Origin of the sequence: Kribbella yunnanensis (assembly GCF_039529655.1) — a bacterium.
Lineage (GTDB): Bacteria > Actinomycetota > Actinomycetes > Propionibacteriales > Kribbellaceae > Kribbella > Kribbella yunnanensis.
Genome location: NZ_BAAANF010000016.1, coordinates 450,450 through 497,396, shown reverse-complemented (window position 1 = coordinate 497,396; position 46,947 = coordinate 450,450). Strand labels below are relative to the sequence as shown.

50 protein-coding genes and 2 pseudogenes are annotated in these 46,947 nt (G+C 67.6%); 21 read left to right on the top strand and 31 right to left on the bottom strand.

Going from position 1 to position 46,947, the window contains the following annotated elements; genetic code table 11:
• Positions 1–19: 19 nt before the first annotated feature.
• Entirely contained in the window at positions 20–427 is a 408-nt protein-coding gene (locus ABD231_RS23330; RefSeq protein WP_344155683.1) for a DUF6069 family protein, read from the bottom strand.
• Between the two features lie 135 nt (positions 428–562).
• Here ABD231_RS23330 and ABD231_RS23325 point away from each other — a divergent pair, with 135 nt between their 5' ends.
• Both ABD231_RS23325 and ABD231_RS23320 read left to right on the top strand, forming a co-directional pair.
• Entirely contained in the window at positions 563–1,012 is a 450-nt protein-coding gene (locus tag ABD231_RS23325; RefSeq protein WP_344155680.1) for an NUDIX hydrolase, read from the top strand.
• A 409-nt stretch (positions 1,013–1,421) separates the two neighbouring features.
• The gene (locus ABD231_RS23320; RefSeq protein WP_344155678.1) at positions 1,422–3,227 is read left to right on the top strand and encodes a LamG-like jellyroll fold domain-containing protein; all 1,806 of its coding nucleotides are present in this window, start codon (positions 1,422–1,424) and stop codon (positions 3,225–3,227) included.
• A 105-nt stretch (positions 3,228–3,332) separates the two neighbouring features.
• Here the strand turns inward: ABD231_RS23320 and ABD231_RS23315 are convergent, their stop codons facing one another.
• The 3 genes and pseudogenes from ABD231_RS23315 to miaB form a co-directional block, all read right to left on the bottom strand.
• Entirely contained in the window at positions 3,333–3,590 is a 258-nt protein-coding gene (locus ABD231_RS23315; protein ID WP_344155856.1) for a hypothetical protein, read from the bottom strand.
• Between the two features lie 58 nt (positions 3,591–3,648).
• A pseudogene (locus ABD231_RS42335) lies at positions 3,649–3,873 on the bottom strand (BUD32 family EKC/KEOPS complex subunit); the annotation flags it as partial.
• Positions 3,874–4,079: 206 nt separating this feature from the next.
• Positions 4,080–5,555 carry a tRNA (N6-isopentenyl adenosine(37)-C2)-methylthiotransferase MiaB gene (miaB, locus tag ABD231_RS23305; protein ID WP_344155675.1) on the bottom strand — a complete coding sequence of 492 codons (1,476 nt, stop codon included), beginning with the start codon at positions 5,553–5,555 and terminating at the stop codon, positions 4,080–4,082.
• A 255-nt stretch (positions 5,556–5,810) separates the two neighbouring features.
• Between miaB and ABD231_RS23300 the strand changes: the two genes are divergently transcribed.
• The 4 genes from ABD231_RS23300 to ABD231_RS23285 all read left to right on the top strand — a co-directional run bounded on the left by ABD231_RS23300 (position 5,811) and on the right by ABD231_RS23285 (position 9,110).
• On the top strand, positions 5,811–6,539 hold the full coding sequence (locus tag ABD231_RS23300; RefSeq protein ID WP_344155853.1) for an amino acid ABC transporter ATP-binding protein: 729 nt from the start codon (positions 5,811–5,813) through the stop codon (positions 6,537–6,539).
• A 52-nt stretch (positions 6,540–6,591) separates the two neighbouring features.
• Positions 6,592–7,515, top strand: coding sequence for a glutamate ABC transporter substrate-binding protein (locus ABD231_RS23295; RefSeq protein WP_344155672.1), 924 nt, complete (start codon positions 6,592–6,594; stop codon positions 7,513–7,515).
• A gap of 75 nt (positions 7,516–7,590) precedes the next feature.
• Complete coding sequence (locus ABD231_RS23290; protein ID WP_344155669.1) at positions 7,591–8,238, top strand: amino acid ABC transporter permease; 648 nt, start codon at positions 7,591–7,593, stop codon at positions 8,236–8,238.
• A complete protein-coding gene (locus ABD231_RS23285) occupies positions 8,238–9,110 on the top strand; it encodes an amino acid ABC transporter permease (protein WP_344155666.1) in 873 nt (290 codons plus the stop codon). The genes ABD231_RS23290 and ABD231_RS23285 overlap by 1 nt, the downstream gene beginning before the upstream one ends.
• A 40-nt stretch (positions 9,111–9,150) precedes the next feature.
• On the opposite strand, the gene ABD231_RS23280 is transcribed toward ABD231_RS23285, so the two are convergent.
• A complete protein-coding gene (locus ABD231_RS23280) occupies positions 9,151–9,474 on the bottom strand; it encodes a DUF6461 domain-containing protein (protein ID WP_344155663.1) in 324 nt (107 codons plus the stop codon).
• Positions 9,393–10,949, bottom strand: a complete 1,557-nt coding sequence (locus ABD231_RS23275; RefSeq protein ID WP_344155661.1) for an FAD-dependent monooxygenase — start codon at positions 10,947–10,949, stop codon at positions 9,393–9,395. The genes ABD231_RS23280 and ABD231_RS23275 overlap by 82 nt, the downstream gene beginning before the upstream one ends.
• 355 nt (positions 10,950–11,304) lie before the next feature.
• On the opposite strand from ABD231_RS23275, the gene ABD231_RS23270 reads away from it, so the two are divergent.
• Complete coding sequence (locus ABD231_RS23270) at positions 11,305–11,931, top strand: TetR/AcrR family transcriptional regulator (protein WP_344155659.1); 627 nt, start codon at positions 11,305–11,307, stop codon at positions 11,929–11,931.
• 376 nt (positions 11,932–12,307) lie between these two features.
• Here ABD231_RS23270 and ABD231_RS23265 read toward each other — a convergent pair whose 3' ends face one another.
• Positions 12,308–13,597, bottom strand: coding sequence for an aspartate aminotransferase family protein (locus ABD231_RS23265; RefSeq protein ID WP_344155656.1), 1,290 nt, complete (start codon positions 13,595–13,597; stop codon positions 12,308–12,310).
• Between the two features lie 66 nt (positions 13,598–13,663).
• Here ABD231_RS23265 and ABD231_RS23260 point away from each other — a divergent pair, with 66 nt between their 5' ends.
• Entirely contained in the window at positions 13,664–14,761 is a 1,098-nt protein-coding gene (locus ABD231_RS23260; RefSeq protein ID WP_344155654.1) for an LOG family protein, read from the top strand.
• Positions 14,762–14,785: 24 nt separating this feature from the next.
• Here the strand turns inward: ABD231_RS23260 and pdxY are convergent, their stop codons facing one another.
• From pdxY to ABD231_RS23240, 4 genes are all read right to left on the bottom strand, one after another.
• Positions 14,786–15,637 carry a pyridoxal kinase PdxY gene (gene pdxY, locus ABD231_RS23255; protein WP_344155652.1) on the bottom strand — a complete coding sequence of 284 codons (852 nt, stop codon included), beginning with the start codon at positions 15,635–15,637 and terminating at the stop codon, positions 14,786–14,788.
• Between the two features lie 34 nt (positions 15,638–15,671).
• Entirely contained in the window at positions 15,672–15,902 is a 231-nt protein-coding gene (locus ABD231_RS23250; protein WP_344155649.1) for a DivIVA domain-containing protein, read from the bottom strand.
• On the bottom strand, positions 15,902–17,020 hold the full coding sequence (rlmN, locus tag ABD231_RS23245; protein ID WP_344155646.1) for a dual-specificity RNA methyltransferase RlmN: 1,119 nt from the start codon (positions 17,018–17,020) through the stop codon (positions 15,902–15,904). Before rlmN ends, ABD231_RS23250 begins: the two co-directional genes overlap by 1 nt.
• Positions 17,021–17,084: 64 nt before the next feature.
• Complete coding sequence (locus ABD231_RS23240) at positions 17,085–17,375, bottom strand: Rdx family protein (protein ID WP_344155643.1); 291 nt, start codon at positions 17,373–17,375, stop codon at positions 17,085–17,087.
• Between the two features lie 24 nt (positions 17,376–17,399).
• Between ABD231_RS23240 and ABD231_RS23235 the strand changes: the two genes are divergently transcribed.
• Positions 17,400–18,344 carry an NAD(P)-dependent oxidoreductase gene (locus ABD231_RS23235; RefSeq protein WP_344155640.1) on the top strand — a complete coding sequence of 315 codons (945 nt, stop codon included), beginning with the start codon at positions 17,400–17,402 and terminating at the stop codon, positions 18,342–18,344.
• Here the strand turns inward: ABD231_RS23235 and ABD231_RS23230 are convergent.
• Positions 18,332–19,015 (bottom strand): C39 family peptidase, encoded by a 684-nt coding sequence (locus ABD231_RS23230; RefSeq protein ID WP_344155637.1) that lies wholly within the window; start codon positions 19,013–19,015, stop codon positions 18,332–18,334. The genes ABD231_RS23235 and ABD231_RS23230 overlap by 13 nt on opposite strands.
• A 250-nt stretch (positions 19,016–19,265) precedes the next feature.
• On the opposite strand from ABD231_RS23230, the gene ABD231_RS23225 reads away from it, so the two are divergent.
• Positions 19,266–20,258: an LLM class flavin-dependent oxidoreductase gene (locus tag ABD231_RS23225; RefSeq protein WP_344155634.1), complete on the top strand. Its 993-nt coding sequence runs from the start codon at positions 19,266–19,268 to the stop codon at positions 20,256–20,258.
• Here the strand turns inward: ABD231_RS23225 and ABD231_RS23220 are convergent.
• The 6 genes from ABD231_RS23220 to rpsB all read right to left on the bottom strand — a co-directional run bounded on the left by ABD231_RS23220 (position 20,248) and on the right by rpsB (position 24,987).
• Positions 20,248–20,832 (bottom strand): GNAT family N-acetyltransferase, encoded by a 585-nt coding sequence (locus tag ABD231_RS23220; RefSeq protein ID WP_344155631.1) that lies wholly within the window; start codon positions 20,830–20,832, stop codon positions 20,248–20,250. The two genes, ABD231_RS23225 and ABD231_RS23220, sit on opposite strands and share 11 nt — an antisense overlap.
• 4 nt (positions 20,833–20,836) lie before the next feature.
• Entirely contained in the window at positions 20,837–21,700 is an 864-nt protein-coding gene (locus ABD231_RS23215; RefSeq protein WP_344155628.1) for a phosphatidate cytidylyltransferase, read from the bottom strand.
• Complete coding sequence (gene frr, locus ABD231_RS23210) at positions 21,700–22,254, bottom strand: ribosome recycling factor (RefSeq protein WP_425554199.1); 555 nt, start codon at positions 22,252–22,254, stop codon at positions 21,700–21,702. The genes ABD231_RS23215 and frr overlap by 1 nt, the downstream gene beginning before the upstream one ends.
• An 85-nt stretch (positions 22,255–22,339) precedes the next feature.
• Positions 22,340–23,098, bottom strand: coding sequence for a UMP kinase (gene pyrH, locus ABD231_RS23205; RefSeq protein WP_380155819.1), 759 nt, complete (start codon positions 23,096–23,098; stop codon positions 22,340–22,342).
• Between the two features lie 50 nt (positions 23,099–23,148).
• On the bottom strand, positions 23,149–23,967 hold the full coding sequence (tsf, locus tag ABD231_RS23200; protein ID WP_344155622.1) for a translation elongation factor Ts: 819 nt from the start codon (positions 23,965–23,967) through the stop codon (positions 23,149–23,151).
• A gap of 93 nt (positions 23,968–24,060) precedes the next feature.
• Complete coding sequence (gene rpsB / locus ABD231_RS23195; protein ID WP_344155620.1) at positions 24,061–24,987, bottom strand: 30S ribosomal protein S2; 927 nt, start codon at positions 24,985–24,987, stop codon at positions 24,061–24,063.
• Positions 24,988–25,287: 300 nt separating this feature from the next.
• On the opposite strand from rpsB, the pseudogene ABD231_RS23190 reads away from it, so the two are divergent.
• Positions 25,288–25,638: pseudogene (locus ABD231_RS23190) on the top strand (M23 family metallopeptidase); the annotation flags it as partial.
• 108 nt (positions 25,639–25,746) lie between these two features.
• Here the strand turns inward: ABD231_RS23190 and ABD231_RS23185 are convergent.
• Together ABD231_RS23185 and ABD231_RS23180 are read right to left on the bottom strand one after the other, a co-directional pair.
• Complete coding sequence (locus ABD231_RS23185) at positions 25,747–26,226, bottom strand: RrF2 family transcriptional regulator (protein ID WP_344155618.1); 480 nt, start codon at positions 26,224–26,226, stop codon at positions 25,747–25,749.
• Positions 26,227–26,289: 63 nt separating this feature from the next.
• Entirely contained in the window at positions 26,290–27,252 is a 963-nt protein-coding gene (locus tag ABD231_RS23180; RefSeq protein WP_344155615.1) for a tyrosine recombinase XerC, read from the bottom strand.
• A 136-nt stretch (positions 27,253–27,388) separates the two neighbouring features.
• Here ABD231_RS23180 and ABD231_RS23175 point away from each other — a divergent pair, with 136 nt between their 5' ends.
• The 4 genes from ABD231_RS23175 to dprA all read left to right on the top strand — a co-directional run bounded on the left by ABD231_RS23175 (position 27,389) and on the right by dprA (position 32,286).
• Positions 27,389–29,020, top strand: coding sequence for an APC family permease (locus ABD231_RS23175; RefSeq protein ID WP_344155612.1), 1,632 nt, complete (start codon positions 27,389–27,391; stop codon positions 29,018–29,020).
• A 109-nt stretch (positions 29,021–29,129) separates the two neighbouring features.
• Positions 29,130–29,486 (top strand): YraN family protein, encoded by a 357-nt coding sequence (locus ABD231_RS23170; protein WP_344155609.1) that lies wholly within the window; start codon positions 29,130–29,132, stop codon positions 29,484–29,486.
• Positions 29,486–31,063: a YifB family Mg chelatase-like AAA ATPase gene (locus tag ABD231_RS23165; RefSeq protein WP_344155606.1), complete on the top strand. Its 1,578-nt coding sequence runs from the start codon at positions 29,486–29,488 to the stop codon at positions 31,061–31,063. The genes ABD231_RS23170 and ABD231_RS23165 overlap by 1 nt, the downstream gene beginning before the upstream one ends.
• 176 nt (positions 31,064–31,239) lie before the next feature.
• Complete coding sequence (gene dprA, locus ABD231_RS23160) at positions 31,240–32,286, top strand: DNA-processing protein DprA (protein ID WP_344155847.1); 1,047 nt, start codon at positions 31,240–31,242, stop codon at positions 32,284–32,286.
• 272 nt (positions 32,287–32,558) lie between these two features.
• Here dprA and ABD231_RS23155 read toward each other — a convergent pair whose 3' ends face one another.
• The 9 genes from ABD231_RS23155 to ABD231_RS23115 all read right to left on the bottom strand — a co-directional run bounded on the left by ABD231_RS23155 (position 32,559) and on the right by ABD231_RS23115 (position 39,218).
• Positions 32,559–33,560 (bottom strand): hypothetical protein, encoded by a 1,002-nt coding sequence (locus ABD231_RS23155; protein WP_344155603.1) that lies wholly within the window; start codon positions 33,558–33,560, stop codon positions 32,559–32,561.
• A 35-nt stretch (positions 33,561–33,595) separates the two neighbouring features.
• On the bottom strand, positions 33,596–33,919 hold the full coding sequence (locus ABD231_RS23150; RefSeq protein WP_012922325.1) for a DUF2469 domain-containing protein: 324 nt from the start codon (positions 33,917–33,919) through the stop codon (positions 33,596–33,598).
• 76 nt (positions 33,920–33,995) lie between these two features.
• A complete protein-coding gene (locus ABD231_RS23145; protein WP_344155600.1) occupies positions 33,996–34,697 on the bottom strand; it encodes a ribonuclease HII in 702 nt (233 codons plus the stop codon).
• A 56-nt stretch (positions 34,698–34,753) separates the two neighbouring features.
• On the bottom strand, positions 34,754–35,524 hold the full coding sequence (lepB, locus tag ABD231_RS23140; protein ID WP_344155597.1) for a signal peptidase I: 771 nt from the start codon (positions 35,522–35,524) through the stop codon (positions 34,754–34,756).
• Positions 35,521–36,150 (bottom strand): signal peptidase I, encoded by a 630-nt coding sequence (gene lepB / locus ABD231_RS23135; protein WP_344155594.1) that lies wholly within the window; start codon positions 36,148–36,150, stop codon positions 35,521–35,523. The genes lepB (ABD231_RS23140) and lepB (ABD231_RS23135) overlap by 4 nt, the downstream gene beginning before the upstream one ends.
• Before the next feature lie 145 nt (positions 36,151–36,295).
• Complete coding sequence (gene rplS, locus ABD231_RS23130; protein WP_344155591.1) at positions 36,296–36,658, bottom strand: 50S ribosomal protein L19; 363 nt, start codon at positions 36,656–36,658, stop codon at positions 36,296–36,298.
• Positions 36,659–36,847: 189 nt separating this feature from the next.
• A complete protein-coding gene (gene trmD / locus ABD231_RS23125) occupies positions 36,848–38,044 on the bottom strand; it encodes a tRNA (guanosine(37)-N1)-methyltransferase TrmD (protein ID WP_344155588.1) in 1,197 nt (398 codons plus the stop codon).
• The gene (gene rimM / locus ABD231_RS23120) at positions 38,041–38,595 is read right to left on the bottom strand and encodes a ribosome maturation factor RimM (RefSeq protein WP_344155585.1); all 555 of its coding nucleotides are present in this window, start codon (positions 38,593–38,595) and stop codon (positions 38,041–38,043) included. Before rimM ends, trmD begins: the two co-directional genes overlap by 4 nt.
• A gap of 35 nt (positions 38,596–38,630) precedes the next feature.
• Positions 38,631–39,218 carry a helix-turn-helix domain-containing protein gene (locus tag ABD231_RS23115; protein ID WP_344155582.1) on the bottom strand — a complete coding sequence of 196 codons (588 nt, stop codon included), beginning with the start codon at positions 39,216–39,218 and terminating at the stop codon, positions 38,631–38,633.
• Positions 39,219–39,360: 142 nt separating this feature from the next.
• Here ABD231_RS23115 and ABD231_RS23110 point away from each other — a divergent pair, with 142 nt between their 5' ends.
• The 6 genes from ABD231_RS23110 to ABD231_RS23085 are packed head-to-tail and all read left to right on the top strand — an operon-like array spanning position 39,361 to position 45,858.
• Positions 39,361–40,242 (top strand): ABC transporter substrate-binding protein, encoded by an 882-nt coding sequence (locus ABD231_RS23110; protein WP_344155579.1) that lies wholly within the window; start codon positions 39,361–39,363, stop codon positions 40,240–40,242.
• Position 40,243: 1 nt separating this feature from the next.
• Complete coding sequence (locus ABD231_RS23105) at positions 40,244–41,080, top strand: amino acid ABC transporter permease (protein ID WP_344155576.1); 837 nt, start codon at positions 40,244–40,246, stop codon at positions 41,078–41,080.
• The gene (locus tag ABD231_RS23100) at positions 41,080–41,832 is read left to right on the top strand and encodes an amino acid ABC transporter ATP-binding protein (protein WP_344155844.1); all 753 of its coding nucleotides are present in this window, start codon (positions 41,080–41,082) and stop codon (positions 41,830–41,832) included. Before ABD231_RS23105 ends, ABD231_RS23100 begins: the two co-directional genes overlap by 1 nt.
• 1 nt (position 41,833) lies before the next feature.
• Positions 41,834–42,781, top strand: coding sequence for an agmatinase (speB, locus tag ABD231_RS23095; RefSeq protein WP_344155573.1), 948 nt, complete (start codon positions 41,834–41,836; stop codon positions 42,779–42,781).
• Entirely contained in the window at positions 42,774–44,387 is a 1,614-nt protein-coding gene (locus ABD231_RS23090; protein WP_344155570.1) for a thiamine pyrophosphate-binding protein, read from the top strand. Before speB ends, ABD231_RS23090 begins: the two co-directional genes overlap by 8 nt.
• A gap of 55 nt (positions 44,388–44,442) precedes the next feature.
• Positions 44,443–45,858: a gamma-aminobutyraldehyde dehydrogenase gene (locus ABD231_RS23085; RefSeq protein WP_344155567.1), complete on the top strand. Its 1,416-nt coding sequence runs from the start codon at positions 44,443–44,445 to the stop codon at positions 45,856–45,858.
• A 51-nt stretch (positions 45,859–45,909) separates the two neighbouring features.
• On the opposite strand, the gene ABD231_RS23080 is transcribed toward ABD231_RS23085, so the two are convergent.
• The gene (locus ABD231_RS23080) at positions 45,910–46,161 is read right to left on the bottom strand and encodes an RNA-binding protein (protein ID WP_344155841.1); all 252 of its coding nucleotides are present in this window, start codon (positions 46,159–46,161) and stop codon (positions 45,910–45,912) included.
• A gap of 5 nt (positions 46,162–46,166) precedes the next feature.
• Positions 46,167–46,667, bottom strand: a complete 501-nt coding sequence (gene rpsP / locus ABD231_RS23075) for a 30S ribosomal protein S16 (protein WP_344155564.1) — start codon at positions 46,665–46,667, stop codon at positions 46,167–46,169.
• Positions 46,668–46,947: the final 280 nt, after the last annotated feature.

Sequence of the window (46,947 nt, the reverse complement as noted above, 5' to 3'; positions counted from 1 at the left end):
GCCCTTTGCTGTTCGGAGATCATCGGAGGCGGCGGGCTACCGCGGGGATGATGAGGGCGGCGGCGACCAGGTGGGTGGTCATCAGGAGGGCCTTGGTCGTGGGGGCGGCGTCGGCGAGGACGTCGGGGGTGAAGGAGAGGGCGGTCAGGGCGACGGTGACGCGGATCCAGGCGGTCCGCGGGCGGGCGGCGAACCGGCGGAGACCCAGGGCGATGAGTAGGCCTAGGGCCGCGAAGATGGTGGTCATGACGGCGAAACCGGGGACCGGGATCGGCGCGCCGGCGACGTTGAGGCTGATGCCGGCGGCTTGAGCGGTGCCTGCGACTGTCGCGGTGGCGACGGCGGCGAGGACGGTGGCTACGGCGCCGTCGCGGAGCAGGAGTCCGGTGGACGGGGCAACGGTCGTGGTGGTGAGCGTGACGGTCATGGTGACCTCCGGGGCAGTGGAGCGGCCTGGTGCCGATCTCTTACCTGTACGTCGAAGCGGACCCACGTGAATTGACACGTGTGGTCGAGATTCTTTTGGCACCTGGTTGTCGGTGGGGGTGGTTAGGGTCTGGGGATGGATCGGTTTCGGGTGGTGCCGGCGGCGTATGTGGTGTTGCGGCGGGGCGACGAGGTGCTGATGATGCTGCGAGCCAACACCGGGTATATGGACGGGTATTGGGCGGTGCCGGCCGGGCATGTCGAGCACGGGGAGTCTGCGGCGGAGGCCGCGGTGCGGGAGGTCCGCGAGGAGGTCGGGGTCGAGATCGCTCCGGAGGACTTGGTGCCGGTGACCGCGATGCATCGGACGGGTGGGAACGGCGACCCGATCGACGAACGAGTCGACTTCTTCTTCACGACGTCGCGGTGGACAGGTGAGCCACGGACGATGGAGCCAGGGAAGGCGGAGGGGCTGGGGTGGTTCGCGCTCGACAAACTGCCGGAGCCAACGGTGCCGCATGAGGCACGGGTGCTGGCAGGACTGGACGGTGGCCTGCCCGCCGTCATCGTCCAAGGCTTCAACTGAGCCCAGTTGGCGCCAACCGCCAACCGCACACCAGCTAGCAAGAAGGCTCATAGGGTCCACCCCCTCCCCCACAACAGCGTTTCGTTCACGGAACACGGAGGGGCGCAATCACAGAAGCACGCCGACGAAGTCGGCCAAATGAACTGTCGCCGCGAAGCGGTGTCCATTCGCGGCGGACTTCCTGAGGTGTTCGCCCAGGGCCCGCGCCTTCTCCCCTCAACACCGGTTCGTTCGCGGAACTCGGTCAGGCGGATCCACAGGAGCACGCCGACGAAGTCGGCCAAATGAACTGTCGCCGCGGAGCGGTGTCCTTTGACGGTGGGTTCCTGTGGTGTTTCGGTTGCGTTCATGTTCGGGGGGTGGGTTCTAGTGTTCGCTGCGGTGTCAGGTAGCGACGTGGAGGCAGCTCATGGATCAGCAGTACGACGGGACGAGCCGGCGGCGGCTCTTGCAGGCGGGAGCGCTCAGCGCGGGGGCCGTGGTGGCCGGCGGAGTGCTCGACAGTGGACCGGCTGCGGCTAGTACGTCGTACGGCGGGCGCGTCGACACCGAACACCCGCGGTTCACGGTGGCCGTCGTACCGGACACGCAGTATCAGTTCGATGAGGATCGCGGCGACCCCGCACCACTGACCGCGACGTTCGAGTATCTCGTCGAGCAGCGCTCAGCGGAGAACCTCGTGTTCGTCGCGCACCTCGGTGACGTGGTGGAGAACGCACTGGCCTCGGAGTTCGCGCAGGCGGATCCGGTGTTCAAGGTGCTCGACCGGGCCCGGATGCCGTACTCGGTGCTGGCCGGGAACCACGACATCGACGGTTCCAAGGACGACAGTCGCGGCGACTCGCCGTACCTCCGGACGTTCGGGCCGCAGCGGTTCCGGCGGATGGCGACGTACGGCGGCTCAACGGCGAACGGGTACAACTCGTACCACGTGTTCCGCGCCGCCGGGCGGCAGTGGTTGCTGTTGGCAATGGACTGGCGGCCGTCGGACGCGAGCTTCGCGTGGGCGCGCGCGGTGATCGCGGCGCATCCGAAGCTGCCGGTGATCCTGACGACGCACGAGCTCGTGTACGCCGACACCGGTGTCGCCGAGCTGAGCGATCACGGCAACCGGGTCTGGGATCAGCTGGTGAAGGACAACGACCAGATCTTCCTCACCCTGAACGGTCACTTCTGGCCGTCTGGGCGACTCGTCAAGCAGAACGCCGCCGGACATGACGTGCACCTGCACCTGACCAACTACCAGGACCGGTACTACGGCGGTTCCGGGATGGTCCGGCTGTACCACTTCGACCTGGCCCGGAACACGATCGACGTCGAGACGATCGCCCCGTGGATCCTCGACCAGAACCCGGCCAAGCGCAGCGAGCTGGCCGCGGCCGAGATCGAGCTGACCGATGACGTCAACCGGTTCAGCGTCCCGATCGACTTCGAGAAGCGGTTCGCGGGATTCGCGCCCGTTCCGGTGCGGCCGGCGCGGCCTGCGAAGCAGTTGGTGATTCCGGGAACGGCGGCGTACTGGCGGTTCGATGGACCGGTGAGCGGGCAGGTCGTCGACCAGTCCGGGCAGGGGAACCATCTGACCCGCGTGCAGCTTGGCGGGGACGCACCGAGCGCGTCGGGCGAGTTCCACCCGGAGCAGCCGGGGCATGCGAGCTGGGTGTTCCCGGGTGGGAAGAATCCGGCCCGCGGTGGGTATCTGCAGACGGCCGACAACGCGCCGCTCAACAAGCTCACGTTCCGCGGCGGGTACACGATCGAGGCGTTCGTGAAGCTGGCCGACGACGGGCAGGACCACTCGTGGGAGGGCCTGATCTCCCGGCTCGGAACCGGGCGGGATGCCGGGAAGACGGGAAGTGACCCGGACGAGCCGGTGGTGAAGCTCGGGTTCTCCGGTGGACGGCAGGTGCAGTGGGCGGTGTACCCGCTGGACCGCAACGACACCTTCACCAACTGGGGTCACGAGCAGGTGGCCGGGCAGTGGTTCCACCTCGCGATCGTCAACGACGGACGACACAGCATCGTGTACGTCGACTCGTCGGAGCTGCTGCGTAATCCCGCGACCCCGTCGAACGGGCTGGCGACGGTCGGCAAGCCGTGGCTGGTCGGTGCCGGGCACTACGACAACACCGTCGACCAGGGTTTCGCCGGGCACATCGGTGAGGTGCGGATCGTCAGCCGCGCGCTGAAGCCGTCCCAGTTCCTGAACGCGTAGGCGGACCCCAGCCACTCACCAACCCTCGCCGGACGACCTCGGCCACGCTCAGCTGAGCGTGGCGCGGGGGCCCGGAGCGAGGTTAGTGAGTGGCACAGGTCCGGCTTAGCCGAGCATGCTCCGGATCAACGCGGCCTGCGCCGGCAACAACGCCTTCTCGGCGGGTGTCAGGGTGATGTTGTTGCTGCGGGCATCTAGTGCTGCGGTGAGGCCGGGGGTTGGGTCGATCGAGTGGGCGAGGTAGGCGGCCAGGGCCTCGCGGAGGAGTGGGGACAGGTCGGCCCATGCCGGATCGAGGGCCACCTGGGCGAAGATGACCGCAGTCATCGCAATGTCGAACTCGGCGGTGCCCTTCTTCGGCATTCCGCCAGTCGATGACGATCGGGCCGGCCTCGGTTGCGATCACGTTGTACGGGTGCAGGTCACCGTGGACGACGACGCGACCCGGCGTCCCGCTCGGCGCCGGGATCGCGTGCAGCCGACGATGCAGGTCAGCATGCAGTACGCCGAGCTCGGTGGCGGTGAGTTCACCGGCAACAGCTGAGTCGGCGAGCGTGGGACCGGTGAGCCGTTCGATCACCATGTCCGCGCCGTCAACCTCCCGTACGGCGGGCACCGGGTAGCCGAACTTCGCCACATGCCGCATGAAGTCAGCCTCGTCCCGCACCGGAAACCCATCCCGATACCGCCGAACTACCCAGTCGTCGTCCAGCGCATACACATCCGCATCCCGCCCAGCCGCAAACGGCTCCGCATCCGGGGGAAGGAGAGTCGAGGGGAAGGCCGCGCCTGCAACTCGATCACCCGGCGACGCCCCACCGGAGGGGGCGGCAGCCTCCTCCTCCGGCGGGGTCATGCGATCGAGCAACCGCCGACAGCCGGTTCGAGGGGTTTGGCGCCGATGCTTGGCATGCCGAGCATGACGCCGGGGGCTGCGGACGGCGGGGCGTCTTGGAGGCGTTGCCAGGCGTCGCCGGCTCGGGTTCGGCGGATGGAGCCGAAAGTGTCGGCTACCAGGTGGTGGGGGGCGGCGTAGGTGACCTCGACGGTAGCGAGGTCGCCGGGGCGGGGTGGTTCTACGCCTTCGGGGAGGGCGAAGTGGACGAGGCGGTTGTCGCGGGCGCGGCCGCTCAGGCGGTGGGTGGCGGCGTCCTTGCGGCCTTCGCCTTCGGCGACGAGGACTTCGAGGGAGCGGCCGACGGTCAGCTTGTTCTCGGCCCAGGCCATGTCGTCCTGCAGTGCGACCAGGCGCTCGTACCGCTCTTGGACGACCGCGCGCGGAACCTGGTCCTCCATCGACTCGGCCGGCGTACCAGGACGCTTGGAGTACTGGAAGGTGAAGGCGCCGGCGAAACGCGCTTGGCGGACGACGTCGAGGGTGCCCTCGAAGTCTTCCTCGGTCTCGCCGGGGAAGCCGACGATGATGTCGGTGGTGATCGCCGCTTCCGGCATCGCCGCCCGCACGTCTTCAATGATCTTCAGGTAGCGGTCCCGACGGTACGAACGGCGCATCGCCTTCAGCACGCGGTCCGAACCGGACTGCAGCGGCATGTGCAGCGAGGGCATCACGTTCGGCGTCTCGGCCATCGCCTCGATCACGTCGGCGGTGAAGTCGCGCGGGTGCGGCGAGGTGAAGCGGACCCGCTCCAGCCCGTCGATCTCCCCGCAGGCCCGAAGCAGCTTCGAGAACGCGTAACGGTCGCCGAACTCCACGCCGTACGAGTTCACGTTCTGCCCGAGCAGGGTCACCTCGAGGACGCCTTCGGCGACGAGCGCCTCGACCTCGGCGAGCACGTCGCCGGGGCGGCGGTCCTTCTCGCGGCCGCGCAGCGCCGGGACGATGCAGAACGTGCAGGTGTTGTTGCAGCCGACGCTGACCGAAACCCAGGCCGAGTACGCCGACTCGCGCCGCGTCGGCAGCGTGGACGGGAACACGTCGAGGGACTCGAGGATCTCGACCTGGGACTCCTCGGCGATCCGGGCCCGCTCCAGCAGCACCGGCAGAGAGCCGATGTTGTGGGTACCGAACACGACGTCGACCCAGGGCGCCTTCTTGGTGATGGACGCCTTGTCCTTCTGCGCCAGGCACCCGCCGACGGCGATCTGCATCCCCGGCCGCTTGGCCTTGACCGGCGCCAGGTGCCCGAGGTTGCCGTACAGCTTGTTGTCGGCGTTCTCGCGGACCGCGCAGGTGTTGAAGACCACGACATCGGCCTGGTCGCCCTCGGGCGCGCGCACGTAGCCCGCGTCCTCCATCAGGCCGCGCAGCCGCTCGGAGTCGTGGACGTTCATCTGGCACCCGTAGGTGCGGACCTCGTAAGTACGCATAACAGCCACCAAGAATACGTGCAGAAGGAGCGGCCGCCGTACACGCTCGCTAGCACTTGCTGCGGGTGGTTGCCGTGCCGCGGCAGGTTCCGGACACTCACGCGCAGTATCGTGCTCAGCGTGATGACACCATCACCCTACGCGCCGGTTCATTGCAGATCGTTACCACCACGGAACCGACCGGCGATGCGACGGCCCCCCGGCCTCCGCTAGGTTCTGGCCATGAGCGATTCCGGCACCTTGACGCAAACGGGTCTGGTGGCCCTCACCGGCGTCAACAAACATTTCGGCGAACTGCACGTCCTGAAGGACATCAACCTGTCCATCGCCAAGGGCGAGGTCGTCGTGGTGATCGGCCCGTCCGGGTCCGGCAAGTCGACGCTCTGCCGCGCGATCAACCGGCTCGAGACGATCGACTCGGGCACCATCGAGCTGGACGGCCAGCCGCTGCCGAGCGAGGGCAAGTCGCTGGCGACGCTGCGCGCCGATGTCGGCATGGTGTTCCAGTCGTTCAACCTGTTCGCGCACAAGACGATCCTGCAGAACGTCACCCTCGGCCCGATCAAGGTCCGCAAGACCGACCCGAAGCAGGCCGAGAAGCGGGCCCTGGAGCTGCTGGAACGAGTGGGGGTGGCCAGCCAGGCGTCGAAGTACCCGGCGCAGCTGTCCGGCGGCCAGCAGCAGCGGGTCGCCATCGCCCGGGCGCTGGCGATGGATCCCAAGGTCATCCTCTTCGACGAGCCCACCTCGGCGCTCGACCCGGAGATGATCCAGGAGGTCCTGGAGGTGATGATCGACCTCGCCAAGCAGCAGATGACGATGGTCGTGGTCACCCACGAGATGGGGTTCGCGCGGAGTGCGGCGAACCGGGTGGTCTTCATGGCCGACGGCGAGATCGTCGAGCAGTCCGACCCGGAGACCTTCTTCACCAGCCCGACCTCCCGGCGCGCCCAGGACTTCCTCGGCAAGATCCTGAAGCACTGAGCTTCCGCCCGCGGCCGTACCCAGCAATCACACATCAAAGGGGAACCTGAACATGAGAATGCGTCACCTCGTCGCCGGACTCGGCGTCGCGGCGCTCGCGCTGACCGCGACCGCTTGCGGCAAGGAAGAGCCGGCGGCCGGAGGCAGCGGCGACAAGGCCGCGTCCGACTCCTGTGGCACGCTGCACAAGTTCGAGACCGCCACCGGTGTGGACGTGGCCGGCAGCCCGGCGTTCGCCAAGATCAAGAGCCGCGGCAACCTGATCGTCGGCGTCAAGGCCGACCAGCCGAACCTCGGCTACAAGGATGCCGACGGCAAGCGCTGCGGCTTCGACATCGAGGTCGCCCGGATGGTCTCGGCCAACCTCGGCTTCGACCCGGACAAGATCGAGTACAAGGAGATCCCGTCCGCGAACCGCGAGACGGCGATCGGCGGCGGCGAGATCGACTACTACGTCGGCACCTACTCGATCACCGACAAGCGCAAGGCGCTGGTCTCCTTCGCCGGCCCGTACTTCGTGGCCGGTCAGGACCTGCTGGTCAACAAGGCCGACACCTCGATGGACGCCGGCAAGACCGCGCTCAAGGGCAAGAAGGTCTGCTCCGCGACCGGCTCGACCCCGATCCAGCGGGTCAAGGACGAGCAGCTCACCGAGGCCAGCAACATCTCCGAGTTCAAGACCTACTCGGAGTGCGTCTCGCAGCTGCTGGACAAGAAGGTCGACGCCGTCACCACCGACGACGCCATCCTGAAGGGCTACGCGGCCACCGCACCCGACCAGCTCCGCGTGGTCGGCAAGCCGTTCAGCACCGAGAAGTACGGCATCGGCCTGCCGAAGGACGACAAGGCGCTGCGCGACCAGGTGAACACCATCCTGGAGAAGTCCGCGACCGACGGCACCTGGAAGTCGATCTACGACGAGACGCTCGGCAAGTCCGGCTCGCCGGGCACCCCGCCGCCGCTCGAGAAGTACTGATCCACTCCCCGGCCGCGACGTCCTCACCGGCGTCGCGGCCGGGTTCTGTAGAGGCTTAGCACGAGGAAGGTCGCGATGCTCTCGGTTCTCACCGACAACTGGGATCTGTTCCGGGACGGATTCTGGCTGACGATCAGGTTGTTCCTGGTCTCCGCCGTACTCAGTCTGGTGCTCGGCACCATCCTGGCCGCGTTCCGCGTCTCCCCGATTCCGGCACTGCGCGCGGTCGGCACCGGCTACGTGAACACCCTGCGGAACACCCCGTTGACGCTGGTCTTCGCCTTCTTGTTCTTCGGCGCGGCCAAGACGGACCTGGCGCTGCCGTCGCCGTTCTGGTCGGGCGTCGGGGCGTTGACGATCTACACCGCGGCGTTCGTCTGCGAGGTCGTCCGGTCCGGCGTCAACACCGTCTCCCCCGGCCAGTCCGAGGCAGCCCGAGCGGTCGGTATGACGTTCTTCCAGGTGCTGACGCTGATCGTGCTGCCGCAGGCGTTCCGGGCGATCGTCCCGCCGCTGTCCAGCGTGTTCATCGCGCTGCTGAAGAACACCACGATCGCGGCCGGCTTCTCGCTCGCCGAGGCCGGTGCGATTTCCTTCGCGATGTCCGAGCGCGGCGAGAACCAGCTGCTCACGCTGACCTGGATCGCGATCGGCTTCCTGATTCTCATTGTCCCGCTGATGTTCCTGCAGCGGTGGGCCGAACGACGGACGGCGGTGGCCTGATGAGTTCAGTCCTGTACGAGGTCCCCGGTCCGCGCGGCAAGCTCCGCAACCGGGTCTCCAACATCGTCGTCGTGATCGCGGTGGTCGGCGTCGCCGCCTGGCTGATCAACCGGCTCTACGTCAACGGCCAGTTCGAGGGCCGGCTGTGGCGCCAGTTCCAGTACACCGCGATCCAGCAGCAGTTGCTCGATGGTCTGCTCAACACGCTGCGCGCGGCCGGAACGGCCACCGTCCTCGCACTCGTGTTCGGGGCCGTGTTCGCCGCGGCGCGGATCAGTGATCACAAGTGGGTCCGGGTCCCGGCGACGTACCTCGTCGAGCTGTTCCGCGCGATCCCGCTGCTGATCATGATGATCTTCTTCTACTTCGCGAACATCCAGTTCCAGTGGGGCCTCGGCCCGTTCTGGGCGGTCGTGCTCGGGCTGACGCTGTACAACGGCTCGGTGCTCGCCGAGATCTTCCGGGCCGGGATCGCCGCCGTACCGAAGGGGCAGCGCGAAGCGGCCTACGCCCTCGGCCTGCGCAAGAACCAGGTCGTCCGGCTGGTCCTGCTGCCGCAGGCAGTCAGCGCGATGCTGCCCGCGATCGTCTCCCAGCTCGTCGTCCTGCTGAAGGACACCGCGCTCGGCTTCGTCATCACCTACGGCGAGCTGTTGTACGTCGGCAAGCAGATGGGCGGCCGGCTCCAATACGGCTTCCCCTACATCCCGACGTACATCGTCATCGCGGTCATCTACATCGGCCTGTGCTCGCTGCTGTCACTGCTGGCCCGCTACCTCGAGGGCCGCTCGAGGCGCCGCCGCAAGATCACCGGCGCCCCACCGCCCATCACCAAGGCACCGGACATCACCACCACCGGCGACAGCATCTGAGTACGGCGAAGGCCCCCTTCCGAGGGGGCCTTCGCCGTTCTCAGCCCGGCAGCTTGACCAGACCCGTCACGAACGAGCCGGCGAAGTGCTCAGCAGTCAGCCGGACTCCGGTCAGGTGCTCCATCAACGCGTACGCCGCCTCCTGGACCGGACCGATGTTGTCGTCGCCCCCGGTGTCGTCGACGTCGGGGCCGAGACGCTCCATCTCGTCGTACAGGCCGTCGGGCTCGCTGCCGCCGCGCTCACAGGCGAAGGCCGGCTCGAAGCGGCGCTTCGACCCGCCTATGGTGCGCCGGCCGGTAGCGCAGTCGGCACAGGTGCCTTGCCGGATCGCTGTTGAGACGCCTTGCGAACGGGGCCACACCAGGTGCCGAGCGCCTCGACAAGGCCATCGATGCCAGCGGTGCTGCTCCAGCCCACGTAGCCGTCCGGGCGCACCAGCATGACCTCTGGTACGGCGATCCGCTCCCCCTGCGGAAGCGTCCATTCCGGCACGGTAGCGGTGCCGGTGACCAGATCGATTCGACCAGCCCAGCCCTCGGCTACGTCGGAGAGGTCCATGCCGTCGGTGAGGTCAACCAGCAGTGGGCGCCCACGGCGCAGCAGCTCGAACAGCCGGACATCACCGTCGGTGGTGCGTACGTGAACATCCGGCAGACGCATGCCGGCCATCCCGCCCGCCTCGGACGGGTAGCGCAGAGCGAGCGCCGAGATCATTCCACCCAGCAGTTTCGTCACCGTCGGCTCGGTGGCCAGCCACCTCATCGTCTCGCGCAACGGCCGGTGATGATCGTCAGGGCGGTTGAGCGCGACCTGGGCGCGAGTGTTCTGCTGGACGATCTCGCCGGCCAGGTGTCGTTCGGCGTGGTAAGTGTCGAGAAGGTCCACAGTGGCATCGCCACGTACCACCGCGGCCAGCTTCCAACCGAGGTTCGCCGCGTCCTGCACTCCCGTGTTCAGACCTTGTCCGCCGGCGGGGAAGTGCACGTGGGCGGCATCACCTGCGAGCAACACCCGCCCATCCCGATACCTGTCCGCCTGCCGCGTCGTGTCCCCGAACAGCTTGACCCGGTCGGTGTCGTGCAGCCCGAAGTCACTGCCGATCACCCGACGCATGGCCGCCCGCAACTCGTCGGCGGAAGGCTCACGCTCTGCCAGCGACGGGTCGTATTCCACGACCCCCACGCGATACCAGCCCTCTGCGGCCAGCAATATCGTGTAGTGGCCGTTCGTGCCGGGACGGTCAAAGGGAAATCCCTCGATGACCGGTGGATCGTCCATCACCACCGGATCGGCGGCGATAGCCGAGAGTGTGGGGTCGGTTCCGGAGAAGCCGATACCGGCGAGCTTGCGCACGGCGCTGTGCCCTCCATCGCACCCGACGACGTAGTCGGCGTGGATCAGCACCTCACCCTCGGCGGTCTGCGCACGCACCACTACCTCGTCGGCGTCCTGGCTGAGACCGATGACCGCCGTACCCCACGTCGGCCTGGCGCCTAGCTGCGTCACACGCTTCTCGAGCAGCCGTTCGACGCGATCCTGGAACAGTTGCAGCGCATAACGGTAGGGAACGTCGAAATCTTCGAGAGACAGCACGATTCCGCTGTAGTGAGCGTACTGACCCGGCGATCCGACGGCGAGCATCGGCTCCAGATACCCGCGCTGGTCGAAGACCTCCAGGGTCCGGCTCTGCAGTGAGCCGGCCCGCCGATCGTCCGTGCGCTGCGGGGCCTGGTCGATCAGCAGGACGTCGACACCTCCCACCCGCAGCTCCCCTGCCAGCCAGAGGCCGACCGGGCCGGCACCCGCGACGACGACCTGTGTCCGTATCTCTCGCATCTCTCTTTCCTCCAATTGTCTTTCTAGGGGTTGCTCAATCCGCTGGCCGCGATTTATGCCGTGTGCGGCCGCTTGATGTGATGGATGAGTTGTTGCCCGCGCACCGGGAGTACTTTCGGCGACATCTCGACGGCGGCGTCTTTGTGTTTTGGGGGCAACAGGTATCTCGTGCAGGCGGTGTGATAATCACCCACGGCGTTGATCGAGCACAGGTCGAGATGATCGCCGCTGACGACCCCTGCGAGCAGGCCGACGCAGCCGACTCGCCCCCTGGTTGGTCAGCGGCTTGCGATAAGGCTAACGGTACACTACCGTTTCGATCGTGCCACTGTCTCCGACCAATGAGCCCGCGCCCGTGCCCGAACGGACCGACCGGCCGCGCACTCCGATCCCGCGGGGCGCCGCTGCCCGGGATCGACTGCTGCGCGCGGCCCTCGATCTGCTCGCTGACGAGGGTGTCGGCGGATTCACCATGGAAGCCGTCGCTGCACGGGCCGGTGCCAGTAAGGCGACTGTCTACCGACGCTGGTCCGCCCGCGCCGAGTTGCTTGCCGAAGCTATGGAGCGGATCTCACAAACGGATCCGACGCCGGAGACCGGTGAACTCCGATCCGATCTAGGCACTCTGCTGATTCGCATGCACACCCTGCTGAGCACTCAGCCCTTTCCTCGTCTACTCTCCGCATTCATCGACGCGGCGGAACGCGATCCTGCTCTCGCGACCCTTCACGTTGAGCTATCGGAGCGGCGCAGGGAGCCGCTCCGGCAAGTGCTACAGCGAGCACGTCAACGCGCAGAGATCCCACACGGCGCCGACATCGAACTGGCAATCGATCTACTGACCGGGCCGGCGTTCTTGCGGCGCCTGATCCTCCACCGACAGAGCTCTACGGCTGAGGTGTACGCGATCGTGGATTACGTACTCGCCGCCCTGCGGCACGCACCTCCCGTCAACAGGGACAACACCGACAACAGCACCTAACGGCGTGAACCTGGGCTCCGGCCCAACCGCCTCCGGACGTCCTGACGGATCGCAGCCTCGAGTCGGTCGTTCGCTACGCGGTGGCGATTGCTTTCCGGCAGGGTTCCACAGACGTTGTCCAGCGGACCGGCCTTGTTCGTTCGACAGCCGGCGGAGACGATGTCGACGGCGCTTGAATGTTGGTCGGTTTCGGCGGAGGAGAATTGATCGTCCCGTGAACGCGGGACTCAGCCAGACGCGGACCGTTCTCGTGCGCGCGGCAGCGCGCTGGGCGGCGGGCGGTAGCCCGGCGCGGGGGAAGAAGACCCCACATGTGCATTGGCGTGGCCCACCCTGCTGTGGATGTTGGCGAGGGTGGGCCTTCGTCGTACTGGGGTCAGCGCAGGGTGTTGAAGGAGTCTCGGAGGATTTCGAGGGCCTCGGTGGTTTCCTCTTCGGTGAGGGTCATCGGCGGGGCCATGCGGAGGACGTTGCCGTAGAGGCCGCCCTTGCCGATCAGGAGGCCGCGGTTCTTGGTCTCCTGCTGGAGTTTGGCGGTGGTGGCCGCGTCGGGGGTGTTGTCGGCCGGGTTGACGATCTCGGTGGCGAGCATCAGGCCCTTGCCGCGGACGTCGGCGAGCTCGGGGAACTCCTCGGCGATGCCGCGTAGGCCGTCGGCCAACTGGGCGCCGCGCTTGGCGGCGTTCGCCTGGAGGTCGTGGTCGAGCAGGTAGTCGATGGTGGCCTTGGCGGCGCTGGTGGAGATCGGGTTGCCGCCGAAGGTCGACAGGGAGTTCGCCTTGATGCTGTCCATCAGGCCGGGTTTGGCGACCACGCCGCCGATGGCGAAGCCGTTGCCGAGGCCCTTCGCGAACGTCATGGCATCCGGTACGACGCCGTGCGCCTGGATCCCCCAGAAGTGTTCGCCGGTGCGACCCCAGCCGGTCTGGACCTCGTCGGAGATGAACAGGATGCCGTACTCGTCCAGCACCTCCTTGAAGGCGCCGTACAGGCCGTCGGGCGGGGAGGCGAAACCGCCGACGCCCTGGATCGGCTCGGCGATCAGGCAGGCGACGTCACCGGCGGTGGTGGTCTCGATGACGTTGCGCAGGTCGTCGACACAGACCTTGATGTACTCGGCGTCCGGCAGGTTCCGGAATGGGCTGCGGTAGTGGTACGCGCCCTGCAGGTACTGCACGTTGACCGGCGACAGGCTGCTCGCGGACCAGCCGCGGTTGCCGGTGATCGCGACGGTGCCGAAGGCGCGGCCGTGGTACGAGTTCCGCATCGCCAGGACCTGGTTGGAACGGCGATTCTGGGTGGCGAGCAGCAGGGCAGCCTCGTTCGCCTCGGTACCGGAGTTGGCGAAGAAGACCTTCGCGTTCTCGATCCCGGAGAGTTTGGCGATCTGCTCGGCCAGCTCGATCTGCTTGCGGATCAGGTACACCGTGGAGGTGTGCGCGATCCCGCTGCTCAACTGCTCGCGCACCGCGTCGGAGATCTCCGCGATGTCGTAGCCGATCGCGTTCGTCAGGATGCCGGCGAAGAAGTCGAGATAGCTGTTGCCCTCGCCGTCGGTGACCCGGCGGCCGGACCCCTGGACGATCTCGATCGGCTCTTCGTAGTACAACGCGAGCCAGTCCGGCATGACGGCCTTGTGACGCTCCCAGAGCTCCGCATGTGTCATGTCCTAAGCATTACCGCAAAGCGCGGCCTGCTGATAGAGGCCTCCTCTGAGAATAGGGTGCTCTGCGTGACACAGCCGAGCATTCCGCACGTGGACATCGAGTCCTTGGACCACTTCGACCGCGTCCTGGCCGCCGGTGCGACCGCCATGGCCGGGTGGCGGGTGCAGTCGGTGGATCTGACCGGCCGTACGGCGGAGTTGCTCGGTCTGAACCCACTGGGGGCGCTGTTCCTCGGCTGCATGCTGGAGGACAAGGCGGACCGCTGGATCCGGGACGGTGGCGGGCTGGTGTTCCCTGCGATCCCGGAACTGCCGTTCGACGCGTACCGCGGCACGCTGTACGACGCCGAGGAGCTGTACGCCGGTCTGGACCGCGGGTACGACGCCACACCGGATGCCCGCATCTACGCCTGGTCACGACAGCACGACGAGCGCGGTGACACCAGTCGCACGCTAGCGGCCGCCCTGCACGACCACGCGATCGCGGACGCTCTCCACGAGCTCCCGGACACCGGTCCCTGGGTCGGCGTGATGGGCGGACACGGCATCGCCCGCGGCAGTACGACGTACCGGGCCGCTGTTCTGCTCGGTCGGGGGCTCGCCCGGGCCGGTCTGACCGTCGTGACCGGTGGTGGACCCGGCGCGATGGAGGCGGCGAACCTGGGCGCCTCACTCGCGTCGTACGACGATGCTGCCGTGGAACGCGCGCTGACCGCGCTGGCCGCCGTACCGTCGTTCCGGCCGTCGATCGCGGAGTGGGCGTCGGTGGGACTCGCCGTACGGCGGGAGTTCCCGGGGAACGGCGGAGTGTCGATTCCGACCTGGTTCTACGGGCACGAGCCGCCCAACGTGTTCGCGTCGTCGATCGCGAAGTACTTCTCCAACGCGCAGCGTGAGGACGTGCTGCTGTCACAGGCGCGCGGCGGGATCATCTACCTGCCCGGTGCGGCCGGGACTGTGCAGGAGGTGTTCCAGGCGGTCACCCCGAACTACTACGGCGACCACGCCACGCAGATCCCGCTCATCCTGGTCGACGTCGAGCACTGGACGGAGAACCTCCCGGTCTGGCCGCTCCTGCAGTCCCTGGCGGCGGACCGCCCGATGGGCTCGTCGATCCGCTTGGTCGACTCAATCGACGAGGCCGCAGCACTCGTCAGGCCGTAGCTCAGCGAGGTGGTCGGCTGACGCTCAGGCGACGCTGCGTGGCTTGAACTGCAGCTGTGGGTTGGCGTACGCGTCCTGCGACTCCACGAGCTGCAGCTCGCGCTCACCTGACTTGTGAGTGTTGGTGAGCAGGTCGAAGACGCTGGAGGTGGTGTGGGCCAGTGCGTCTGCCAGGTCGCCGGTTCGGCGGTAGTGCGCGGTGAAGAGCGCAGCGGTCACGTCACCCGAGCCGTTGGCCTTCATCGGGATGTACGGCGTCTGCACGAGCCAGGCGCCGTTGTCGTCGACTGCGAGCATCTCGATCGTGCCCTCCTCGCGGTCCGGGCGCTCCACGCTGGTGACGAGCACCGTCCGCGGTCCGGTCGCCCGCACGAGCTCAACCGCCTTGAGCGTGGACTCCAGCGTGTCCGGCTCAGTGCCGGTCAGGAACCCCAGCTCGAACTGGTTAGGCGTGATGATGTCGGCCGCCGGAACCACCCGGTCCCGCAGCAACACCGGAATCGCCGGAGCGACGAAACAGCCCGACTTCGCATTCCCCATCACCGGGTCACACGAGTACACCGCCTCCGGGTTCGCCGCCTTCACCCGCTCCACCGTCTCCAGGATGACCTCGGCGACCCCCTCACCACCCTGGTAGCCCGACAGCACCGCGTCGATCTGCGGAAACGCCCCGCGCTCCTCAATCCCCAGCAGCACCTCACGCACGTCATCCGGGCTAATTAGCGGCCCACGCCAAGCGCCGTACCCGGTGTGGTTCGAGAAGTTGACCGTGTAAACCGGCAGCACCTCCACCCCAATACGCTGAAGCGGAAAGACGGCAGCCGAGTTCCCCACGTGCCCATAGGCCACCGCGGACTGGATCGAAAGGATCTTCACCCCTCGATCATCCCAGGACCGGATTTCTCACCGGCTACTGGCTCAGGCCGCGTTCGGCCTGGTCGAGGAAGGTGTCTACCTCGTCGATCGCGTAGCCCTCGCGGAGGCGGGTGGGGGTGAAGCTGATGTTGCGGATGTCGGCGGCGGTTACCGGGGTGTCGACGTACCGGCCTTCTACGGTGGCGGCTAGGCGTTCGAGGAAGGCGTCTACCTCGTCGATGTCGTAGCCCTCGCGCCAGCGGACGCGGGTGAAGTTGCTGGGCATTACTTGGTGGCGGCGGCGAGTTGGCCGCAGGCGCCGTCGATCTCCTGGCCGCGGGTGTCGCGGACGGTGGTGGAGATGCCGCCGGCCTGGAGGCGGCGGACGAACTCGCGCTCGTCGGCCGGGTCGGAGGCGGTCCACTTGGAGCCGGGCGTGGGGTTCAGCGGGATCAGGTTGACGTGCACCCAGCCCCAGTCGCCGCGGGCGCGGAGCTTCTCGGCGAGCAGGTCGGCACGCCAGGCGTGGTCGTTGATGTCGCGGATCATCGCGTACTCGATGGAGACCCGGCGCTTGGTCTTCTCGGCGTAGCCCCAGGCGGCGTCGAGGACCTCGTCGACCTTCCAGCGGTTGTTGATCGGGACGAGCTCGTCGCGCAGCTCGTCGTCCGGCGCGTGCAGGGACAGGGCCAGCGTGACCGGGATGCCCTCGGTCGCGAGCTGGTTGATCCGCGGTACCAGGCCGACGGTCGAGACCGTCACGCCGCGCGCGGAGATGCCGAGGCCCTCGGGCGACGGATCGGTGAAGCGGCGGACGGCGCCGATGACGGCCTTGTAGTTGGCCATCGGCTCGCCCATGCCCATGAAGACGATGTTGTTGACCCGCCCAGGACCGCCCGCGATCTCACCACGGGACAGCGCGCGGGCGCCGTCGACGACCTGCTCGACGATCTCCGCGGTCGACATGTTCCGCGTCAGGCCGGCCTGGCCGGTCGCGCAGAACGGGCACGCCATCCCACAACCCGCCTGCGACGAGACGCACATGGTGGTGCGGTCGGTGTAGCGCATCAGCACGGACTCGACCAGCGAACCGTCCAGCAGCTTCCACAGCGACTTACGCGTGGTCCCGTTGTCGCACTCCAGGTCGCGGACCTTGGTCAGCAACGGCGGCATCAGGTCCGCGACGAGCTTGTCGCGGGTCGCGGCCGGCAGATCGGTCATCTCGGCCGGGTCGGACGTCAGCCGGGAAAAGTAGTGGTTCGACAGCTGCTTGGCCCGGAAGGCGGGCTCCCCCAGCGCGGCGACCGCCTCGCGGCGCTCCTCCCCGGACAGATCGGCCAAGTGCCGCGGCGGCTTCTTGGCACGGCGCGGCTCATCGAAAACGAGGGGAAGGGAGGTAGTCATAGCCGATCCATTGTCGCCTGCGGCCCCAATCATTCACAAATTCACATCCGCGACGTGCTACGGATCACTCCGAGGCTTTGCGATCGGAGTGACCGAGCTGGCGGTCCGGGGCGATTCGATCCCGCACCATCTGCTTCAGCAGCGGCAGTTCGGCGAACCCACCCTCGGCCTTCCGCGACCACAGCAGCTCCCCGTCCAGCGAGATGTCGAAGATCCCACCGGTGGACGGCACCAGCGCCACCTCCCCCAGCTCCTTGGGGAACGTCGTCAACAGCTCCTGTGCAGTCCAGGCCGCCCGCATCAACCACCGACACTGCGTGCAGTACTCGATCTCCAACCGCGGCGCTCTGCTCACCTCCATAAACTACATTTCCACCCCATGACGCAGTTCTGGGTCCACGGTGTGGGCGTCCTCGAGGACGAAGCCACCGAACGCCTGACCAAGCGACACCCCGACTGGCGCTTCACGGACGGCACACCGCTCACAGACGCGGCGTACGACGTACTGGTCGCCCGCTCCCCCACTCGCGAACTGGTTGCCGCCAGCCCGCACCTGCGGACTCTGATCGTCCCGTTCGCCGGAGTCCGGCAAGAGGTGCGCGATCTGCTCAAGGACTTCCCACAGGTGCAGCTCCGGACCGTGCACCACAACGCCGGACCGACAGCCGAGCTCGCAGTCGCACTGGTCCTCGCTGCGGCCCGTGCAATCGTGCCTGCCGACCAGGGCATGCGCACCGGCGACTGGACAGCCCGCTACGTGCCACCGAACCCGACGATGATCCTCGGCGGACACCCCGCCCTAGTGATCGGGTACGGCGAAGTGGGTCGCCGAATCGCCCGTGCGTTGAACGGACTCGGCATGCAGGTCCACGTGATGCGTTCGACCGAGCAAACCGGAGTGGACGGCGACATCCGCATCCACCCGCGTTCCGAGCTGCCGAATCTGGTCAGCCGGGCGCGCGTCGTCGTACTGGCGATTCCTGGCTCGCCTGCAACGGACGGTCTGTTCGGTGCGGACCTCATCGGCTTACTACCTGAGCCCAGTGTCCTCGTGAACGTCGCACGCGCCACCGTGGTCGACGAACGCGCCCTGTACGAGCGCCTGCGTGCCGGCGGGGTCGCCGCCGGACTGGATGTCTGGTGGGAGGAGGCCAGGTCGGCCGATGCGGTGACCGGAGTCACCGCATCGACGTACCCGTTCCATGAGTTGCCGAACGTTGTCCTCAGCCCGCATCGTGGTGGTGCGTTCAGCCTGCGTGAGGTCCGCGACCTGCGTCTCGACCACGTGGACGCCATCCTCACCGAGCTGGCTCAGGCCGAGTAGCCCTTCGGCGGGACCAGGGTCGCGAGCTGGTTGAAGGTCAGCCAGTACGTCGCGTTCGGGTTGAAGCCGGCCGGGTCGGCGATCAGCACGGTCGAGTCGCTGGAGTCGTACCCGATCACGGTGAAGTAGTGCCAGATCGTGTAGTTCGGGTAGCCCGGCGGGTGGTTGTTGGCGGGGGCAACGATGTTCGCGACCAGCGCCCAGCCACGGTCGATGTCGTAGACGATGTCATGCCAGAGCAGATCCCGCTGCGCCTGCGTCGGCGGGTCGTTCGGCATCTCCTTGGTCTCGTAGTAGCCGGTGTTGAGGCGGTTGTTCAGCACCCGGGTGACCTGACCGATCCAGTCGGTACCGTCCTCGTCCGTGGGCAGCTCGTTGGCCAACTGCTGCTGACTGGGCAGGTTCGACGTCTTGGCCGACAGTGCGATCCGGGTCGCGGCCGGTCCGCACCAGTAGCCGGTCTGCTGGTACTGGAACTGGATGTTCAGCGTCTTGAGTGTCTGGGTGCTGAAGCCGGACGTGGGGACGGGCTTGGCCGCTGCGGCGGCTTCGGCCGAGATGGCGGGGGCGGGACCGGCGACGGCGGGGGCGGACGCCATCGGCAGTGCGGTCGTGGCGAGCAGGGCCAGAGCGCAGAGCGCGGCCTTGAGTTTCGGCGGGGTGTGCCTCATGTCAACTCCCTCAGCCTGACGAAGTGACCCGGGGTGGTCACTCCAGCACTGAGTGCAGTCCTATTCCGGGAGAATGTAAACCCCTGCCCAGAATCGTCATGACAGCCGTCACATACTTACGATTCGGTGTTTCCGCAGGTCAGCGGCCTGTAGAGGGGGTTCGCCGGGCCTCGGAAAAGGTTCTGAACTTTTCGATGTTGCTCGAAGAGTGCGGGGAATGAGGTGACTGCGGCGGCCGTTGGCTTCAGGTATGGGCTTGTTGTCAGGAGTGCCGCTATCGGTCCTGGACCGCTCACGGCGACGTGTCGGCGAGTCAGAGGCCGAGACACTGCGCGCGACCGTCGACTTGGCGCAGGAGGTCGAGAAGCTCGGCTACAAGCGTTTCTGGGTGTCTGAGCACCACAGCGTGCCTGGAGTGATCGGATCCGCCCCCACAGTGCTGGCTGCGGCTGTGGCAGCGCGCACTGACACCATCCGGGTCGGTACCGGCGGCGTGATGCTGCCGAACCACCAGCCGCTCGTAGTAGCCGAGCAGTTCGGCGTGCTGGAGTCGCTGTACCCGGGCCGGATCGACATGGGTCTGGGGCGCTCGGTCGGCTTCACCAACGGCATCCGCCGCGCACTAGGCGTCGAGAAGGACGCGGCCGAGGACTTCGCGGACCAACTCAAGGAACTCCTCGGGTACTTCGACGGCACTCAGCAGGCCCATCCGCAGGTACACGCCCGTCCTGGCGAGGGTCTGCGCATCCCCGCGTTCATCCTGGCCATCGGGGAGGGCGCTGCGCTGGCCGCGTCGTTCGGGCTGCCCTTGGTGATCGCGGGTGTGAAGGGCGAGACAGAGCTGGTGCAGCTGATTGAGCGGTACCGGGCCGAGTTCCGCCCATCCGCCTCGGCTTCGCGACCGTATGTCGTACTGGCGGCGACTGCGGCTGTCGCACCGACGACTGAGCAGGCCAGGGACCTGTTGCTGCCGGAGGCGTGGGCGACTGCCTACACGCGGACGCGCGGGGTGTTTCCGCCGCTGGAGTCCGCTCCCCCGACCGAGATGACCGGCAGAGAGCGGGAGTTCTTCGACAACGCGCTGGCCGGCCAGATCTACGGGACCCCGGCCGAGGTCGACACCGCGCTCGGCGGGCTGGTACGACGTACTGGCGCGGACGAGGTCCTGGTCACCACGAACACCTATGACCGTGGTGACCTGGTCGCCTCGTACACCGCGTTGGCGGAACTCGCTAGCGGTTGATGCGCTCCTCGAGGCGCTTGCGCACCTCGGGCCATTCGTCGGCCAGGATCGAGAACACCACGGTGTCGCGCCACGAACCGTCGGCCTGCGCCATGTGCCGGCGCAGCACACCTTCACGCGTCGCACCGAGCTTGGCGATCGCGGCCTGGGAACGGGTGTTCTTGAGACCGGTCTGGATCTTCAGACGGCCGAACCCGCAGTCCTCGAAGGCGTGCTGCATCAGCAGCAACTTGGTCGCCGGGTTGACCGCCGTCCCCCAGACCGCGGGCGCGTACCCCGTCCAGCCGAGGTGGATCCGCTCGTTGGCCAGATCGACGTCGCCGAGACCCGACGTACCGATCAGGGTGCCGTCGGCAACCAACCGGACGCCGTACGCGAACCGCTTGGCCGTGGCGGGGATCCAGCTCTCCCGCATCTCCGCCGCACTCTTGGGCGCCACGCCACCGCCGAAGCCGCCGGCGTACACCTCGTCGTTGCCGATCGCGGCGTACAGCTCGTCGTAGTCGCTGTCCTGCAAGCGATCCAGGCGGACCACGTCACCCACCAGCGACCGCCCATCCGGTGCGACCGTCATACCCTCACCCCTTCACCAGAAGATGCAGCAGGAGCCACACCGCCGGCGCCGTCGCCAGCAGCGAGTCCAGCCGGTCCATCACTCCACCGTGACCGGGCAGCAGGTTCGACATGTCCTTGATGCCCAGGTCGCGCTTGATCATCGACTCGCCGAGGTCGCCGACGGTCGCGGTCACCACGGCCACCGCACCGACGATCGCGCCGACCCACCAGGCCCCGTCGAGCAGGAAGACGACCGAGGCGATACCGGCGCCGACACAGAACAGCGTCGAACCGGCGAAACCCTCCCAGGACTTCTTCGGGCTGATCGTCGGCGCCATCGCATGCTTGCCGAACAGGACGCCGGCCACGTAACCGCCGACATCGCTGGCGACGACCACCAGGAAGAACGTCATCACCCGCAGCGGCCCGTCGGCGTCCGGCTGGACCAGCAGGATCGCGAACCCGGCCAGCAGCGGCACGTATCCGATCAGGAACACCCCGGCGCTGGTGTCGCGGACGAAACCGACCGAACCGCCCGGCATCCGCCAGAAGATCGTGGCCAGCACCGTGCCCGCCATCGCGACCAGCAGCGCCATCGGTCCCCCGAAGTACGCGGCGATCAGCATCGCCGCCGTACCGACGAAGACCGGGATCCGCGGGATCACCGCGCCGCCGGTGCGCAGCGACTTGATCATCTCGTCGACGGCCACCAGCACGGCGGCCAGGACGACGAAGATGAACAGCACCTTCTCCCAGAACAGGGAGCCGATGATGACCACACCCAGGCCGAGGCCGACCCCGATCGCCGCGGGCAGATTACGCCCGGCGCGACCCGGATCCGGCGTGGGTTTCGGACTCGGTGCGGGCGGCGTGCTCTCGACGCCCATCACACCTCGAGCAGTTCGGCTTCCTTGTGCTTGAGCAGCTGGTCGATCGAGTCGACGTACTTCTTCGTCATCCCGTCCAGCCGCTTCTCAGCACTCTTGCCCTCGTCCTCGCCGGCCTCGCCGTCCTTGACCGACTTGTCGATCGAGTCCTTGGCGTGGCGACGGACGGAACGCACCGAGATCTTCGCGTCCTCGCCCTTGGTCTTGGCGACCTTGATGTACTCCTTGCGGCGCTCCTCGGTGAGCTGCGGCATCGTGACCCGGATGACCGCGCCGTCGTTGCCCGGGTTCACGCCCAGGTCCGACTCGCGGATCGCCTTCTCGATCGCGGCCATCGCGCCCTTGTCGTACGGCGAGATGAGCACGGTCCGCGGATCCGGGACCTGGAAACCGGCCAGCTGCTGCAGGGGCGTCGGGGAACCGTAGTAGTCCGCCACGATGTTCGAGAACATCGACGGGTGCGCGCGGCCGGTACGGATCGCGGCGAAATCGTCCTTGGCGACCTCCACGGCCTTCGCCATCTTCTGCTCGGCTTCGCGGAGTGCTTCGTCGATCACGACATTCCTCGCTTCCCTGTTGGCCGCCTCGTCGCAGCCCGTTTCGACAGATCCTAGTGGTACGGCGGCCCGGTACGGCGTACTACCCCGGCGCGACGACCGTACCGATCTTGTCCCCGTGCACGACCCGGGCGATATTGCCCTCCTCGAGACCGAAGATCACGATCGGCAGCGCGTTGTCGCGGGCCAGGCTGATCGCGGTCGCGTCGGCGACCCGCAGCCCGCGGGCCAGGAAGTCGTCGTACGAGAGCTGGTCGAACTTGACCGCGTCCGGGTTCTTCTTCGGGTCGGAGTCGTAGACACCGTCCACGCCCTGTTTGCCCATCAGCAGCGCCTCGGCGCCGACCTCGAGCGCGCGCTGGGCGGCGACCGTGTCGGTGGAGAAGTACGGCATCCCGGAACCCGCACCGAAGATGACCACGCGGCCCTTCTCCAGGTGCCGCTCGGCCTTGCGCGGGATGTACGGCTCGGCGACCTGGCCCATCGTGATGGCGGTCTGCACCCGGGTCTCGATGCCGAGCTTCTCCAGGAAGTCCTGCAGCGCCAGGCAGTTCATCACGGTGCCGAGCATGCCCATGTAGTCGGCGCGGTTGCGCTCCATCCCGCGCTGCTGGAGCTCAGCACCGCGGAAGAAGTTGCCGCCGCCGACGACGATGGCGACCTGCACCCCGGCCTGGACCACCTCGGCGATCTGGCGGGCGATCGAGTTCACCACGTCGGGGTCGACGCCGAGCTTGCCGCCGCCGAACACCTCACCCGACAGTTTCAGCAGCACCCGCCGGTAGGCGGGCGAATACGGCGAAGAGGCCGGATTCGTCTCGGTACCCAGGGTTTCCGTCACGATTCCGGCCTCTCCTCGTTGCGTTGCTGTGCTGGTCGGTCCTTAACGCCTCAGGCGCCGACCTCGAAGCGGGCGAACCGCTTCACGGTCACACCGGCCTCGTCGAGGACCGCCTTCACGGTCTTCTTGTTCTCGGTGACCGACGGCTGCTCGAGCAGCACGACCTCCTTGAAGAAGCCGTTCACCCGGCCTTCGACGATCTTCGGGAGCGCGCCCTCGGGCTTGCCCTCCTCGCGTGCGGTCGCCTCGGCGATCCGCTGCTCGTTCGCGACCGTCTCGGCCGGAACCTCGTCGCGGGTGGTGTAGAGCGGGCGCATCGCGGCGGCCTGCATGGCAGCGCCACGGGCGGCCTCGATGTTGTCACCCTCGAACTCGACCAGGACGCCGACCTGAGCCGGCAGGTCCGCGGCGCGCTTGTGCATGTACGCCGTCACCTGGCCGTCGAACACGGCGACCTTGCCGAGCTCGAGCTTCTCGCCGATGACCGCGGCCAGGGCCTCGATGTTCTCGGCGACCGACTTGCCGTCGGCCAGCTTCTCGCTGAGCAGCGCCTCGGCGTCGCCGACCTTGCTGGCCGACGCGTGCGCGACGATGTCGGCCGCGAGCTGCTGGAACTGCTCGTTCTTGGCGACGAAGTCGGTCTCGCAGTTCAGCTGGACCAGCGCGTTCTCGGCCGCGGCCACCAGGCCGTTGCTCGCGGAACGCTCGGCGCCGCGCTTCTGCGCCTTGGCCGCGCCGTGGATGCGCAGCTCCTCGATCGCCTTCTCGAAGTCGCCGTCGGTGCTCTCGAGCGCCTTCTTGGCGTCCATCATGCCCGCGCCCGTGGTGTCGCGGAGCTTCTTCACGTCAGCGGCGGTGTAGTTCGCCATTCCTCGTTCTCTCGTCTGTGTCGATGCGGCTGGATGGGCGGAGCTGTCCGGTGCCCTGCCGCCCGCTGAGGCGGGCGGCAGGATCAGCGGGTCTCAGGCCTCGTCGGCCTTCAGGGCCTCGGCGGCCGGGGTCTCCTCGGCAACCGGAGCAGCCTCGGCAACCGGAGCCTCGGTCACGACCGCAGCCTCTTCGGCCTTGGGGGCCTCGTCAGCCTTGGGGGCCTCGTCGGCCTTCGCAGCGCCGTTCTGGCTCTCCAGCAGCTCGCGCTCCCAGGCAGCCAGCGGCTCCTCGGCACCCAGCTCCTCGCCGGCCGCGGCAGCGCCCTGGCCACCACGCGACATCAGACCGTCGGCGACGGCGTCGGCGACCACGCGGGTCAGCAGGCCGACCGAACGGATCGCGTCGTCGTTCCCCGGGATCGGGAAGTCGACCTCGTCCGGGTCGCAGTTGGTGTCCAGGATGCCGATGATCGGCAGCTTGAGCTTGCGCGCCTCGTCGACCGCGAGGTGCTCCTTCTTGGTGTCCACGATCCACACGGCGGCCGGAACCCGGGCCATGTCGCGGATACCGCCGAGGGTCTTGAGCAGCTTGTCGTGCTCGCGACGCTTCTGCAGCAGCTCCTTCTTGGTGACACCGGAGGCCGCGACGTCGTCGAAGTCGATGAGCTCCAGCTCCTTGAGCCGCTGGAGCCGCTTGTTGACGGTCTGGAAGTTGGTGAGCATGCCGCCCAGCCAGCGCTGGTTCACGTAGGGCATGCCGACCCGGGTCGCCTGCTCGGCGATCGCTTCCTGCGCCTGCTTCTTGGTGCCGACGAACAGAATCGCGCCACCGGCGGCGACCGTGCTGCGGACGAACTCGTACGCCCGGTCGATGTAGGACAGCGACTGCTGCAGGTCGATGATGTAGATGCCGTTGCGCTCGGTGAGGATGAATCGCTTCATCTTCGGGTTCCAGCGCCGGGTCTGGTGCCCGAAGTGGACACCGCTCTCGAGCATCTGCTTCATGGTCACGACGGCCATGAGGTGGTCCTCCTGTCGCGCGCCCCCAGGTATCGCCCCGGGCAACGCACTCTCGGTTGTTTCGCAACGGACCGGTCGGCCCGCCGCGCCTGATGCCCGTCGTCCGACCCCATCCCAGGCGGTGAGGCCGGGACCGAGGGAGTCGCACAGTGGTGCGGGCATGCGTAGTCGCCCCACGCGAGGTGAGACGCCACGGAGAGTCTACGGGACCAACCCCACCGGAAGCGAACCGGGACCACCTTGTCCACAGGCACCAAATTCGCGCCCGCGAAACACCCACTTCAACGGCATCTTCCAAGCATGAACCTCTGCAGCCTCATCCTCGCCCTACCGACCGCCCTCGCGCCGCCTCCGGACGCCGCCTGGCCGCTCGATCCCCGGCCCGTCGTCGTCCACGGCTTCGACAACCCCGCTGAGCCGTGGCTCCCGGGTCATCGCGGGCTGGACCTGGCCGGCTCCCCTGGTCAACCCGTCCTCGCGGCTCAAGCCGGCACAGTCGCGTACGCCGGTTCGGTGGCCGGGCTCGGCGTGGTCACGGTCGCCTCCGGCCCACGCCGTACGACGTATCAACCGGTCGTGCCCGCGGTTCGCGCCGGGACGGTGGTGACCGTCGGCACGATCATCGGCCACCTGTCAGCCGCCGGATCGCACTGCGCACCCGCGACCTGCCTGCACTGGGGTCTACGTGAGGGCGAGCGCTATCTCGACCCGCTGACCCTGCTCCCCGACCGACCGGTCCGGCTGTTGCCGCTCAACCAGTCAGCTACCGGGGACGCGCGCCTGCCAGGCGTCGTCGTCCTTGGAGCGCCGCTCAACCCCGGCCGGGAGCTTGTTCTTGGCCAGGTCGATCAGCGTCGTGTGCTCGAGGACGTCACGCAGGCTGGCCCGCGCGGCGATCCAGACCCGCTGCAGGACAATGGCCCGCTCGTTGTAGGCGACGCTCTCCGGCCGCACACCGGAGATGCTCACGATCGGCCCGTCGACGGCCCGCATCACATCGGCGACCGAGATCTCGTTGGGATCCACCGCGAGCTTCCAGCCGCCGGACTGCCCGCGCTGGCTGGCCAGGATGCCGGCCCGCCGCAGATCGGCCAGGATGCCCTGCAGGAAGCCGTGCGGAATCGCCTGTGCGCGACTGAGCTCCTCGGCCGACACCACCGAGGGGTCGTTGGCCACCCATCGTTGGGTGATCTCGATCAGCGCCCGCAACGCATAGTCAGACTTCGCCGAAACCCGCATAGTCCGCAGTCTGCCGCATCGCGGGCGCTCGCCGCCGCACCAGGTGCAGCGACACACCTCCGCTCAGGCCCGCGGATGAGCCTGTTCGTAGGCCTTGCGGAGCCGGTCGGTCGAGACATGGGTGTAGATCTGCGTGGTCGCCAGCGAAGCGTGACCGAGCAACTCCTGCACGCTACGCAGGTCCGCGCCACCCTCCAGCAGGTGCGTCGCCGCTGTGTGCCGCAAGCCGTGCGGCGACAGGTCCGGCGCCTCGACGACCGCGATCCGCTCGTGCACCAACCGCCGTACCGCCCGCTGATCGATCCGACCGCCCCGCGCCCCGAGGAAAACCGCGGGTCCACTCCCGGAGCGGGCCAACTGCGGGCGCGCCTCGACGAGCCAGCGGTCGAGCGCCGCGGCGGCCGGCACGCCGTACGGGACCGAGCGTTCCTTGCGGCCCTTGCCGAAGACCCGCACGACCCGGCGGGACGTGTCGATGTCGTCGATGTCCAGCGAGCAGAGCTCGCCGACCCGGATACCCGTTGCGTAGAGCAACTCCATGATCGCGAGATCGCGCAGCCCGACCGGGCTGCCGTCGTCGGCAGCGACCGCGGCGGCGTCCAGCACGGCCCGCGTGTCGGTCAGGTTGAGCACGCCCGGAAGGCTCTTGTGCGGCCGCGGACTCGCCAGCAGTGCGCCGGGATCGGTCGCGATCCGCCCGGTCCGGTTGGCCCAGGCGGTGAAGACCCGGGCGGCGGTCGCCCGGCGGGACATCGTGCTCCGCGACTTGCCCAGACTCTGCTGCTTGGCCAGCCAGGACCGCAGGCCACGGATGTCGAGTCCCGAGAGATCGTTGTGACCAAGCCGAATCAAATGATCGAGTAGATCCGCGATGTCTCCGAGGTACGCTCTGACAGAGTGTTTGCTGAGGTCTCTTTCCGCCGTCAGATGCCGTTCGTAGTCGGTCAGTAACACCGTGAAACCCTCCGGAAGGGCTGTGCTCTCCGGTGTGGGTGACGGGTTCGCACTGACTTCGCCCGGCGTCATGCCTCGACCATGCGGGAGTGGGACCGCCATCGCAAGCCACCGCGCGGACGTCGAGAAGAGGAGGGCTGGTCGATAGCCCGAGGGTCGACTACTGTTCGGCCCGATTGCCCTAGTAGCAACGGAGGCACCCCTGACCATGGCCCCCTCAGCGAACGGACAGACCGTAGGCCGGCGCCTGCCGGTCGAGTCGGCGTTCACTCGAGTCGAGGATGCACGGCACCGTCTGCCGCGCCTGTTCGGTCGTCGCGACCTGGTCGTTCTCGGCCTGGGCGTGATGATCGGTTCCGGCATCTTCAGTATCAGCGGCAACCAGGCGGCCCTGACCGCCGGTCCGGCCGTGATCCTGTCGTTCGTCATCGCGGCGATCGTGTGCCTGCTGGCCGCGGCCTGTTACGCCGAGCTGTCCTCGACGATCCCAGTCTCGGGTAGTGCCTACACCTTCAGTTACGTGACCTTCGGCGAGATGTGGGCCTGGCTGGTCGGCTGGGCCCTCGTGCTCGAGCTCGTCACCGCCGCCGCGATCGTCGCCCGGGTCTGGTCGGCGTACCTGCTGGCCACACTGGACAGTTTCGGCATCACCCTGTCCGACGGTGTGGCGAAGTACTTCGACCCGACGGCCAAGGTCAACCTGGTCGCGCCGCTACTGCTGCTCCTGCTCACCGCGATGGTCGTCACCGGGACGAAGCTGTCCGCCCGGGTCCTGACCGTGGTCGTGGTCGCGAAGGTCGCGGTCATCCTGCTGGTGATCGTGGTCGGCGCGACGCACATCAACTGGGACAACTACACGCCGTTCGTGCCGATCTCCCGAGCAGCGCCGGCGACGGCGAGTCCGACGTTGTTCAGCTGGATACTCGATTCGTCGTTCGGCACCTTCGGGACGATGGGAATCTTCACCGCCGCGAGCACGATCGTCTTCGCCTACATCGGTTTCGACCTGATCGCGACCGCGTCCGAGGACGCCCGGAACCCGCGCAAGACGGTCCCGCAGGGCATGCTGCTCGGCGTCGGCGCCGTCACGATCCTGTACGTCGCGATGGCCGTCGTCCTGGTGGGCATGCGGCCGTACGGTCAGCTCGGTGGCAGTGCCCCGGTCTCCAGTGCCCTGGCGGCAGTCGGGGTCGGTTGGGCAGCCAAGGTGGTCAATCTCGGCGCCTTGCTGGCGCTGATGACCGTCATCATGGTGGTCCTGATCGGCCAGAGCCGCGTGCTGTTCAACATGGGCCGTGACGGCCTGCTGCCGAAGAGCCTCGGACGAGTCAGCCGGGTCTACTCCTCGCCCGCCCGAGCCGCGGGTGTGGCCGGTCTGGCCGCGGTGGCCCTGACGCTCTACCCAAGCGTGCTGCAACTCGAGGAACTGCTCGTCATCGGGGCCCTGTTCTGCTTCGCGTTCTGTGCGGTCGGCGTGCTCAGACTGCGGCGCACCGAGCCGGATCTCGAGCGTGGTTTCCGGGTGCCGATGGTGCCGCTGGTCCCGTTGCTGTCGCTCGGCGCGACGGTGTGGCTGATGCTCAACCTGAAGACCAGCACCTGGGCCAAGTTCGGTATCTGGATGGCGGTCGGGTTGGCGATCTACGGCCTCTACGGACGCTGGCACAGCCGGTTGGCCAACGAGGACAGCTGGGAGTTCGACATCGGTGACACCGACCCCGGGACGGGCGGCCTGCAGGCCATCCGGCAGGAGCCGGAGCGCACCGGTGAGCTGAAGGCGATCCGCACTCCCCAGCAGAATCAGCAGAAGCCCACCCGCGGTAAACACATGCGCAACTGACGTACTTCGCGCCGGACATCCTTCGCCGTCTGTGGTTTTCCACAGGCGGCGAAGTCGTTCCGAAATCGAGGCTCCATCCCGGCATCTTCTCTGTCGGAGGTGGTCAACGATGCGAACCAGCAACGCGGTTGGGCAGTACGGCGAGGAGCTCGCCAGCAGGTATCTCACGAACCAAGGTCTCGTCATCCTCGAGCGCAACTGGCGCTGCGCGATCGGCGAGATCGACATCGTCGCCCGCGAAGGCGACACCCTCGTCGTGTGCGAGGTGAAGACCCGGCGAGGGCTCGGTTACGGGTCGCCGCTGGAGTCGATCACGTACCGCAAGCTCACCACGTTGCGGAAGCTGGCCGGCGCCTGGCTCCGCAGCCACGAGGTCCGGCCGCGGGCGGTCCGGATCGACTTCGTCGCCGTCCTGATCACCCAAGGCGCTCCCCCACAAGTGGATCATCTGCGAGGGGCGGCCTGATGACGCTCGCGCACATGTGGTCCGTCGCCCTGGTCGGGCTCGAGGGACATCTGGTCGAGGTCGAGGCCGATATCGCTCAGGGCCTACCCAAGACCACCCTGATCGGCCTGCCGGACGCCTCGCTCTCGGAGGCCCGGGACCGAGTCCGCGCGGCCGTGGTCAACAGCGGTGAGAAGTTCCCAGACCGCAAGGTCACCATCGGCCTCTCCCCTGCAACCCTGCCGAAGACGGGCTCACATTACGACGTCGCCATCGCCTGCGCCCTACTCGCGGCGGCCGGGGTCGTCGAGCCAGTGTCGTCGCGGCGCACCGCGATCATCGGCGAGCTCGGGCTGGACGGCCGGATCCGGGAGGTCCGCGGTGCCCTCGCGATGACGCTGGCGGTCGCCAGGTCCGGTTTCGACCGAATCGTCGTACCGGAGCTGAATGCGGGTGAGGCCCGGCTGGTTCCGGGGATCGAGGTCTATGGGGTGCGGTCACTGCGGCAGGTGCTGGCGTTGTTGCGCGGGGTCGAGATTCCGGACGAGGCAGCTCCGCATCCCGAGCCACGACTGCTGTCGGAGTCGCTGACTCGGGTCCCGGAGGTCGATCTGCACGACGTGATCGGGCAGGACGAGGGCCGGCGAGCGATCGAAGCGGCGGCCGCAGGTGGTCATCACCTGTTCCTGCACGGCCCGCCCGGTTCGGGCAAAACAATGCTGGCCGAGCGGCTGGCGGGGTTGATGCCGAATCTCAGTACCGACGAATCGCTGGAGGTGTCGGCGGTGCATTCGCTGGCCGGGATGCTCACCGGAGAGGCTGAGTTGGTCTCGCGGCCACCGTTCATCGCGCCCCATCACACGGCGTCGTTGTCGAGCCTGGTCGGCGGCGGTTCGGGCGTACCTCGCCCGGGAGCTATCAGCTGTGCACATCGCGGAATCCTGTTCATCGACGAGGCCCCCGAGATGCATCCGCTGACTCTGGACACTTTGCGGCAGCCGCTGGAGTCCGGCTTCGTCGAGGTTCATCGATCGGCGGCGGTGGCGAAATTCCCAGCCCGTTTCATGTTGGTCCTGGCCGCGAATCCCTGTCCCTGCGGCATGTCCGGCGTCCGGCAGGCCGTCTGCAACTGCACACCCCAAGCACTCGCACGCTACCGACAACGCATCAGCGGCCCGATCAAAGACCGCCTAGACATCCAGCGCCAGATCCTCCCCGCCGGCCGCAGCAGCGCCGACACAGAATCCTCCGAGCCCACAGCCGCCGTAGCCGCCCGCGTCCAGGCCGCCCGAGATCGCCAATCCGCCCGCTTTCGCAACAGCCCATGGACCCTCAACAGCCAGGTCCCCGGCGCCGTCCTCCGCCGCGACTTCCCCCTCGACTCGAAAGCCCAGCAACTCCTGGAAGACCACTACTCCACCGGCCGCCTCACCGGCCGCGGCTTCGACCGCGTAGTCCGCCTCGCCTGGACCCTCGCCGACCTCCGCGGCCTCCCCCAGCCAACCCTCGAACTAACCCACGAAGCCTTCCAACTCCGCACCGGCGAAACCCTCACCCCTCTGTCCGACACCCGCCCCCTCAAAGGAACCCCCTCATGACCCCCACCTGCGCCCCAGCAACCACTATCCAGAGCCGTTTTGTCGACGAGTTTGGCGGAGGTGGGTCGGCGGACGGGGTTCCTCGGGCTGGGGTTGGGGGTGGCGGGGACGCGGAGCGGTTGGCTCGGGTGGGGTTGGGGCGGGTAATCGAGCCGGGGGATCTGGCGGCGTTGAAGGTGTTCGAGGGGGTTGGGGTGGTGGAGATGTGGGAGCGGTTGCGGCGTCAGGAGGTGGGGACGGAGCGATGGGTGACGCGGATGGCCAAGGTGGAGCCGGAGCGGGACCTGGAGCGGGCGGCGGCTGTGGGGGCGCGGTTCGTGATTCCGGGGGACGACGAGTGGCCCGAGCAGGTGGAGGTGCTGGCGGAGGCGGGACAGTTGAGCCGGCGGGCTGGAGTGCCGTTCGGGTTGTGGGTGCGGGGGCCGGCACACCTGCGGCAGGTGCTTGAGCAGTCGGTCGCGATTGTCGGGGCCCGGGCCTGCTCGTCGTACGGGTCGCATGTTGCTGGTGAGTTGGCGGCTGGGTTGTCGGGCAAGGGGTACGCCGTGGTGTCGGGCGGGGCGTACGGGATCGACGCGGCTGCTCATCGCGGGGCTCTGTCCATAGGCGGTGTGACCGTCGCGGTGTTGGCTTGTGGGGTGGACAAGAGCTATCCGCGGAGCAACTCGGCGTTGTTCAGCCGGATCGTCGAGCAGGGGCTCGTGGTCAGCGAGTTGTCACCGGGGTGTTCACCGAGCAAGCTGCGGTTCCTCGCTCGCAACCGCCTGATCGCCGCCGCGAGCCAAGGCACACTGATCGTCGAGGCAGCAGTCCGCAGTGGAGCGCTGAACAGCGCAGGCTGGGCCGAGCAGTGCGGCCGCCCAGTGATGGCGGTTCCTGGCCCCATCACGTCCCGCATGTCCGAAGGCAGCCACCTCCTGATCCGCGAGCGAGACGCCGTACTCGTCACCGACGTCCCCGAGATCATCGAGGCGGTCTCACCCTTGGGCACCGGGCTGACCTCATACCGGCACTCCCCCAAAACCCCGTTCGACGAGCTGTCCCACGAGCTCCGCCGCACCCTCGACGCCGTCCCCGTCCAGACCCCAGCCCCCACCCACCGCATAGCCACCACAGCCGGCCTCGACCTCCCTACCACCCAAGACGCCCTAGAAGCCCTAACCGCCCTCAACCTCGTCCACCAAAGCGCCACCGGCTGGTGCCTAACCCGCCAGCCCGGTTAGGCGGTTCGGGTGGTGTCAACCGAAGCTGCCGCGATCCGGGGAGGATCCCCCCAAATACGTCCCCGATCCACCCCGAACCGGCTCGACACCCTCCCCAAACCAGGTTCGGGGAGAATCGCCACCCCGTCCCACAACACTGGGGAGTCCTGCCTGCCGATTCGGTGGGGTAGCGCTCCCCGGCACCGCCGGACAGCACCGCCTGGGTGCACTCCGAACCGGCTAACCAACCTCGTGTGGGGTCATGAGATTGAGCGGCGGGCTCAGCGGGCGGCTCAGGGGGTGAGGCGGTGGTGGAGGTGGGTGGTGGCGTGGATTGCCAGGGTTAGGGTCCAGGGGAGGGTCCAGATGGCGGCTATGAGTACGGCGGTTGTCGGGAGGTTGCTGGCTGGGGTGGGGTCGTTGGCGGCGAGGGTGATGGTCAGGGCTGTTAGGACTGCTTGGGCCAGGGGGAGGTGGCGACGGTGGAAGGGGCCGGGCGTGGGGAGTGGTCGGATCCGGCCGGGTGTGGGGTGCGGTTGATGGGTTCGGCTGGTTGGGGAGAGGAGCCAGCGGAGGTAGGTGGCGGCTGCTAGGCCGCTGATGATGCCGGCCGCGGTGCCTAGGGCGAAGGCGTTGGATTGGCGGCCGACTGCTTCGGCGGGGGTCTCTAGGGTGCTCCAGAAGGCGGTGGAGGTGCCGGTTCGGACCAGGACGACTGCGGTTGCTGCGAACAGTAGGAGGTAGCCCAGGATGCGGATTACTAGACCGGCGGTGGGTGAGCGGCGTTCGGCTAGGTCTGTCAGGCGGCCGACCAGCCAGCCGGCAAGGCCGCCGACCAGGGCGGCTAGGGACCAGGCGATCCAGGTGCCGACGTGTAGGCCGAGGCGGTCTTTGGTGAGCTCGGTGCTGACTGACTCGGCAGCTATCGCGAGCAGCCAGCCGGCGCCGGCACCCGCGAGGAGACCGCCGCTGAAGCCCATTGCGAGTCCGGCAGCCGCGCCGACGCCGATTGCGGTGGCCGTGACTGACCCCAGGAGCGTGGACAGGACGGTGCCCGACGCCAGCCACACGACCGAGGCCGCGACGACTCCGGTGACGATCGAGCCAGCCAGACGGACGGGCCAGCCGCCTTGCAGGAACAACCGGAGTACGGCATCCAGGACCTCGTTGACCGACTTTTCGGCCACCCATCGCAGCACCTTGCCGAGCGGTGTCCGCTCGGCAGTGCGTTGGTGTGACGCGGAAACCTGCCGCTGCGGGTCGTGGTCCGCAGGCATCACGTAGACGTAGCTCACGTCAGAACCTCCCGGGGCGGCGGGTGTTCGCGGGGTCAGCGGCCGAAGTCTGAGTCCTTGGGGACTTCCAGGTCGGACTTGGCCAGTTCTTCGATGTTGACGTCGCGGAAGGTGACGACCTTGGCGTTCTTGACGAAGCGGGCGGAACGGTAGACGTCCCAGACCCAGGCGTCGGCCATCGTCACCTCGAAGTAGACGTCACCGCCTTCGGTGCGGACCTTGAGGTCCACGGCGTTGCACAGGTAGAAGCGCCGTTCGGTCTCTACGACATATTTGAAGATCCCGACGACGTCCTTGTACTCCCGATAGAGCTGCAGCTCCATATCGGTTTCGTACTTCTCGAGATCATCTGCACTCATGCCTCCACCTCGCTAGCGCTCGGCTCCGTCATGAGCGCTGGGGCAGCTCTGTCTATTGTTCGCTCGCTACGCTCGCTCATCGACCGCTCTCCACTCCGGTGGGACTGGTGACATTCTGTCCCATATCGGGCCGCAGACTGCGGCGGACATTCTCGAACCGCCGTCGATGTTGTGGGCACGGGCCGTATTCGTCCAGTGCCGCCTGGTGCTCGGGGGTGCAGTAGCCCTTGTGGATGGCGAAACCGTACTGCGGGTACTCCTTGTCCCAGTGTTCCATCACGCGGTCCCGGGTCACTTTGGCGATCACGGATGCGGCGGCGATACAAGCCGCCACGCGGTCACCCTTCCAGATCGCCAGGCCCGGTACGCCGAGTCCGTCGACGCCGAAACCGTCGGTCAGCACGTACGACGGGCGGACGTCGAGGCGGAACAGGGCGCGGCGGAGCGCCTGGAGGTTCGCCACGTGCATGCCGAGGCGGTCGCATTCCGGGGCCTCGATCGAGACCACCGACCAGGCCACTGCCCGCTTGCGGATCTCCTCGTAGCAGCGCTCGCGGGCCTTGGCGGTGAGCAACTTGGAATCGGCCAGCTCGGGGATCTGACCGCGCTTGCCGTCGGGCAGGATCACCGCGGCCGCGACCAGCGGGCCGGCGCACGGTCCGCGGCCGGCCTCGTCCACGCCGGCGATCGGGTCCAGGCCGACCCGGCGCAGCGCTCGCTCATACCCGTAGAGCCCGGCGTCACGGCGTACCGTGCTCCCCCGGGGCAACACGCTCATCCAAGCCTCCGCATCACACAGACCACCCTAGGCAATCCCACCGACGAATGCGGGCGCTACTTGGGTGGCGGGGTCAGGGAGATCGAGGGCTTGGCCGGTGGCGGGCCCGCGGCGGCGGGGACGGCCTTGAAGGTGTCCGGTACGCCGAGTTTGGCCCAGCGGCCGGCCGGCCAGACGACCAGGATCGCGCGGCCGGTCACCTTGTCCAGCGGGACGAAGGCCGCGTCGCCGGGGTTGCCGCCGTCGGCGTCGACGTCCTGCAGGTGCACGCGGGAGTCGCCGGAGGCGGAGCGGTGGTCGCCCATCACGAAGATCCGGCCGGCCGGGACCGTCACCTGGAACTCCATCTGCGAGGCGGCGTCACCGGGGTACAGGTAACTGGTCTCCTCCAGCGGCTGGCCGTTCACCAGCAGGCGGCCCTTGGTGTCGCAGCACTCGACCTTGTCGCCCGGCATCCCGATCAGGCGCTTGATCAGGTGACCGTGGCTGGAGTCCGGGAGCAGGCCGACGACCTCGAAGAACCGGCCGATCGAGCCGCGCTTCTGGCCGCTCTCCTCGGCGCCGAGCCAGCCGCCCGGGTCCTCGAAGACGACCACGTCGCCGCGCTTGACGTCGGTGATCTTCTCGACGACGACCCGGTCACCGACCAGCAGCGTGTTCTCCATCGACTCGCTCGGGATGATGAACATCTGGCCGACGAACGCCCGCAGGATCGAGGAGACGATCAGCGCCCCGACGACGATCAGCACGAACTCGCGGGCGGCAGCCGCGAAGCCCGAACGATGGGCGGGTTTGGCGGCGTCCGTCTTCGTCGGTGTATCGGTCACTTCTTCAGCCCCGGCTTCTTGAAGGTTTCCGGAGGACGCAGCATCGTCATCCGGTCAGACGGCCAGATTACGCAACAGGCCCGGCCAACCACGTTCTCGATCGGGACGAACCCGCCACCGGGGCCGCCCATATGGGCACGGGAGTCCGCCGACTGGGCCCGATTGTCGCCCATCACCCACAGATGACCGGGTGGTACGACGACGTTGAACGGCATGTCGGAGGGGTGTGCGCCCTTGAGCAGGTACTCGCGTTCGTCCAGGGCGATCCCGTTCACCGTGACCAGGCCGTTGCGGTCGCAGCAGATCACCTTGTCGCCGGGCAGCCCAATCACCCGCTTCACCAGGTGACCCTCACCGCTGCGCGGCATGATGCCGACGAACTCACCGATCCGCCGGAACGGGCCCGGGATGGCCGGCGCTTCGTTCAGCCAGTTCGCCGGGTCCTTGAAGACGATGATGTCACCGCGGTCGACGTCGCGATGCAGGTAACTGATCTTCTCGGCGAGGATCCGGTCGTCCTTGGTGAGCGTGTCGTACATCGACTCCGACGGCACGTAGAACGCCTCTGCGACGAACAGCCGCAGCACCACCGTGATGACGAGTGCGAGCACCGTCACGGTGGTCATCTCGGTCAGCAGGCTGAGCAGCGGATTCCGCTGCTTCAGCCTGCGGTGACGTCCCTTGCTGCGACGAGCCCTGCGGGGTGCCGAGCGCGGGCGAGCGCGAGTCGCAGTGCTCGGCGCCATAGGTGACCGTCGTCGTTACGTTGGCTCAGGAGGCCGGGACGTTGTCCCGCTTCTCCTTGATCTTGGCTGCCTTGCCGCGCAGCTCGCGCAGGTAGTACAGCTTGGCGCGGCGGACGTCGCCGCGGGTGACGACCTCGACCTTCTCGACGATCGGGGTGTGCAGCGGGAACGTGCGCTCGACGCCGACACCGAAGCTGACCTTGCGGACCGTGAAGGTCTCCTGCAGGCCACCACCGTGGCGGCGGATCACGACACCCTTGAACACCTGGACGCGGGAACGGTTGCCTTCGACGACCTTCACGTGCACGTTCACGGTGTCACCGGCGCGGAAGGCCGGGATGTCGTCGCGCTTGCTCGCGTTGTCGAGCTCGTTCAGGATGTTGCTCATCAGGTGTCTCTTCTCTCGCGCGTGCCACAGGTCACCCGCGAAGGTGGTTGGTGAAGTTCATCGAAAAGCTGCCAGATCGGTGGTCACCCCCTGTGGCAGGAGCACCGAAAGAGCAGCAGCAGACAATCTTGCCACATGCCCCACACCGTGACGAAATCAGCTGGACCCGGCCACGCAGGGTGATCGCGGTCACTTCCGGCGGCGGCGCTTCGCGAGGTGGACGAGGTCGACCTTCGGGGTCTGCGCCTCGCGCCGCAACTCCCGGTAACCGGCTTTCTTGTACACGGCCAGGTTCCGCTCACTGAGCCCGCCGGTGTTGAGCTCGTACGTCGTCACCTCTGCCGGGGCGAGCTTCTCGGCGGTCTTCAGCAGGCGGTTGCCCAGCCCTCGGCCCTGCCAGTCGGGAGCCACGATCATGCGGCCGATGTAGGCCACCGAGCCGTCGACCGTCAGCTGAACCGATCCGACGATGCGGGTGCCCGCGACCGCCTTGAGGACGGTTCCCTGCTGGAGGCGCTCAGCCGCCGCGTCGACCGTCTCCACCAGCGGAGGGATCGAGTAGTCGTCGTACAGGCGTCCTTCGGAGAGGAAGGCGGCCAGTTGCAGGGTGTGGATCTCTCCTGCATCGCCCGCCGTGGCAGGGAGGATCCGAACGGCGTCAGCGTCGCCCTTGCCGGCCAGTACGTCGCCCCACGCGGCGAGCAGGTCCGGACGGCGCTCGGCGGTGCGGCTGACGGACTGCTCATGCCGCCACTCGGCGATCTTGCCGTGGTTCCCCGACAGCAGGATCTCCGGTACGTCGTGACCCCGCCAGCTCACGGGCTTCGTATAGACCGGGTACTCGAGCAGTCCGTCGCCCGAGTGTGATTCCTCGGCCAGTGACTCCGGATTGCCGATCACACCGGGCAGCAGCCGGGCCGCTGCCTCGACCATCACGAGTACGGCGACCTCTCCGCCGTTCAGCACGTAGTCGCCGATCGACACCTCGTCGACGCGCATCCGCTCACCGGCGTACGCCGCCACTCGGGCGTCGATGCCCTCGTACCGCCCGCACGCGAAGGCCAGCCAGGGCTCCTCGGCCAGTTCGTAGGCGAGCGCCTGGGTGAACGGCCGCCCGGCAGGCGTCGGCACGATCAGTCGGGGTTGCGTGGGGCCGTCAGGCGGCGCGACCGCGTCCAGCGCCTCACCCCATGGCTCCGGCTTCATCACCATGCCCGCGCCACCGCCGTACGGGGTGTCGTCGACAGTGCGGTGCCGGTCGTAGGTCCATTCGCGCAGGTCATGCAGCCGTACGTCGAGCAGTCCGCTCTGCGCGGCCTTGCCGACCAGCGAAACGTCCAGCGCAGCCAGGTACTCCGGAAAGATGGTGAGAACGTCCAACCTCATCGGCCTGCGTCTCCCGGCTCCGACGGAACCACCTCTGCACCCTCAGGGTCGAGCAGACCGGGCCGGTCCGCGACAGTCACGTACTTCGCGTCCAGGTCGATCTCCGGCACCAGTTCCTCGACCAACGGCACCAGTACGGCGTTGCCGCCCGGCCGGCGGATCTCCAGCAGGTCTTGCGACGGCAGGTGGACCACGTCGATCACCTCACCAGCCTCGTCACCAGTGGTGGTGCGAACCTTCAGACCGATCAGCTCGCGGTCGTAGAACTCCTCAGGGTCCTCCGGCCGCTCGTCCTCACCAATCTCGGCCTGGACCTCCAGGTTCCGCAGCAACTCCGCAGCAGTCCGGTCCGGCGACTCGACGAACTTCACCAGCAGCCGCCCGCTGTGCCAACGGCTGGAGTCCACGGTGAGCGTCCGCGGCGGCTTGGAGGTCGTGACCAGCTTCGCACCGTCTGCGAACCGCAGGTCGGGCTCGTCCGTGCGGACGATCATGCCGATCTCGCCCTTGATCCCATGCGCCCGGCCGATCCGGCCGACAATCACCAGCACTGCTAGTTCCTCTCAGAAGACAACGCCACAGTGTCTCAGGCGCTGCCGCTCCAGGGTGCAGGGGTCAGGACCCAGATGAGCTCGGCTGGTTCGGTGGGGCTGGAGTTGACCCAGGTGTGCGGCTCGCCGCCGGGGAAGGTCAGGGCGTCGCCGGCGGACAGTTGGACGCGGCGGTCGGTGAAGAGCATCTCGATGCCGCCGGTGATCACGTAGACGACTTCGTACTCGCAGTTGATCGTGTAGAAGTCCGAACCGCCGGTTCCGCCCGGTTCGGCGTCGGTGTGGACCACCTGGACGCGGGACTGGCCGCGCGGCGTCATCAGGCGCTCGTCGACACCGGCTCCGCCGAGGTTGATCGCGGGTGCGCCATCTCGCCGTACCAGCGCGACGTCCGGGACGGTGAAGAGTGAGCCGACGTCCAGGCTCATCACTTCGCACAGGGTGATCAGCGAGGCGACGCTGAGGGAGGTCTCGTCGCGCTCGACGCGGCTGAGGAAGCCCTTGGTCAGACCGGCTGCGGATGCGAGCTGGTCGAGCGTGTAGCCGTGCGCCTGCCGGGCGGCCCGCAGGCGGGAGCCGATCCGGATCTCGTTGTTCGAGGGCGACACCGGCAACGGACGCATCGAAGGTCCTTCCATCAGGCGGAAAACAAAGTGTGAGTCCTTGACACCCCATCATGCCGCCCCCGATGCTCGTACGACAACCTTTGTTGCCTGTCATGAAACATTCTCGAAACATCGGCCCGACCGTCCGGGAGAACTCACCATGCGGATTCCACGCTTCGCCCTTGCCGCCACGCTGGCCGCGGCCCTCGTCGTCACCTCGTGTGCGGCGCCCGACGCGGTCGAATCCCCGGCCGGCGGGTCCTCGACTCCCACGTTGACCAAGGACGAGGCTGCGGCCGCGCTCCTGCCCGACCCGATCAAGAAGGCCGGGACCGTCCGGGTCGCCTCCGGGGTGAGCTTCCCGCCGATGGAGTTCTTTGCCGCTGACAACAAAACGGTGCTCGGGTTCGACGCGGATCTCGGCGCGGCGCTCGGGCAGGTGCTCGGCGTCAAGTTCGAGTTCCAGAACACCAACTTCGACGGGATCATCGGCGGTCTGAACGCGGGCCGGTACGACCTCGCGCTGACCAGCATGATCGACAAGAAGGCCCGCCAGGAGACGGTGGACTTCGTCGACTACCTGAACTCCGGTGTCACCTTCATGGTTGTCAAGGGCAACAAGAACGGTTTGAAGGAGAAGAAGGATCTCTGCGGGCGCACGGTCGCGGTGGAGAAGAGCGCGACCGGCGACCTGACCGCCGACGACATCGCGAAAGAGTGCAAGCTGACCAAGCTGCCGTTCCCGGATCAGGCGAGCGCGGTCCAGGCACTCCAGTCCGGCCGCGCGGACGCCGTACTGGCTCTCGACCTGACGCTGGCCTACAACGTGAAGCAGACGCCGGACGCGTTCGAGATCGCGAGTAAGCCGTTCGACACGCTGCCGGTCGGCATCCCTGTGCCGAAGAACAATCCGAAGCTGCGCGACGCCGTGCAGGCCGCGTTGAAGAAGGTCATCGAGAGCGGCACGTACGACGCGTTGCTGGCGAAGTGGAATCTCACCGACCAGGCGCTGAAAGACGCGCCGATCAACCAGGGCAAGTGAGATGAGCACCGCCGACGAGCCGATCGTCCGGCTCCGGCATCCAGGCCGCTGGGTCGCGGCCGCCGTGATCGTCTTCCTGCTGGCCGTGTTCGTGCACTTCGTCGCGACCGCGCCGAAGCTGCGGCTCGATCTGGTGGCCGGGTACCTGTTCGAGAAGTCCATCATGCTCGGCCTGGTCAAGACGCTGCAGCTAACCGTGATCGCGATGCTCGTCGGTGTCGTACTCGGCACGATCCTCGCGGTGATGCGGCTGTCCGAGAACCCGGTACTGCGATCTGTTGCCGGAGGCTACGTTTGGCTGTTCCGCGGTACGCCGATCCTCGTGCAGCTGCTGTTCTGGTTCTTCCTCGGCACTGTCGTACCGCAGATCAGTATCGGACTGCCGTTCGGTGGACCCGACCTGATCAGCTGGCCGACGAACACCGTCATCACCCAGTTCACGGCCGCGATTCTCGGGCTCGGACTGAACGAAGCGGCGTACATGGCCGAGATCGTCCGGGCCGGGATCGGATCGGTCGACTCCGGGCAGCGCGAGGCGGCCGAGGCGCTCAGCATGAGTCCGTGGATCACCTACCGGCGCGTGATCCTGCCGCAGGCGGCCCGGCTGATCGTGCCGCCGACAGCCAACCAGACGATCTCGATGCTCAAGCTGACATCGCTGGTGCTGGTGATCGGGCTACCTGAGCTCACCACGACCGCCCAGCTGATCTACGGCCGCAACTTCCAGCAGATCCCGCTGCTGATCGTGGCCAGTCTCTGGTACCTCGTCCTGACCACGATCCTGACCATCGTCCAGAACCGGTTGGAGAACCGCATGAGCCGTGGAGTGCTCCGATGATGGTCGAGGCGGTCAACGTGCGGAAGTCGTTCGGCGACGTCGAGGTGCTGAAGGGGATCGACCTGACGGTCGGGGCCGGTGAGGTCGTGTCGCTGCTGGGGCCGTCCGGTTCCGGCAAGAGCACGTTCCTGCGCTGTATCAACCATCTCGAGCGGATCGACGGCGGCGAGATCAGTGTGAACGGCGAACTGGTCGGCTACCGGCGCCATGGCGGTCGCAAGTATGAGCTGCGGCCGCGGGAGACCGCAGCGGCTCGGCGCCATGTCGGAATGGTGTTCCAGCGGTTCAACCTGTTCCCGCACCGCACCGCCGTTGAGAACGTCATGGAAGCACCTGTGTTCGTCAAGCGGGAGACCCGGGTGGCAGCGCGGCAGCAGGCACTCGATCTGCTCGACCGCGTTGGCCTGGCGGACAAGGCGGCGGCGTACCCGGCCCAGCTGTCCGGCGGTCAGCAGCAGCGCGTGGCGATCGCCCGTGCGCTCGCGATGCGGCCGACGCTGATGCTCTTCGACGAACCGACCTCCGCGCTCGACCCCGAGCTGGTTGGCGAGGTGCTCGAGGTGATGAAGGGCCTTGCTGCCGACGGGATGACGATGATCGTGGTCACGCACGAGATCGGTTTCGCCCGGGAGGTCTGCCATCGGGTGGTCTTCATGGACGGCGGAGTCGTCGTCGAGGCCGGCCCACCCGCGCAGGTGCTCAGCAATCCCAGTCACGCCCGGACCCGGACCTTCCTGCAGAAAGTGCTCTGAGATGACCGATAACCAAGGCCCTGTTGATGCAACCAGGATCCCCCGGTACGGCGGCCCGCCCACGTTCGCGCGGTTGCCGCGGATCGACGAGGTGGACCGCGCGGATGTCGCGGTGATCGGCGTACCGTTCGATTCCGGTGTCAGCTACCGGCCTGGCGCGCGTTTCGGGCCGGGGCATATCCGGGCGTCGTCGAAGCTGCTGCGTCCCTATAACCCGGTGCAGGATGTGGAGCCGTTTGCGCTGCAACAGGTAGCCGATGCTGGTGACATCGCGTGCAATCCGTTCGACATTCTCGAGGCGGTGCAGCAGATCGACTCGGGTGTGCGTGAGGTGATTGGGTTCGGCGCGAAGCCGTTGACGATCGGTGGCGACCACACGATCGCGCTGCCGCTGCTGCGGGTCATGCACGAGGCGCACGGGCCGATCGCGGTCGTGCACTTCGACGCGCACCTGGACACGTGGGACACATACTTCGGTGCGCCGATCACGCACGGTACGCCGTTCCGTCGCGCATCTGAGGAGGGGCTGATCGACCAGACCGGGTCGCTGCATGTGGGTATCCGCGGGTCGCTGTATTCGCGGGAGGATCTGACTGATGACCAGGTGCTGGGGTTCCAGGTGATCGGGGCGCATCAGTTCGACGACCACGGGTGGCGTGGGGCGGTGGACCGGATCAAGGCGCGGGTTGGTGACCGGCCGACGTACGTGTCGCTGGATATCGACGTACTGGACCCTGCGTTTGCACCGGGGACGGGGACGCCGGAGGCGGGTGGGATCACCAGTCGGGAGTTGCTGCAGATGCTGCGGGCTTTCGCTGAGCTGAATCTGGTTGGGGCGGACATCGTGGAGGTGGCGCCGGCGTACGACCACGCTGAGGTGACTGGGATCGCGGCTGCGCATGCGGCGTACGAGTTGATCAGCGCGATGGCGCCCCGGACCGATGGCTGAGACGGTGACAGGCGGCGCGGCCGTCGTGGACAGTCTGGTGGCTCAGGGTGTGCGGCATGTGTTTGGCATTCCGGGTACGCACAATCTGGAGATCTACCGGTATTTGCCATCGTCGGGGATCCGGCACGTCGTGACGCGGCATGAGCAAGGGGCCGGGTACGCCGCCGACGGGTACGCACGGGTGACGGGCGGCGCGGGGGTGCTGATCACCACTTCGGGACCAGGGATCACAAACGCGATCACTGCTCTCGCAACGTCGTACGCCGACTCGGTCCCGACGCTCGCGATCTCGCCGGGCCCGCCGCGCGGGACGGTCGGGAAGGACATCGGCTGGCTGCATGAGCTGAAGAACCAGCAGGGCGCACTGGACGCGGTGTGCGACCGAAGCATCCGCGTGGAGAACGCCGACGAACTGCCGGAAGTCATCGCAGACATCTTCGCCGGGTTCACATCCCGGCGACCGCGACCGGTGCACCTGGAAGTGCCAGTCGACGTCCTGGAAGGCGAGTGGGTACGCCGCTCCGTCGCCGGACGAACCGCGGTTGAGGAGGCGGGGTTCGCCGGACCAACCGCGGTTGGGGTGGCGGGGTTTGGGGAGCCGACGGCGGTTGAGGTGGCGGCTATCGAGGCGGCGTTTGCGGGGGCTCGGCGGCCGCTGCTGGTCGCGGGTGGTGGGGCACGGGGTGCGGCTGCGGAGATCCGCGCGCTGGCGGCTAACGGCGTACCGGTGCTGACGACTGTGAACGGCAAGGGTGTTGTCGACGAATCGGATCCGGTTGCGCTGGGGGCGTCGATCCGGCTGCCGGCGGCTCATCGGGTGATTGCCGAGGCCGACCTGGTGGTTGCCGTGGGCACCGAACTTGGGGACTCGGATCTGTGGGGTGGTGTCGCGCAGGCCGCCAAGGTGGTCCGCATCGACGTTGATCCGGAGCAGCTGCACAAGAACCTTCGTGCTGATCTCGCGGTCGTGGGTGATGCGCGTCGGGCGCTCCAGTTCACCACCCAGCAGTTCGACACCTCGCACGTGAGCGAGTGGCAGAAGGCGATTCGGGCTGATGCTGACCGGGATGCCGGGCCGTGGGCGGCGATCCAGGACTCACTCAAAGCCGCGCTCCCGGCCGATACCGTGATCGCGGGCGACAGCTCACAGGTCACGTACTACGGGACTGTCCACTACTGGCGGTTCACGACCAGCAACCGGCTGCTGTACCCGACCGGCTACGCCACCCTCGGCTACGGCCTACCGGCTGCGATCGGCGCGAAGGTCGCGCAGCCGGAACGTCCGGTGATCGGGCTGTTCGGCGACGGCGCCGCGATGTTCACCATCCAGGAGCTCGTCACCGCGACCGAGCTCCGCCTGCCGCTCCCGATCATCGTGGTCAACAACGGCGGCTACGCCGAAATCCGCGAACAGATGGTCGACCGCGGCATCACCCCGCAAGCAGTCGACCTCTACCAACCGGATCTCCCCGCCATGGCCCGCGCGATCGGTGCGTACGGCGTCGAGGCGGACTCGATCGACGTACTAGGCGAGCTAGCAGCCGCAGCCCTCACCGCAGACCGGCCAACCCTCATCCACCTCCTCCTCGACGGGACCGCAGAGTGACCCCCTTCAGCCAGCGCCACCCCGCGACGCATCTCTCGAGCGGCTGGAGGCGGGCGTGACTACTCTCTCCAACGTGATCGGCGGCGAGGCCAGCACGGCTGCGGCGTCGATGGAGTTTGTTGATCCGGCTACGGCGCAGGTGCTTGGTACGGCGCCTCGGTCGCGCACGGCCGAGGTGGATGCGGCGGTCGGGGCGGCAGACGAGGCGTTCCGGGGCTGGCGGCGTACGACGCCTGGTGAGCGGCAGCGGGCGATTCTCGGGCTGGCGGATCTGGTGGAGCGGCATGCGGATGAGCTTGTCGAGTGCGAGGTCCGCAACACGGGGAAGCCGCGGAAAGCGACGCGGGAGCTCGAACTCCTCCCCTGCGTCGACCAGTTGCGGTTCTTCGCCGGTGCGGCCCGGGTATTGAGCGGGATCGCGCAGGCGGAGTACGAAACCGGCTTCACCTCCTCGGTACGCCGGGAGCCGGTCGGCGTGGTCGCGCAGATCACCCCGTGGAACTACCCGCTGATGATGGCGATCTGGAAAATCGCACCGGCGCTAGCGGCCGGGAACACCGTCGTACTGAAGCCGGCCGACACGACGCCGTGGAGCACAGTCCGGCTGGCCGAGCTGGCGCAGGAGGTGTTGCCGCCGGGGGTGCTGAACGTGGTCTGCGGCGATCGGGACACCGGACGGCTGCTGGTGACGCACCGGCGGCCGGACATGGTGGCGATCACCGGGAGTACGCGGGCTGGTGCCGAGGTGATGGCCGCGGCCGCGCCGACGCTCAAGAACGTGCACCTGGAGCTGGGTGGGAAGGCGCCGGCGCTGGTGTTCGCTGACACCGACCTGCGGCGGACGGCTGAGGAGATCGCGTTCACGGGGTTCTTCAACGCCGGGCAGGACTGTACGGCCGCAACACGTGTGCTGGTCGAGCAATCGGCGTACGACGAGTTTGTCGACGAGCTCAGCGCTGCAGCCCGGGCCAGCCGGGCGGGGGCACCGGATGAGCCGGAGGTGGCGTTCGGGCCGCTGAACAGCGCGGATCAGAAAGGCAGGGTCGAGGAGTTCCTGACTGGGCTGCCCGCGCACGCGGAGATCGTGGCCGGCGGCACTGGTCGTGGACCGGGGTACTTCCTGGACGCGACGGTGATCGCCGGGGCGCGGCAGGACGATGACGTGGTCCAGCGGGAGATCTTCGGGCCGGTACTGACCGTGCAGCCGTTCAGAGACGAGGCCGAGGCGATCCGGCTGGCGAACGGTGTCGACCTCGCGCTGGCCTCCAGTGTCTGGACCACCGACCACGGCCGCGCGACCCGCCTGGCCGCCGAACTGGACTTCGGCACCGTGTGGATCAACTGCCACCAACTCCTGCCGGCCGAGCTACCGCATGGCGGCTTCAAGCAGTCCGGTACCGGTAAGGATCTCTCGGTCTTCGGGCTCGAGGACTACACCCGGCTCAAGCACGTGATGAGCGCCTGGAGCTAGACATGCGTGAAGGCCGCGCTCCCAGTGGGAAACGCGGCCTTCAGCGGAGCTCTAGCGGCGCGGCCGCTTGTTGAACTCGTCAACGAAGTCGATGCGCAGCGACTGCTCGGCGCTGAGCGCTCCGACGACCGTGCGGATCGCGGTGGCGGTCCGGCCGTTGCGGCCGATCACCTTGCCGATGTCGTCGGGGTGCACGTGCACCTCGAGCGTCCGGCCGCGGCGCAGGTTACGGGCCCGGACGCTCACGTCGTCCGGGTTGTCCACGATGCCTCGGACCAGGTGCTCCAGCGCCTCGGTCTCCATCACCGTCAGGCCTTGGCGTCGTCGGCCGGGGCCTCGGCAGCGGCCTCGTCAGCCTTGGGAGCCTCGTCGGCCTTGGCCTCAGCGGCTTCAGCCTTCGGGGTCTCGTCCTTGGCAGCGGCCTTCTTCGCCGTCTTCTTGGCGGTGACGGCCTCGGTCTTCAGCGTGCCGTGGGCCTCGGCCAGCGCCTCGTTGAAGATCTCCTGCTTGTCGCGCTTCGGCTCCTTGACCCGCAGCGGGGCCGGAGCCTCCAGGCCCTTGAACTTCTGCCAGTCACCGGAAGCCTTGAAGATGGCCTCGACGGCCTCGGTCGGCTGCGCGCCGACGCCCAGCCAGTACTGCGCCCGGTCCGACTCGACGTGGATGAACGACGGCTCGGCCTTCGGGTTGTACTTGCCGATCTCCTCGATGGCGCGGCCGTCACGCTTGTTGCGGGCGTCCATCACGACGATGCGGTAGTGCGGCGCACGCTTCTTGCCGATGCGCTTCAAACGGATCTTGACTGCCACGTTTGCGGGAACTCCCTTGGGATTACATGTCTGGGTGAGCAGCACGGCGTCGTGGGGACAACGAGTAACCGCTCGAATGGGCCGAGCCAGGCCGTGGAGTTAGAGGGCTGCACAAACCTGGACGGACTCAGCCAACCATTCTGCCAGATCCCCGCCCACCCGCCCAATCCGGTCCCACCCACCCTCGCCGTACCCCCCACCCCTCGCCGTACCCCCACCCCTCGCCGTACGCCCCCCTCGCCCTCCCCGCCCAAAGGTGGGCCCGCTGCTCTTTGTGCAC

What these genes read in the sequence shown, in the direction of transcription:
- ABD231_RS23330 (WP_344155683.1), bottom strand. Translation starts at nt 427, where the DNA reads ATGACCGTCACGCTCACCACCACGACCGTTGCCCCGTCCACCGGACTC.
- ABD231_RS23325 (WP_344155680.1), top strand. Translation starts at nt 563, where the DNA reads ATGGATCGGTTTCGGGTGGTGCCGGCGGCGTATGTGGTGTTGCGGCGG.
- ABD231_RS23320 (WP_344155678.1), top strand. Translation starts at nt 1,422, where the DNA reads ATGGATCAGCAGTACGACGGGACGAGCCGGCGGCGGCTCTTGCAGGCG.
- ABD231_RS23315 (WP_344155856.1), bottom strand. Translation starts at nt 3,590, where the DNA reads ATGCCGAAGAAGGGCACCGCCGAGTTCGACATTGCGATGACTGCGGTC.
- miaB (WP_344155675.1), bottom strand. Translation starts at nt 5,555, where the DNA reads ATGCGTACTTACGAGGTCCGCACCTACGGGTGCCAGATGAACGTCCAC.
- ABD231_RS23295 (WP_344155672.1), top strand. Translation starts at nt 6,592, where the DNA reads ATGAGAATGCGTCACCTCGTCGCCGGACTCGGCGTCGCGGCGCTCGCG.
- ABD231_RS23290 (WP_344155669.1), top strand. Translation starts at nt 7,591, where the DNA reads ATGCTCTCGGTTCTCACCGACAACTGGGATCTGTTCCGGGACGGATTC.
- ABD231_RS23285 (WP_344155666.1), top strand. Translation starts at nt 8,238, where the DNA reads ATGAGTTCAGTCCTGTACGAGGTCCCCGGTCCGCGCGGCAAGCTCCGC.
- ABD231_RS23275 (WP_344155661.1), bottom strand. Translation starts at nt 10,949, where the DNA reads ATGCGAGAGATACGGACACAGGTCGTCGTCGCGGGTGCCGGCCCGGTC.
- ABD231_RS23265 (WP_344155656.1), bottom strand. Translation starts at nt 13,597, where the DNA reads ATGACACATGCGGAGCTCTGGGAGCGTCACAAGGCCGTCATGCCGGAC.
- ABD231_RS23250 (WP_344155649.1), bottom strand. Translation starts at nt 15,902, where the DNA reads ATGCCCAGCAACTTCACCCGCGTCCGCTGGCGCGAGGGCTACGACATC.
- rlmN (WP_344155646.1), bottom strand. Translation starts at nt 17,020, where the DNA reads ATGACTACCTCCCTTCCCCTCGTTTTCGATGAGCCGCGCCGTGCCAAG.
- ABD231_RS23235 (WP_344155640.1), top strand. Translation starts at nt 17,400, where the DNA reads ATGACGCAGTTCTGGGTCCACGGTGTGGGCGTCCTCGAGGACGAAGCC.
- ABD231_RS23230 (WP_344155637.1), bottom strand. Translation starts at nt 19,015, where the DNA reads ATGAGGCACACCCCGCCGAAACTCAAGGCCGCGCTCTGCGCTCTGGCC.
- ABD231_RS23225 (WP_344155634.1), top strand. Translation starts at nt 19,266, where the DNA reads ATGGGCTTGTTGTCAGGAGTGCCGCTATCGGTCCTGGACCGCTCACGG.
- ABD231_RS23220 (WP_344155631.1), bottom strand. Translation starts at nt 20,832, where the DNA reads ATGACGGTCGCACCGGATGGGCGGTCGCTGGTGGGTGACGTGGTCCGC.
- ABD231_RS23215 (WP_344155628.1), bottom strand. Translation starts at nt 21,700, where the DNA reads ATGGGCGTCGAGAGCACGCCGCCCGCACCGAGTCCGAAACCCACGCCG.
- tsf (WP_344155622.1), bottom strand. Translation starts at nt 23,967, where the DNA reads ATGGCGAACTACACCGCCGCTGACGTGAAGAAGCTCCGCGACACCACG.
- rpsB (WP_344155620.1), bottom strand. Translation starts at nt 24,987, where the DNA reads ATGGCCGTCGTGACCATGAAGCAGATGCTCGAGAGCGGTGTCCACTTC.
- ABD231_RS23185 (WP_344155618.1), bottom strand. Translation starts at nt 26,226, where the DNA reads ATGCGGGTTTCGGCGAAGTCTGACTATGCGTTGCGGGCGCTGATCGAG.
- ABD231_RS23180 (WP_344155615.1), bottom strand. Translation starts at nt 27,252, where the DNA reads ATGACGCCGGGCGAAGTCAGTGCGAACCCGTCACCCACACCGGAGAGC.
- ABD231_RS23175 (WP_344155612.1), top strand. Translation starts at nt 27,389, where the DNA reads ATGGCCCCCTCAGCGAACGGACAGACCGTAGGCCGGCGCCTGCCGGTC.
- ABD231_RS23170 (WP_344155609.1), top strand. Translation starts at nt 29,130, where the DNA reads ATGCGAACCAGCAACGCGGTTGGGCAGTACGGCGAGGAGCTCGCCAGC.
- ABD231_RS23165 (WP_344155606.1), top strand. Translation starts at nt 29,486, where the DNA reads ATGACGCTCGCGCACATGTGGTCCGTCGCCCTGGTCGGGCTCGAGGGA.
- ABD231_RS23150 (WP_012922325.1), bottom strand. Translation starts at nt 33,919, where the DNA reads ATGAGTGCAGATGATCTCGAGAAGTACGAAACCGATATGGAGCTGCAG.
- ABD231_RS23145 (WP_344155600.1), bottom strand. Translation starts at nt 34,697, where the DNA reads ATGAGCGTGTTGCCCCGGGGGAGCACGGTACGCCGTGACGCCGGGCTC.
- lepB (WP_344155594.1), bottom strand. Translation starts at nt 36,150, where the DNA reads ATGACCACCGTGACGGTGCTCGCACTCGTCATCACGGTGGTGCTGCGG.
- rplS (WP_344155591.1), bottom strand. Translation starts at nt 36,658, where the DNA reads ATGAGCAACATCCTGAACGAGCTCGACAACGCGAGCAAGCGCGACGAC.
- trmD (WP_344155588.1), bottom strand. Translation starts at nt 38,044, where the DNA reads ATGAGGTTGGACGTTCTCACCATCTTTCCGGAGTACCTGGCTGCGCTG.
- ABD231_RS23115 (WP_344155582.1), bottom strand. Translation starts at nt 39,218, where the DNA reads ATGCGTCCGTTGCCGGTGTCGCCCTCGAACAACGAGATCCGGATCGGC.
- ABD231_RS23110 (WP_344155579.1), top strand. Translation starts at nt 39,361, where the DNA reads ATGCGGATTCCACGCTTCGCCCTTGCCGCCACGCTGGCCGCGGCCCTC.
- ABD231_RS23105 (WP_344155576.1), top strand. Translation starts at nt 40,244, where the DNA reads ATGAGCACCGCCGACGAGCCGATCGTCCGGCTCCGGCATCCAGGCCGC.
- ABD231_RS23100 (WP_344155844.1), top strand. Translation starts at nt 41,080, where the DNA reads ATGGTCGAGGCGGTCAACGTGCGGAAGTCGTTCGGCGACGTCGAGGTG.
- speB (WP_344155573.1), top strand. Translation starts at nt 41,834, where the DNA reads ATGACCGATAACCAAGGCCCTGTTGATGCAACCAGGATCCCCCGGTAC.
- ABD231_RS23090 (WP_344155570.1), top strand. Translation starts at nt 42,774, where the DNA reads ATGGCTGAGACGGTGACAGGCGGCGCGGCCGTCGTGGACAGTCTGGTG.
- ABD231_RS23080 (WP_344155841.1), bottom strand. Translation starts at nt 46,161, where the DNA reads ATGGAGACCGAGGCGCTGGAGCACCTGGTCCGAGGCATCGTGGACAAC.